Below are 57,671 nucleotides of genomic sequence, written 5' to 3' on the forward strand. Positions count from 1 at the left end.
ACCTTTTTCTAATGCTTCCCACATTCTTTTATGGGCTGCATCTCTTGCAGTATATATTGTACCTGTTATATATACATAATCACCGCTTTTTAATTCTTTTGCTACTTCATCTGATAATGGTGCTGTTATGTTTCTATTCATTATGGTTCTCCTTATAGTGTTCTGCTTATATGTCTGTTAACATGACAACAAATGTTTATTGCTACAGGTAAGCCTGCTATATGCGTAGGATATGTTTCTACATTAACGGATAATGCTGTCTGTGTTCCGCCTAAGCCTCCCGGTCCTATTCCTAATTTATTTATTTTAGTTAAAAGTTCTTTCTCTAATTCTTTTACATATGGAATTTCTGAATTGCTGTCTGCAGGCCTTGCCAAAGCTTTTTTTGCAAGTATTGCACATTTTTCAAATGTTCCACCTATTCCAACACCTACTACCATTGGAGGGCATGCGTTAGGACCGGCCTCTTTTACTGCTGTTAATACTGCATCTTTTACGCCTTCTATTCCATCTGCAGGTTTTAACATAAATACCTTACTCATATTTTCACTGCCAAATCCTTTTGGAGCTACTGTTATTTTTATATTTTCGCCCGGAACTATACTATAATGTATTACTGCCGGAGTATTGTCTTTTGTGTTTTCTCTTATTATAGGATCACTTACTACTGACTTTCTAAGGTAGCCGTCAACATATCCCTGACGAACACCTTCGTTTATTGCATCTTCTAAGTTTTCGCCTTCTATATGTACGTCCTGACCTATTTCAATAAAAACTACTGTCATTCCTGTGTCCTGACAAATTGGTATCATATCTTCTGCAGCTATTTTCAAATTTTCATCTAACTGCTCAAGTATCTGGCATCCTAATTTTGACTCTTCATTTTCCTTTGCTTTTTTAAATACTCTTTCCATATCCGGTGCTAGAAAATGATTTGCTTCTATGCACATTTCTTTTATGTTTTTTGTAATCTCACTTGAATCTATGTTTCTCATTTTACTTTTATCCTTCCGGCATTTTTATAAAGTAAAAGGCGACCATGTAGTCACCTTTTAGTAATTATTAATTATCTTCAGAATCTGAATCTTCTGATAGTTCTTCACTACCTTCGGCTAATGTTTCATTTTCTTCTGATAATCTTGCTGCTTCTAATGCATCTGCTTCTGTAACACTTTCCTTAACTTTTGTTATACTTGCAACAACAATATCATCCTTGTCACCTGTATTCATTAATTTAACACCAAGTGTTACTCTTCCAAGAATTGAGATGTCGTCAACGAACATTCTAATTACAATACCTTCGTTTGTAATCATCATAATTTCGTTTCCATCATTTACTGCCTTAGCTCCTACAACTTCTCCTGTCTTATCGGATATCTTATAGCATTTTACACCCTTACCGCCACGGTTCTGTAACTTAAAGTCTGTAAATGGTGTACGTTTACCCATACCATTAGCTGATACAATAAGAACACATTCGCCCTGTGATTCTAACTGCATTGAAATTACTTCATCATCCTGATTTAATTCAATACCTCTAACACCCATTGCTGAACGTCCTGTTTCACGGACATCTGTTTCACGGAACTTAATTCCCTGACCTTTCTTTGTAATAAGCATAATATTATCATTGTTATCTGAGATAGTTACATCTATTAGCTCATCGTCTTCACGTAAAGTAATAGCCTGAATACCACTCTTTCTAATATTTGTATATGCCATTATAGGTGTTTTCTTAATAGTACCTTTCTTTGTTGCCATAATAAGGTACTTGTCTTCTTCAAATTCTTTCATCTGTACCATTGCAGAAATCTTTTCGCCAGGCTGCAACTGCAATAAGTTTACAATTGCCATACCTCTTGCTGTTCTTCCTGCTTCAGGTATTTCATAACATTTCAGTTTGTAGATTCTTCCTGTATTAGTTAAGAAAAGAATATAGTCATGAGTTGAAACCATAAACATATCCTTCATAAAGTCTTTGTCTATAGTCTGCATTCCCTTTATTCCCTTACCGCCACGGTTCTGTGACTTGAAGTTGTCTACAGTCATTCTCTTTATGTAACCTAAGTTAGTCATTGCTACAACTGTATCTTCTTCAGGAATTAAATCTTCATCAGATAAATCTCCAACATTTATTCCTATCTTTGTTCTTCTCTCATCGCCAAACTTATCTCTAATAACTTCAATTTCTTCTTTTATTACTGTAAGAAGTTTGTTTTCATCTGCAAGAATAGATTTTAAGTAATCAATCTTTGCCATTAAGTCAGCGTATTCTGCTTCAAGGTCTTCTCTTGCCAAACCTGTTAACTGACGAAGTCTCATATCAACAATTGCCTGTGACTGTGCATCTGAAAGACCAAATCTTTCGATTAAGTTCTTCTTTGCGTCTGCAGTTGTTCTTGAACCTCTGATTATTTTTATTACTTCATCAATGTTATCAAGGGCAATTAATAAACCTTTAATAATGTGTGCTCTTTCTTCTGCCTTGTTTAATTCGAACTTTGTTCTTCTTGTTACAACATCCTTCTGATGTTTCAAATATTCATCTAACATCTGAAGAAGGTTTAATACTTTTGGTTCTCCGTCAACTAATGCTAACATAATTACACCAAAAGAATCCTGTAACTGTGTATGTTTATAAAGCTGATTTAAAATAACATTAGCATTGGCATCACGTCTTACTTCAATTACAACACGTGTTCCTTCCTGATCTGACTCATCTCTTAAGTCTGTTATTCCATCAACTTTCTTTTCTTTTACAAGACTTGCAATCTTTTCTACTAACTTGGCTTTGTTAACCATGTATGGAAGTTCAGTTACAATAATTCTGCTCTTTCCATTGTCCATTGTTTCAATTTCAGAAACTGCACGTGTTTTAATTTTTCCACGTCCTGTTCTGTAAGCCTGCTCAATATCTTTTCTACCTAAGATTGTAGCACCTGTAGGGAAATCAGGTCCCTTAATAATTTCCATAATTTCTTCTATGGTTGTGTCTCTGTTTTCCTCTACTTTATTGTCAATTATTTTTACAATTGCATTTATTGTTTCTGTTAAGTTATGTGGTGGTATATTTGTTGCCATACCTACGGCAATACCACTTGTTCCATTAACCAAAAGGTTAGGATATCTTGATGGAAGTACTGATGGTTCTTTTTCTGTTTCATCAAAGTTTGGTGTAAATTCAACAGTGTCCTTGTTAATATCTGCAACCATTTCCATTGATATTTTGCTAAGACGTGCTTCAGTGTAACGCATTGCGGCAGCACCATCACCATCTTCTGAACCAAAGTTACCATGGCCATCAACTAAAGGATATCTTGTATTCCATTCCTGAGCCATGTTAACCAATGCTCCGTAAATAGAACTATCACCATGTGGATGGAATTTACCCATTGTATCACCAACGATACGGGCACATTTTCTGTGTGGCTTGTCGGGTCCGTTATTAAGTTCAACCATTGAGTAAAGTACTCTACGCTGAACCGGCTTTAAACCATCTCTTACATCAGGTAATGCTCTTGATGCAATTACGCTCATGGCATAATCTATATAAGAGGTTTCCATGGTTTCTTTTAAGTCTACTTCATGAATCTTGTCAAATATCTTATCGTCCACTTATATTTTCCTCCTATATATCTAAGTTTTTAACAAATTTTGCATTTGCTTCAATAAATTCTCTTCTTGGCTCTACATCATCCCCCATAAGTATTGTAAATGTCTGATCCATTTCTGATAATTTATCTTCGTCAATTTTTACCTGTTTTAAAATTCTTGTATTAGGATCCATTGTTGTTTCCCATAACTGACTTGCATCCATTTCACCTAAACCTTTGTAACGCTGAATCTTGTTCTGATTATCACGTCCAATTTCAGTAAGTATCTGATTTAACTCATCATCACTGTATGCATAATAGTTCTTCTTATTTCTTGTTACCTGATAAAGTGGTGGCATTGCAAGGTATACATGGCCATCCTTAATTAACTCAGGCATAAATCTATAGAAGAATGTAAGCATAAGTGTATCAATATGAGCGCCGTCAACATCGGCATCAGTCATAATAATAATCTTGTTATATCTAAGTTTTGTTATGTCAAAGTCTTCCTGAATCCCTGTACCAAAAGCTGTAATCATTGTTCTGATTTCCGCATTGTCCATAATCTTATCAATACGTGCTTTTTCTACGTTAAGAATCTTACCTCTAAGTGGAAGTATTGCCTGTGTTGCTCTTGTTCTTGCCTTCTTAGCTGAACCACCGGCTGAATCACCTTCGACTATAAATATTTCACAGTTTTCAGGGTTCTTATCTGAACAGTCTGCAAGTTTTCCCGGAAGGGCTGCCACTGATAATGCAGTCTTTCTTGTTGCTTCTCTGGCTTTTCTTGCAGCATCTCTTGCTCTTTTAGCCAAAACAGCTTTTTCACAAATAATTTTTGCAATTGCCGGATTCTGTTCAAGATAATAAGTTAACTGTTCACTCATTACACCTTCAACTGCAGCTCTTGCTTCACTGTTTCCAAGTTTCTGTTTTGTCTGACCTTCAAACTGAGGATCTTCAATCTTTACACTAATGATGGCTGTAAGACCTTCTCTAAAGTCATCACCTGAAAGATTTTCTTCGTTTTCTTTTAAAATCTTGTTCTGTTTTGCATAGTTATTAAATGTTTTTGTAATTGCTCTCTTGAAACCTTCAACCTGTGTACCACCCTCAGGTGTGTTAATGTTATTTACAAAGCTTAAAGTGTTTTCTGTATATGCATCATTATGCTGCATTGCAACTTCAACATAAACATTATTAACTGTGCCTTCACAATAAATTACATCATCATATAATTCCTGTTTTCCTTTATTTAAGTAATTTACAAATTCCTTTATGCCACCTTCATAGTGGAATGTTTTCTCTATTGGCTTTTCTTCTCTAACATCTCTCAATACGATTTTAAGATTTTTTGTAAGGAAAGCTGTCTCTCTTAATCTGATTTCAAGTGTTTTATAATCATAAACTGTATCTTCAAATATAGTGTCGTCAGGTAAGAATTTTACTTCTGTTCCTGTAAAATCAGGATTACAATCACCGATAACAGTTAGCGGTTCTACAACCTTACCATACTCATACTTCTGATAGTGAACTTTTCCACCACGACAAACCTTAACTTCTAACCATTTAGATAATGCATTAACAACTGAAGCACCTACTCCGTGAAGTCCACCTGATACTTTATATCCTCCACCGCCGAATTTTCCTCCGGCATGAAGTACTGTAAATACTACTTCAACTGCAGGTTTTCCTGTCTTTGTATTAATGTCTGTAGGTATTCCTCGACCATCATCTCTTACTGTAATAGAATTATCTTCATTAATCTGAACATCAATAGTATCACAATATCCTGCCAATGCCTCGTCTACCGCATTGTCAACAATTTCATATACTAAATGATGAAGACCTCTTGATGAAGTTGAACCTATATACATACCCGGTCTTTTTCTTACAGCTTCAAGCCCTTCCAATACCTGTATCTGATCTGCTCCATATTCATTTTCAACGTTAGTATTGTTACCCATTCGTAACTCCTTTCAGTATTTGCAATAACGGATTATATTTTTTATTGCTTTTTAAACAGTTCTTTCTTCAATTTTGCCTTTTGTTACCTGGAAAACTTTATTTATACTAAATCGATTTTCAATAAATTCATCTAAACCTGTACATGTTATTACAGTTTGAATTTCATCTAAACTTTTTAGTAAGTGATTCTGTCTGTCCGAATCAAGTTCTGACAAAACATCATCTAATAATAACACTGGTGTGTCATTAATCAAAGACTTGACCAACTCTATTTCCGCCAACTTAAGCGACAGAGCAACAGTTCTTTTCTGTCCCTGACTTCCATAGGTTCTAATATTAATATCTTTGTTAAAAAATAAAATATCATCTCTATGTGGACCTGCTGACGTACTTTTCAGCTTAATGTCTTTCTTTCTGTTTTCTATAATTTTGTTATAAAGCTCATCTTCATTGCAACTCTTTTTGTAAACAACTTCTATTTCTTCGCTGTTCTCTGTAAGTTTTCTGTGAATTGGCTTTATAATCTTGTTAATATCTTTTATAAACTGTTCTCTTCTCTTAATAACCTTACTTCCATACTCTGCAAGCTGCATATCCCATACATCCAGAGTATCTTCAAGTTCCGGTTTCATATATATGTCTTTTAATAACTGATTTCTTTGTCCCAAAACCTTATTGTAGTTAATTAAATTATAAACATATATTTTATCTAGTTGACATAACTCCATATCCACAAACCTTCTTCTTTCAGCTGGTCCGTTTTTTATAATATCCAAATCCTCCGGGGAAAAAAATATTACATTAAATATTCCAAAAAGCTCACTGGCTTTCTTAATTGGTATTCCATTTATCGCTATTCCTTTTGACTTATTTTTTCTCAAATGAATGTCTATTCTATACTCTCTGCCTTTTTTGTTAATAAAAAGTTTTATGTGACCTTCATTATTTTCAAACTTTATAAGTTCTGCATCTTTGCTACTTCTATGTGATTTAGTTGTGCTGCAAAGATAAATAGCCTCTAACACATTTGTCTTTCCCTGAGCGTTTTTGCCATATAAAATATTAGTTTTATCATCTAATTCCAAACTAAGAGAATCGTAATTTCTAAAATTGCTAAGTTCTATCTTTGTTACAATCATTATTTTACAGTTACCACTGTTCCTTCAAACTCAAATGTATCTCCAGCATAAAGTTTTTTTCCACGTCTTGTGTCAACTTCTCCGTTGACTTTAACCTGACCATCCTGGATAACAAACTTAGCATCCACACCTGAGTCAACAAGACCGGCAAGTTTTAATGCCTGACCTAATTTTATAAAATCATCTTTTATAGTTATTTCCATTTTTATCCAAATTAATACAAACGAAAAATATTATTTGTACTATCTCCTCTCTAAACTATTTTACTGTACAACAGGAAGCACTACATAAATGTAACTGTTTTCATCATCTCTGATAAAACAAGGTGCCTTAGGATTAGTGAAATAAATGTTTACTTCTTCACTATCTAAAACTCTTAAAATGTCAATAAGGAATTTTGGATTAAAGCTAATCATCATGTCAGAACCTTCTCTTACAATAGGGATACTTTCATCCATTGAACCAATAAATGTATTAATTGACAATTCCATTTCTGTATCCTTAATAGTTAAGAATACAGGTTTCTTGTCTCCTTCTTTTATTAAAAGAGTTGCTCTGTCAATACAGTTAGCCATTTCTTTTTTGTTAATAGTAATCTTAGTCTTATAATCATTACTAATCATCTTATCAGTATCAAAATAATTACTGCATTCAATTAATCTTGAAACAACTTTTGTTTCATCAAATTCAAATAAGATATGGTTAGATGTGAAATAAATATTTACCTCATCATCAACACCACCATTTAAGATTTTGCTAATTTCATTTAATGACTTACCGGGAACTAAAACTTTAAAGTTACCATAGTCCTCTTTTAATTCCATGTTTCTAATGGCAATTCTAAACTTATCAAGAGCAACAACTTTAAGCCTGTTACCCATAACTTCAAACAATTCACCTGTTAAAATCTTATTCTTATCTGCATCATTAACAGTGAAAATAGTCTGTCTTATTAATTCCTTTAAAGCAAACTGTGAAAGAGTAATCTTATCTTTCTTTTCAATTTCAGGTAAATAAGAAAAATCATCTGCTGATTTTACAAGAATATTAAATTTTGAATTTTCACAGGTAATATTAGCCTTTGTTTCATCGTTAACTTCAATAACAACATCATTATCAGGAAGTTTACGAACAATTTCTGAAAAAATCTTAGCATCAATGGCAATACTACCAGCTTCAATAATTTCACCTTCAACTTTAGTTTCTATTCCCAATTCCATATCGTTAGCAGTAAATTTAATTTCTCCTTCAGTTGCATCAATAAGAATGCATTCAAGAATTGACATTGTAGTTTTTGATGATACAGCTTTCATTACAATATTAATACCTGTAATCAAATCTGATTTTTTACAAACTAGTTTCATTATAAATCTCCTTTATCGTAAAAATAACGGTACGTAAGTACGCATAAATAAATATATATATATATTAGATAATAATAATAATAAGCAACGTTAATATGTTAATAAGTAGTCGAATTCCTTGTTAATAAAGGAAGTTTGAAAAATAATAACTTGTTAATAACTTACAAATAATTAACCCAAAAATGTCAGTTACTAACTTTTGAGTTTTCAACAATTAACATCAAATTATGACAAATTGTTAACAAAAACAAAGGCTATCAACAAGTTATTAACACAAAAACTGTAAGTTATTAACTGAATTATCAACCAAATGTTAATAACTCTATTAAAAATGTTAATAACTAGTTAGGATTAATCTTCTTTTTAAGAACATCTATAAGATCTCTTGTCTTAGAGTCTGTTTCGATTTCTGATTTGATTTTGTCATAGCCATAGCTAACAGTTGCGTGATTAGTTTTCTTCAAGGCAGCACCAATAGTTTCTAATTTTTCATCTGTAAATACTCTACATAAGTACATACAAATCTGACGTGGATATGCAAACTCACGACTCTTCTTTTTTGAACATATATCAGTAGGAGATATCTGGAAATGATCTGCTACTATATTAATAATGTATTCACATGTAATGGCATTCTCCTGATTAGGTGCCACAAGCTCCTGAAGTACACCTGATGCAAAATCAACTGTAATTGGAGAGTGACTAATCTTTGAAAATGTAATAACACGTGTAAGAGAACCTTCAAGTTCCCTGACGTTAGAAACAAAGTGGTTAGCAATATACTGCAATACACCTTCATCTATGTTATAGCCTGAAGTTTCAGCCTTCTTCTTTAAGATAGCCATACGTGTTTCATAGTCAGGGTTCTGAATATCAACAGTAAGTCCCTGCTCAAAACGGCTAATAAGTCTTTCGGCAATACCTTCCATATCTTTAGGCTTCTTATCGGAAGTTAAAACAATCTGCTTATGTTTCATAAATAAATCATTGAAAATATTGAAAATTTCTTCTTGTGTTCTGTCTCTACCGGAAATAAACTGAATATCGTCTATAAGTAAAACATCAACACTTCGGTATTTCTTACGAAATTCAATAATCTCTTCCTGATTAGTTTTCTTTTTTCTAAGTAAATCAATAACTTCGTTGGTAAATGACTCACTAGTAGTATACAAAACCTTAGCTGAAGGGTTGTTTTTTAATACAAAGTTACCAATGGACTGAATAAGATGAGTCTTTCCAAGTCCAACACCACCGTAAATAAACAATGGGTTATAAACATCGCCGGGAGACTCAGCTACAGCTAAAGACGTAACCTGAGCAATATTATTGTTTGATCCTACTACAAAGGAATCAAAAGTATATTTTTTATTAAGATTTGCATCTAATATTCTATTTTCTAAAGAAATATCTTCCTGACTAACAGATGAAATCTTAGATGACTCATCTTCAATCTTAGACACTGTCTCGTTTGGAAGTATAATCTGAAGTTCAAGTTCCTGATTCAAAGTTTCTTCAATAGAAATCTTAAGTAATGCAAGATATTTTTTGTTAATATACTGAAGACCGGTCTTTCCACTTTCACCCGGGAAAACCAAAGTAATCATGTTATTCTCAAAGGATTCCACTTCTAAGGGCAAAATCCAAGTTTTGAACGAAACATCAGCAATATCATATTCCTGTTTGAAAAAATCGAGAATTTCAGGCCATTTTTCTTTTAAATCGTCTAACATAATTCCCTCCTAAATATTCTAAAAGGTATAAAAGCCCATTCAAATAATATAATACATCAAATAAGGCGGATTTTCAATATATTTAGTAATATACTTTTTAATAGGAAGAAAGACATAACATAAAAGTTTATGAATAAAAAATAAAAAAAATAAAAAATAATAAAAAAACAAAAAAATACTTGTTTACATAAAATTAAAAAATTAGGAGATTTGATTTACATAAATTCGACATTTATCAACAAAAAGTATCAAATGTTATTAACAAAAAAAAGTTAAAAAAGTTAAAAAGTGTTAAAAAAGGACATTAAAAAATAAAAGTTATTAACAAGTTATTAACATTTGGTTGATAACTTTATGTAAATCAGCAAAAATTTTATGTAAATCAAAAAAGAGGGATAAAATTATTATTTTTTCAAAAAAGTTGAAAATATATTTAAAATATGGTTTAATTAATGCTTGACTACGCATATTCTTACATTTATAATAATAACGATGTTTTACTATGAAGCAGAAAAGGAGGTGCCTTATTATGAAGATGACATTTCAGCCAAAGAAAAGACAGAGATCAAAAGTTCATGGATTTAGAAAAAGAATGAGCACTGCAGGTGGTAGAAAAGTTTTAGCTAGCAGAAGAGCAAAAGGAAGAAAGAAATTATCAGCTTAGGTCGCATTCAAATGTGACCTTTTTTCTTTTTGTAACATTCTATGAGGTAAAAGATTACTTAATAGGAGAACTGGCAAAATGGAAATTAAGAAAAATTATGATTCATTAAAGAAGAACAGTGATTTTCAAAACGTTTACGTTAAAGGAAAATCAAAAGCAAACAGATATTTAGTTATGTATGTTGCTCAAAATAATTTAAGCATTAATAGATTAGGAATTTCAGTAAGTAAAAAAGTAGGAAATAGTGTAGTGAGACATCACCTAACCCGCTTAATAAGAGAAGCCTACAGACTAAATTCAAATATGTTCAATAGTAGTTTGGACATAGTCGTAATAGCACGTAACACTGCTAAGGACAAAACTTACAAAGAAGTTGAAAGTGCATTATTGCATTTGGCAAAGCTTCATAATATTTTGGATGAAAACTAGGTGGTAGTTTTTATATCTGAAATATTTATGGGAATTAGTTATATTTACACTTATAATTATAATTATTCTCACTTATTTATTATTGTAACTAATTGGAAAGATAAGCTTTCATTGTAAAGAAGTATTTTCACTGGGAAAAGGTGGTGAATGGAATGAAGGTTTTTAATAATATTGTAAAAGGGTTTGGAAAGGCACTGAATTTTATTTTAATTGGAATGGTAAAGTTTTACAGAATCTTTCTTTCACCTTTAAAGGGACAGCCCTGTTGCAGATATATACCTACATGTTCACAATATGCGTTGGAAGCTTTACAGAAATATGGGCCCTTAAAAGGTTCTTATCTTGCAATAAGAAGAATTTTAAGGTGTAATCACTTTCACAAAGGTGGTTATGATCCCGTCCCTTAAGGAGGACTAAGTGGAAAATTTTATATTAGCAACACAGACAGGTGGAATTTTAGGACCATTTGCATGGATTTTAGGTAAAATCTTAGAATTTATTTATGATGGTTTTGCTGCACTTGGAATATACAACATTGGTTTCTGTATTATCCTTTTTACTATTGTAGTAAGAATGTTAATGCTTCCAATGACTATTAAACAGCAGAAGTTCACAAAACTTAATGCTGCAATGAACCCTGAAATTCAGGAGATTCAGAAGAAGTATAAGGACAAGAAAAATCAGCAGTCACAGTTGGCAATGCAGGAAGAAATTAAGTCTGTATATGATAAGTATGGTACATCTCCTACAGGTAGTTGTTTACAGCTTATTATTCAGATGCCTATCTTATTTGCTTTGTACAGAGTAATTATGAATGTACCTGCATATGTTAAGCCTGTTAAAGAATTATATTTAAATGTTCTTTATGGATTAGATTTAAGTCAGATGAAAGAGTTTTTCGGTTTAAACAAGCTTGCAAAGAATCTTTCAACAGCAGATTTAAACAGTTGTATTGATGCAATGTCAGGTTATACTCGTGGAAACAGCAGTATAAAATTACAGAGTGGCATTAAGTTACAGGATATTCTTAATGTATCAGATAAGGCAGTAGCATCAAAAATCGAACAGTTTAACAACTTTTTCGGATTAAACCTTAGTATGTCACCTAGCACAATGTTTAATGCAGGAATGGTAACCATAGTAGTTGCATTAATTATTCCTATTTTGGCAGGTTTATTCCAGTTATTAAGTGTTCAGTTAACAACAAAAATTAACTCAGCAGCTAGTTCAGCAAACATGGCTGACAATCCTATGGCAGGTTCAATGAAAGCAATGAACATTATGATGCCACTTATGTCAGTATATATGTGTTGGATTTTATCAGCAGGTATCGGTTTGTACTGGATGGCAGGTTCGCTGGTTATGATTTTACAGCAGATATTTATTAATCTTGTTCTTAAGAATGAAGACATAGATGAAATCATCGAAAAGAACAAAGATAAGGCTGCAGCAAAGGCAGCTAAGAGAAAAGAAAAAGAAGGTATTTATAGAGAAAAAGTTCTTGAGGCATCAAAAGTTAATGCTAAGAATATATCTTCAAACTCAGGTATGAGTGCTGCTGAAAAAGAAGAAAAAATCAGAAAAGCTAAAGAAGCAATGAGCAAGAAAGAAGGTTCACTTGCATCAAAGGTTAATATGGTTAGTGAATTTAACAAACGTAATGAAAAATAATAAAGATTGAGGCAAAATTATGGAATTCAAAGAATATAAAGGTAAAAATGTTGATGAAGCCATAACTAATGCATGTATCGACCTTGGTATTGAGGCTGCAAAATTAGAATATGAAGTAATTGAAAAAGGTTCAAATGGATTCTTAGGAATCGGTAGCAAACCTGCAATTATTAAGGCTAAGAAAAATCAGTCTGTAGAAGATATTGCAAGAGAATTTTTAAACAAAGTATTCACAGCAATGGAACTTACAGTTAAGATTGATATTAAAATTGTTGAAAATGAAAAAGAAAACATTGTCAACATTAATATTATTGGAGAAGACATGGGAATACTTATTGGAAAGAGAGGACAGACTCTTGATTCATTACAGTATCTTGTAAGTCTTGTAATCAACAAAGAATGTGAAAAGTTTAATAGAGTTAAACTTGACACAGAAAACTACAGAGAACGTAGAAAAGCTACACTTGAAAATCTTGCACGTAATATCTCTTTAAAGGTTAAGAGAATTAAAAAACCGGTAGCTCTTGAGCCAATGAATCCTTATGAAAGAAGAATTATTCATTCAGCTCTTCAGAACGATAAGTTCTGTACAACAAAGAGTGAAGGTGATGAACCATACAGACATGTTGTAGTTATGTTAAAGAAAGATGCCAGATAATTAAAGTATCTTATTAAAGACTCAGGGAAAAAATGCCCTGAGTCTTATTTTTTGGCAGGATTGTGTAAACACGTAACAATCCGTGCAAATAAGATTTTTTTCTTTATAAAAAAGATGTTGTGTGCTATACTAGTTTAGATATATTAAGGTGGATTTTTATGTTTATTTGAAGAATAAACAGATTGGAGTTATATGAAAATTACGGATACAATAGCTGCTATTTCATCAGCGGCAGGTAATTCAGGAATAGGAATAATAAGAGTAAGTGGCGATGAAGCGATAGAAGTGGTAGATAAGATTTTCAGACCAGCTAACAAAAATAAAAAATTAGCAAATGTTGAAAGTCATACTGTTCATTATGGACATATAATGGATGGTGATAAAACATTAGACCAGGTTCTTGTTATTGTAATGAAAAATCCACATTCTTATACAGGAGAAGATACAGTTGAAATTGATTGTCATGGAGGTATGCTAATACTTAAAAAAGTATTGGATTTAGTTTTGAAAAACGGTGCAAGAACTGCAGAGCCGGGAGAATTTACAAAGAGAGCTTTCTTAAATGGAAGAATAGATTTGTCTCAGGCTGAGGCGGTAATGGATTTGATTAATTCAAAGAATGATTTTGCACTTAACAGCTCAATTGAACAGCTTAAAGGTGGAGTTTCGGATGCAATCAAGGATATTAGGAAAGATATAATTTATCATATTGCATTTATTGAGTCAGCATTAGATGATCCTGAACATATAAGTTTAGACGGTTATGACGAAGAAATCACAGAAATGCTTAATGAGAATATTAATAAGATAAGCAAGCTTGTAAACTCTTTTGATAACGGTAGAATTATGAAAGAGGGCATAAAAACTGTAATTTTAGGTAAGCCAAATGCAGGAAAATCTTCACTTCTTAACTTAATGTTAGGAGAAGACAGAGCAATTGTTACGGATATTGAGGGGACAACAAGAGATACATTAGAGGAAAATATTAACTTTAATGGTTTAAGTCTTAAGATTATAGATACTGCAGGAATCAGAGATACAGAAGATTTGGTTGAGCGGATTGGTGTTAATAAGGCTAAAGAGATAGCTAAAGAAGGAGATCTTATTATATACGTTGTTGACGGTTCAAGAGAGCTTGATGATAATGATAGAGAGATAATAAAGTTAATAAATGACAAGCAGGCAATAATTCTTGTTAATAAGTCTGACATGGATACTGTTATAAATATTGATGATTTAAAGAAAGATTCTAACAGAGATGTAATTCTTTTTTCTGTAAAAAATGGAGAAGGAATGGACCAGCTTGAAGAAGAAATAAGAAATATGTTCTATTCAGGTAAGGTAACATATAACGATCAGGTTTATATAACAAACGCAAGACATAAAGAAGCGTTGGAAAATGCATTGGAAAGTTTAAAACAGGTTAAAAATTCTGTTGATGCAGGAATGCCTGAGGACTTTTATTCGATAGATTTAATGGATGCTTATACAGATTTAGGTTTAATAATTGGTGAAAGTGTTGAAGATGATCTTGTTAATGAGATTTTTTCAAAATTCTGTATGGGTAAATAATTTACTTAGTGGCTTTTAGGAGGCAGAGATGGCTAATTTAGTTGAAAATTACGATGTAGTAATAGTTGGAGCAGGACATGCAGGTTGTGAAGCAGCACTTGCTTCAGCACGTTTAGGATTAAATACAATAGTTTTTACTGTAAGTGTGGATAGCATTGCGTTAATGCCATGTAATCCTAACATTGGTGGTACATCAAAGGGACATTTAGTAAGAGAATTAGATGCTTTAGGCGGAGAAATGGGAAAAAATATTGATAAAACATTTATTCAGTCAAAAATGCTCAACAAATCTAAAGGTCCGGCAGTTCATTCTTTGCGTGCTCAGGCTGACAAGCAGGATTATACACGTGAAATGCGTAAAACATTAGAAAACACTGAAAATCTTACAATAAGACAAGCGGAAGTTGCAAAACTTTTGGTTGAAGATGGCGTTATAAAAGGTGTTGAAACTGTTTCAGGTGCAACATATTATGCAAAATCTGTTGTCCTTGCCACAGGAGTTTATCTAAAAGCTAAATGTATTTACGGAGATGTTTGCCAGTATACAGGCCCTAACGGACTTATGGCTGCTAATAATTTAACAGCATCTTTAATAGAAAACGGAATAAAGGTTAGAAGATTTAAAACAGGGACACCTGCAAGAGTAGATAAAAAATCAATTGATTTTTCTAAGATGGAAGAACAGTTTGGTGACGAAAGAGTAGTACCTTTTTCTTTTTCAACTGATCCTGAAAGTGTGCAGAAAGACCAGATTTCATGTTGGTTAACTTATACTAATGAGAAAACACATGAAATAATCAGAGAAAATATTAACAGATCACCATTATTTTCAGGAATGATTGAAGGAACAGGACCAAGATATTGTCCTTCTATTGAAGATAAGGTGGTTAAGTTTGCAGATAAGAACCGTCATCAGGTATTTATAGAGCCGGAAGGTTTGTTTACAAATGAAATGTATCTTGGTGGAATGTCATCATCATTACCTGAAGATGTTCAGTATGCAATGTATAAAACAGTTCCCGGACTTGAAAATGTAAAAATAGTACGTAATGCTTATGCAATTGAATATGATTGTATTGAATACGGACAGCTTTTGCCTAACTTGGAGTTTAAAAAGATTAAAGGATTGTTCAGTGCAGGACAGTTTAACGGAAGTTCAGGTTATGAAGAAGCTGCAGCTCAGGGAATTATTGCTGGAATAAATGCAGCAAGATATGTTCAAAATAAGGAATCAATTGTTTTAGACCGTTCACAGGCATACATTGGAGTGCTTATTGATGATCTTGTAACTAAGGAAAGTCATGAACCATATAGAATGATGACATCAAGAGCCGAATATAGATTGCTTCTCAGACAAGATAACGCTGACCTTAGACTAACAAAAATAGGTTACGAGGTAGGATTAGTGCCTCAGGAGCGCTATAATTATGTGTGCGAAAAAGAAAAAATGATTGAAAAAGAGATAGAACGTCTTGAAAATTATAAAGTTGGAGCAAATAAAGAGGTTCAATCAGTGTTAGAAAGCCTTGGAAGTACTACATTAAAGACTGCAACAACACTGGCTGAGTTGATTAGACGTCCTGAACTGGATTATGACAAGATTAAACCACTTGATAAGGAAAGACAGCCACTTAATTATGATGTTATCGAACAGGTTAACATAAATATTAAATATAGTGGTTATATTTCAAGACAGAAGAAGCAGGTTGAAAACTTTAAAAAGATAGAAAACAAAAAAATACCTGAAGGTTTTGATTATACAAAGGTAAATAGCTTAAGAAAAGAAGCTGTACAGAAGCTTGAATTTTATAGACCTATTAATATAGGTCAGGCTTCCAGAATATCAGGGGTTTCACCGGCAGATATATCAGTATTGCTTATTTATATGGAACAACATAAAAATAATTAAAACAATATGTAACAAAAAATAACATATATTAAATAATAGATAATAAATAAGTAATAGATAGTAAATAAAGATAACAATAATTTGAGTATATAATTTGAGTAAATAATTGTCATTGAATATTTACTTAAATTATGTAAACCAATAATAGGAGCTTTATGGATAAAGAAAATTTATTAGTTAAAGGATTAAGTGAATTAGGACTGACTATAACTGAAGAACAGATTGAAAAGTTTGATAAATATTATGAAATGTTAATTGAAACAAATAAAGTTATGAATTTAACATCAATAACAGAATATGATGAAGTTATTATCAAACATTTTATAGATAGTTTGTTAGTTGTTAATATCTTTGATATAAATCAGTCAAAAAAGATGATAGATGTTGGAACAGGGGCAGGTTTTCCAGGTATTCCAATAAAAATAATGTTTCCACACTTACAAATAACATTATTAGACTCATTAAATAAAAGATTAAAGTTTTTAAATAATGTTATTGATGAATTAGGGCTTGAAAGTATTGAAACTGTTCATGGAAGAGCTGAGGACATAGCAAGAAAAGAAGAATTTCGTGAACAATATGACCTGTGTGTATCAAGAGCAGTTGCAAATCTTTCAACGTTAAGTGAATATTGTATTCCTTTTATAGCAAAGAATGGAAAATTTATAAGCTATAAGTCTTCTATAAGCTCAGAAGAAATACAAAATGCTAAAAGTGCAATAAAAATACTTGGCGGAGCAGTTGTAGAAGAAAAAACAGTACATTTGCCTTGCTCAGATATGGATAGAACTTTTGTAGTAGTTAATAAAACAAATAATACGGGAAAAAAATATCCAAGAAAGGCAGGAACACCTTCTAAAGAACCATTATAAGTAGACAACAAATGGAGAAAAAAATGATTGAAAAGTATTTAATTGAAAGAAAAGATATTGTTTCAAAGCAAATAGAAAAAATAAATTTAAAAATAGAACATAATAGCAATGTTGTGGAAGAAAACACCAAAAAAATTAAAGAACTTGAATATATAGACGATGAAGCAGCCAATATTTTCTCTGTAAAAGTTAGAAAAGAAGAATTTTATAAACAAAAAGAAGCTTCTAGTCTAAAAGAACAGTCAAATTCAATAAAAGAACAAAATACATTATTGAAAGATAATGTAAAAGAACTAAAAAAAGAACTTAATAAGATAAACAAAGCTTTGGAAGAATACAAAAAGCTTAAAAAGTAATCAAAAAAGGATGTTTCACGTGAAACATCCTTTTTTGATACCTAAATATGTGAATAAGATGGATGAATAAGAGAAAAGTCTAATATTAAAAAATAAAAAAAGTATTGTTTATATACATTTATGAAAAAAGTTGAAATAATAGTTTAAACATACAATTAATCGAATTTGTTCTGATATTATGATGTTTCACGTGAAACATCATAATATATTGTAAAATTATTTGAAATATTTGCAATATATAATAAAAAATGACGAGTTTTTCTAATGTATTATAAGATAAAAGTTAATTATAAGTAATGTTTCACGTGAAACATTCAAATATGCACTGAAAATCTATTATAAATAATAATGTATACAAAGATGAAATATAATAAACTGCAAAATGTGTAAATACATACGAAAAATAAAAAGTAATGTTTCACGTGAAACATTAGACTATATCATATAGAAATCTAGCTATTATTGTGGTAAAATATAAAAACGGGGAAATTCTATTCAAAAGTGAAAGAATAAGCAAGAAAGGATTAAAGCAAACAGTACTTTCACTTTTTTGTTTGTAGTCTAATTTATTTTAGATTTGGTTTAAAAAATGGGAAAAATAATAGCAATAGCCAACCAAAAAGGTGGCGTAGGAAAAACAACAACAGCAATTAATTTATCTTCATGTTTAGCAGATGCAGGTAAAAAAGTATTATTAGTAGATATAGATCCACAGGGAAATGCAACAAGTGGTGTTGGAATTATGAAACAGACGCTTGAAAACACTGTTTATGAGCTTTTTATTGGAGAATGTACATTTTCAGAGTGTTTAACAGACAGTGCAGTTGATAATTTAAATGTAATACCATCAAATGTTAACCTTTCCGGTGCTGAGATTGACCTGATTGGCGTTGAAAATAGAGAATATATTTTGAAAAATATATTAGATACAATTAAAGATTTATATGAATACATTATTATAGACTGTCCACCATCACTAAATGTGTTAACAGTTAATGCCATGGTAGCTGCAGATTCCGTAATTGTACCAATTCAGTGTGAATATTATGCATTGGAAGGATTATCACAGTTAATTCATACAATTAACTTAATTCAGGATAGATTAAATAAAAATCTTGAAATAGATGGTATTGTATTCACAATGTATGATTCAAGAACAAACTTATCAACAGAAGTTGTTGAAAATGTTAAAGAAAATATCCATTTACATATTTATAAGACATTAATTCCAAGAAATGTTAGATTAGCAGAGGCACCAAGCTATGGAATACCAATTCATATGTATGATGGAAAGTCAGCAGGTGCAATTGCATACAAAAATTTGGCACAGGAAGTAATTGAAAAAAATAATTAAGATAAAAAAATACAAGTAAAAGTATTAAAATATAAAAGTACAAAAATATCTTTATTAACAAAAATACTGAAAATAATGTTAATAAACAACAATTTTTTAAAAATTTACAGTTATTTATGCTAATAAAAGTAAAATTTAAAAAAATTAATGCAAAAAAACAAATATATAACAAAAAAGTACACAGATTAGTTTACATAATATTACTTATGTAAACTAATCTAAGAAATAAGATAGTAATATATAATTGTAAAAAGATTGGAGGCAGTATGGCAGCTAAGAAAAAAGTGCTTGGCAGAGGATTAGATTTACTTATTCCGGAAGGAAATAATACAAAACAGAGTAAAACTGAAAAAGAAAGCAAGCCTATAATTAAAGAAGTTGTAAAAGAGGTAGTTAAGGAAGTAAAGGTTCCGGCAGAAACTTTTCTTAAATTATCAGACATAGAACCTAATAGAGAACAGCCAAGAAAGAATTTTGACAAGGAAGCATTGGAAGAATTGGCTGATTCAATTAAGCAGTATGGTTTAATTCAACCTATTGTTGTACAAAAAAAGGATGATTATTATGAAATAATTGCAGGTGAACGCAGATGGCGTGCAGCAAAAATAGCAAAATTAAAGGAAGTTCCTGTAATTATAAAGGAATATTCTCCACAGGAAGTCATGGAAATAGCTTTAATTGAAAATATTCAGAGACGTGACCTTAATCCGATAGAAGAAGCATTGGCTTACAAGAGTCTTATTGATGAATATAATTTGAAGCAGGAAGAAGTGGCTGACAGAGTTTCTAAGTCAAGAACAGCGGTTACAAACTCTATGAGACTATTAAAACTAGCTGAACAGGTTCAGACTATGCTTATAAACGAAGAACTGTCAATGGGACATGCCAGAGCTTTGCTTTCAATTGAAAAAGAAGAAGTTCAGGTTGAGACAGCAAAGGCAATAGTGGAAAGAAAGTTAAGCGTAAGAGAAACAGAAAAATTAGTGAAAGCTATTTTGAATCCAAAACAGGCAAAACTTCCAATTCCATCAACAAATGATGTTGTTTATGAAAAATTATCAGATAAATTAAAGGAAATTATGGGAACAAAGGTTAACATAAATCATAAAAAAGGCGGAAAAGGTAAAATTGAGATAGAATATTACTCTCAGGATGAGCTTGAACGACTTTTGGAATTATTTGATAGTATACAAAATCAATAATTTAATGTAAATTATTATTGAATACATAAAAATGTAACAATATTATGTTAAACTTTTGAAAGTGATTAGAACACAACACTTTAAAATAACATTATAATAAGTATAAACAGGTGAAAAGGAGTAAGAAAATGAAAGATTACATTTATATAGGAATAATTGCAGCACTATTTTTAGTATTTTTTATGTTACATATTATACAGAGCAGTAGAATATCAAAGTTAATGAAGAGATATGAAGCATTTATGGAAGGAAAAGATGCAACAAACCTTGCAGATGCCATTGAAGAAAACTTTCAGCAAATGGAAAAGTTAGAAAGCAGTTACCAGGATGCAGAAGTCAAAATGGACAAGGCATTAAGTGGAATCACATCAACATTTCATAAACTTGGTATTGTAAAATATGATGCATTTAAAGAAATGGGTGGAAATTTAAGCTTTGCATTATGCTTGTTAGATGACAATAATAACGGATTTATTTTAAACACAATGCATGGTAGAGAAAGCAGTTACACTTATATAAAAGAAATAGAAAACGGAACAGCTTATTCAACACTTGGTGAAGAAGAAAAGCAGGCATTGCAGAAAGCAATAAGTTCAGACGAAGACTAATAAATTAAGAAAAAGCAGGAGCTACTAATAATTCAGTAGCTCTTGCTTTTATTATTTTATTTAGTATTCCATTACTGAAATTAATCCGTTGAGAATTTTTACTTCTTCCGGAATGTTTTTTGCACATCTTGCTGCGGCAACAATTGGAATCCAGTTATGAACATACTTTGAACTTGTATTTGTTTCATTACAGAATCGTTCAAGGTAGTTTTCTGCATAATCAGGCATGTTAATAAGCATCCATAAATATGTACGGGCAACATCAGCACTGGCATTACCCTGTGATGCATGGTTCCAATCAGTTACATAAATATTGTCATCTTTTATGATGATGTTATGTGGTGTAAGATTGCCGTGACATAATTTCTTATGTTTAGGTGAACTGTTAAGCATATCAAGAAGATCAAGCTTTAAGTATCTATCCAAATGTGCAGAATTAATATAATCAGTTAATTTCTGCTTCTGAATTGGAAGATAAGGGCATTTCTTACTATGAATATTAGTCTGAATTTTTATAAGCTTATCCATATATTCATCTAATTTGTCAGGATTATTCATCATAAGAGTGTAAAGTGATTCACCATAAATGTCAGGATACATAAAAGCCCACTGACCGTTAATGGTAGTAACCTGCTCAATTGATGGAGCACCGACCTTTAATCCTTCAATCTTTGAAGTAAAAAAAGCCTCGGCGAAAACATCTTCCTTAGAATATCCTTCGTTAAATACTTTATAAACAGCATCATTGTGCTTTATGATGCGATTATTTCTTCGGGTGTTAATAACATTTTCATTAATATTAGTATTCATCTGTATCATTCCTCCCAAGTATATTACTAAAAAGGTTAAATTATTATAATTGTTAACATAAGTATACCATAAGTGGATAATGTTTGCCACAATCCTTGCAAAAATAAGGTGTTAGGGTTATAATCTATATACTGAAGATAAGATAAAAAGGGTTTAATAAAAAATATGAAAGGATGAAATTCAGATGCTTAATGCCCGAAGTATCTGAGCCTGAATATGAAAGTATGATTTTGTGCTAATAATATTCGGGATAGGTAGAAAAATAATGTTAGATATTAAATTACTAAGAAATAATTTTGAAGAAGTTGAAAAAGCACTTTCTACAAGAAATGAAGAATTTGATTTAAGCTTATTTAAAGATTTAGATGAAAAGAGAAGAAATCTTTTAGGTGAAGTTGAAGCATTAAAGGCTGAACAGAATGCAACATCTAAGCTTATTCCACAGTATAAGAAAGAAGGAAAAGATGTAGCTCCAATTATGGCTGAAATGAAAGAAATTTCAGAAAAAGTTAAGACTTTAAACGGAGAATTAAGCAAGGCAGAAGAAGACTTAAATAATTATATGCTTACACTTCCTAATATTCCTAATCCAACAGTTCCTCAGGGAATGACGGATGAAGATAATGTTGAAATCAGAAAGTTTGGAGAACCTACTAAGTTTGATTTTGAACCAAAGGCACATTGGGACCTTGGTGCAGATTTAGGAATCCTTGATCCTGAAACAGCAGCAAAGATTAGTGGTTCAAGATTTACAGTATACAGAGATTTAGGTGCAAAGCTTGAAAGAGCAATCGTTAACTTTTTCCTTGATACTCATACTACAAAGCACGGATATACAGAAGTATTCCCACCATTTATGGTTAGCCGTGAAAGTATGACAGGAACAGGTCAGTTACCTAAGTTTGAAGAAGATGCATATAAGGTTCAGGGTGATGGTAAGGAATATTTCTTAGTTCCAACAGCAGAAGTTCCTGTAACTAATATGTACAGAAACCAGATTTTAGATGGATCAAAACTTCCTATTATGCATTGTGCATACACAGCTTGTTTCCGTGCAGAAGCAGGTTCAGCAGGTAGAGATACAAGAGGTCTTATCAGACAGCATCAGTTCAACAAGGTAGAATTAGTTAAGTTCTGTAAGCCTGAAACATCTTATGATGAATTGGAAAAGCTTACAAGAGATGCTGAAGATGTTCTTCAGATGTTAGGACTTCCTTACAGAGTTGTTAAGATTTGTATTGGTGATCTTGGATTTACAGCAGCAATGAAATACGATATTGAAGTTTGGATGCCAAGTTATGGTAGATATGTTGAAATTTCAAGTTGTAGTAACTTTGAAACATTCCAGGCAAGACGTGCTAACATTAAGTACAAAGATAATGCAGGCGATAAAGCTGAATTTGTACACACATTAAATGGTAGTGGTGTTGCTGCAGGTAGAACAACAGCAGCTATTCTTGAAAACTATCAGCAGGCTGATGGAAGCATCGTAATTCCTGAAGTTTTAAGACCATATATGGGTGGACTTGAAAAGATTGAAGCAAAATAATAATTATAGAAAATAAAGATTTACGGAAGAGTAAAGCCTTACAATGTAGGGCTTACTTTTCTGTAAACATTTGCATCTGTGGCTCAGCAGGATAGAGCAACCGCCTCCTAAGCGGTAGGTCGCTGGTTCGAATCCAGTCAGGTGCGTTAGCATGCTATGCATGTAATTTAATATTGGAGAAAAATGATGGATTATATTGTAATGGATTTGGAGTGGAATCAGAATCCTTACGGAAAAAGTCATTGTCATACGGATTTAACTTTTGAAATAATAGAAATTGGAGCTGTTAGGGTAAGTGATGATAGAAAGACCATTGTGGATTCTTTTCAACAGGTCATAAAGCCCAGAGTTTTCAAAAAACTTCACTATAAGATTCAGGAAATTACCCATTTCACTGAAGAAGAGTTAAATGATGGAAAAGATTTCAGAAAAGTAATAAGAGATTTTCTGGAATGGTGCGGTGATGATTATATTTTCTGTACATGGGGGTCAATGGATTTGACTGAATTGCAGAAGAATATGAAACATTATAATCTGGAAAGAGTATTGGATTTTCCGTTATTCTATGTTGATTTACAGAAAATGTTCAGCTTAAGATATGATGACGGACATATGAAAAGAAATTTGACCAGTGCTGTTGAGTATTTAAACATTCAGGAAGAGCATGAGTTCCACAGGGCTTTAAGCGATGCTTATTATACAGCCAGAATTTTACAATCTATGGACTACGATAAATATAAAGATCGTTTATCAATTGACACATTTTATTCCCCTAGAATTAAAGAAGAAGAAATATTCGTTAGATTTGATGAATATACTAAACTTGTTACCCGTGAGTTTTTGACTAAGGACGAATTGTTTGCAGACAAAGACGTAAGACTAATGTTATGTAACAAGTGTGATAAGCCGTTAAAGAAGCACCTTGACTGGTTTTCCGATTGTGGAAAAACATATTATTGTCTTGGAGAATGTAAGGAACATGGATATGTTAGGGGCAAAATAAAAATAAAAAAATGTGAAGAAGATAGTTTTTATGCTATCAAGATTATGAAGTCTACAGATAAGGCGGGGGCCGACAGTATCTATGAAAAACAAGAGTCAATAAGAGAGAAGAGACGAGAGAGAAGACAGAAATATTTAAATAGGGAAATCGTCATAGAAGAATGGGAAGACGAAGATGACGATTAAATTAAAAGAGCTGCAAATCATTGTTGATTAGCAGCTCTTTTTAAATTATGTTAATAAAATACATTAAAAACCAACCGTGTGTTGATAATTTTTATTTTGTATTTTCGTAGTTTTCCATTAATGCTTCTAATTCCTGTAAAAGACAATCAACCTTTCCGTAGAAAGCGTCATTGTTTGCAGGACTATCAAAGTTATCTCTAATACCTGTTAAAATATCAATAATCTTGTTAAGTTTCTTTTTACCGTTGTCATTTAAGTAAAGTAAGTAACGGCTACGTTCATTTTCCTGTGGTGTCATTTTCTTTAAGAAAACTTCAATGTTTGGCTTCTCTCCGATAAATCTATATGTAATAGATGGAGAAGCATGGTTGAAAAGTTTCTGAAGATGATAAATGTCACCTGTTTCTTTGTAATAGTTCCATGCATACGTTTTTCTCATAGTCTGAGCACCGATTGAATTTAAACCAATCTTATGTCCTGCACTTCTAAGTACTCTGTAAGCCTGTTCTCTTGATACAGGTTTGTTTGATGAACTATGTCCAAGAATAAGATATGCTTCAGGATCTTTACCCTTAGTATACTCATTAATAATCTGCTGTAATTCTTCAGGAACTGTAAATACATTTTTCATATTCCTTGTTCCAATAGTAACTTCGATTTCTTTCTTTCCGGTTACATCTTTGTTCTTGAATGCAAGAATGTCCTGGAGCTGGAGTCCTGTTCCAACACCTAATTCGAACATAATATAGTACTTGTAATCAACCTGCTTTAATGTTTCACCGAAATTTTTTAATGTTTCCTGATCTTTAATAGGTGCAACCCAATTCATAAAAGTACCTCCTGATAATACATTGAAAAAATTTAATATCTTCTATTTCTCTTAGATTCTCTTATCTGATTAAGACGTTTGTTAGTCAGAATAAGAACTAAAACAACAACTACAATAATGATGATAACAATCACCAAAGGAACAAAAAATCCCGGAAGTTTAAATGAAGACTTCTTAGAGTTTTTATTAGAAACTGTGGTTGAAGATTCCTTATTTGAAGAATCTTTGCCTGAATTGTTCTTTGCCACTGCAGTTTCGCTATTTTTATTGTTGCCTGTATTATTTGCCGCAGTTGTAGTCTGCTGTGAAGCTGTTGTTGACGCCACGGTTACAGTTGAGTCAGTCTTGCCTGAATCAGATGAATAAACTACTTTTGCAGTACCAACGGATTTGTCGCCATACTTGTAGGTAATGGTAGCAAATGAATCTTTAGTGTAGTTAAATTTTACATCAGATGTTAATTGTGAAAATTTAGCTGTTTTAGGTAAAACAATGTTTGATGTTTTATCTATATATATTGAATCTGTTGTGTTACAGAAAGGTGACTGTAAAGTAACCTTATTGTCAGAATCAAATCTTTGGTCATTGTTAGAAACATTTTGTAAACCAAAATTATTAAAACCATAATCTAATAATTCCTTAGTATCCTTGTATACATTAGTGCCATTAGAGTGCAAAACAACAGCTATAAGAGTCATACCGTTTCGTTTTGCATATGTAACAAGTGTTGTTCCTGACTGGTCTGTAAAACCTGTTTTTCCACCGATAATACCATCATAGTAGTAACCGCTTGTAGGCCAAACCATCTTGTGACGCTGGATTGCAGTGGCGTCGGTTTTACGTTTGTTATTGTGCTTAATGGTATATGTAGTTGTATTAACAATATCATTAAATACAGAATACTTAGATGCTGCTCTTGTAATCATTGCCATGTCATAAGCTGTTACATAATGGTTTGGATCATGTAAACCGTTAGCGTTGGCAAAATGAGTGTTAAGGGCACCGGCTTCCTTAGCTCTTTTGTTCATCATTTCAGCAAAATTCTTAGTAGATCCTGCAATGTGTTCACCAAGTGCTGTGGCAACTTCGTTGGCTGACTGTAACATTAATGCATAAAGACAATCCTTTACAGTCATTTTTTCACCTACAGAACACCCCATATTGGCATCTCCATATTGTATGCTGTGAATAGTTGCGTCAGAAAATGTTACCATTTCATCCATCTTACAATTCTCAATTGTAAGCAAAGCAGTCATAATCTTTGTAATACTTGCAGGGTACATCTTCTTATTACATTTCTTATCATATAAAACAGTACCCGTTGAAGCTTCGATTAAAACGCCTGTCTGACCATAGATTGAAGGCCCTTTAGGCCAGTTAGTCTTTGTTGCTGCGTTTACAGTTACAGGTTCTACATTTATAGTTCCAATACAGGAACTTATTAACAAAATAACTATAAGTATTTTAGATATAATTTTTTTCATTTGATCCCTTTCTGATCTTATACATAATTCCATTGTAATTTTAATATAAGTTTATTTATAATTAAATTTTATATAATCTAATTTAGTAAAATATACTACTAAAATCATTACAGATAATTTTACAAAAAAAATAGATAAAAATCAATATAATAAACTTAATAATTTAAAAATATCATATTTTGAATAAACAAAAATATAAGCAGTACCACAATAATAGTACTGCTTATAAATATAGTAAGATGTGAGAAACATTTTGTAAAGTTATAATAAATGTACTTAGCTAACTCTGGATTTTATAACCTTTAATCTTGTAAATTCTTCTCTTTCTTTTTCTTCCAAAGCATTTTCAATAGTTTTTACAAGAGCTTCATAATTTGGTATGGTTATGTTCTTTAAAGCATTGGCACGTTTCTGTGTTTTCTTAATATTGTAAGCAAGGCGGTAAGCTGAATTTTCAATCATTGAAAGCTTAATTGTCAAATCTTTAACCTTTTCAAAGCTTGCCTTAGCCTGATCAAGTGATTCAGTAGTGCCAAAGAAAGAATAAACAGGATTACGTTTTTCTTCTTTATATTTTACAAGAGGAATTTCTGTACCCATAATACTTCTTGTCTTTATTCTTATATCATTTTCAGGGGTAACGTTAAATGCAAAAGTCTCAACATTTTTTATACCCAATTCAATGTTTGCTTTTTCCAAAGCAATATATGCAGACTTAAAAGTTTCATCAATCTCTGACTGAATGGCTTTAGCCTGATCATTTAAATCCATAATTTCACGGACCAAAATATTTCGTTTTTTGTCCATAAGTTCATAGCCCTGTCTTGCAAGAGCAAGGGAACTTTTGGCAGACATTAGGTTTCCTTTTGTAGGAACAGTATTTAAATTCATATAAACCTCCTACGTTTCTGATAATATTTATAAAAACTATGCCATTGAATCATAATATTTATCAAGTATTTTTGTATCAATTCGGTCAAGTTCTTCTTTTGGAAGAATGTGAAGAAGCTTCCAACCTAAATTCAAAGTTTCAAAAATATTTCTGTTAACACCAAGACCCTGACCAACAAATTCTTTCTCAAAAGCCTTACCAAATTCAAGATATTTCTTGTCTGTAGATGAAAGTTCATCTTCACCGATTACGGAAGCTAATGCTCTTGCGTCACCTACTTTTGCATAAGCAGAGAATAACTGGTTAGCTACATCCTGATGATCTTCTCTTGTAAAGCCTTCACCGATACCGTCTTTCATAAGACGTGAAAGAGAAGGTAAAACATTAATTGGAGGATATATGCCCTGACCATTTAAACTACGGTCCAAGGTAATCTGTCCTTCAGTGATATATCCTGTTAAGTCAGGAATAGGATGAGTAATATCATCATTAGGCATTGTAAGAATAGGAATCTGTGTCACGGAACCTTTTGATCCTTTTACAATACCGGCACGTTCATAAATTGTTGCAAGTTCACTGTACAAATAGCCCGGATAACCTTTTCTTGAAGGAATTTCACCTTTAGAAGAAGAAACTTCTCTCATGGCTTCTGCATATGTTGTCATATCAGTTAAAATAACAAGGATATGCATATCTTTTTCATAAGCAAGGTATTCAGCTACAGTAAGGGCAACTTTAGGTGTTATAAGACGTTCTACAACAGGATCATTAGCCATGTTAAGGAACATTACCGTATGTTCCAAAGCACCTGATTCTTCAAATGATCGTTTGAAGAAATCAGCAACGTCATTTTTAACACCCATTGCCGCAAAAACAACAGCAAATTTTTCGTCTGTGTCATCTCCAAGAGAAGACTGGTTAACCAATTGAGCAGCCAATTGGTCGTGTGGAAGTCCATTTCCGGAGAAGATAGGTAATTTCTGACCACGGATAAGTGTTGTAAGTCCATCTATTGCGGAAATACCTGTTCTAATATAGTTTCTTGGATATTCACGGCTTACCGGATTAAGAGGCTTGCCGTTAACGTCTCTTTTTTCTCCAACAATAGGAGCAAGTCCGTCAATAGGTTTTCCAATACCATTAAAAGTACGTCCAAGTATTTCAGGAGACAAAGCTACCTCCATGGGATGACCTGTTAACTTAGTATGGGTATTTGTAAGGGACATACCTTCAGAACCCTCAAAAACCTGAATAATCGCTTTGTCTTCATATATTTCAATAATACGACCGAGACGCTTTTCGGCGCCATCGTTAATTGAAAATTCAACAATTTCATCAAAGGCTGCATCTTTAACGCCTTCAAGGGCTATCAAAGGTCCGTTGATTTCGCTTAATCCTAAATATTCAATTGCCATAAATAGCACCTCCTTAAGCGTTTTCTTCCATAACTTTATTATAGAAATTGTCAATTGCTAATTTATAATCGTCAAACATACTTAGCTTATTGTTAGGAACATCATATTTAATTGAAATTATTTTTTCAAAAATATTATGCTTTTTAAGAACAGACATAGGCATGCCCATTGAGATAAGTTTGCCTGCTTTTTCCTGTAAATACAAAATAGTCTGCATCATAAGAAGCTGTTTCTTTAAAGGAACGCAGGTATCCTCACTGTGGAATGCGTTCTGCTGTAAAAATCCCAGACGAATAACTCTGGCTATTTCAAGGGTTAATTTCTGGTCGTCAGGCAAAACATCGCTACCGATAAGTTTTACGATTTCCATTAATGAACTTTCCTGATTTAAAATGGCAAGAATCTGAGTTCTGCATGAAATAAAATCAGGACCTACGTTAGTGTTGTACCAGTTGGCAAGTTCATCTACGTATTCACTGTAACTTGTAAGCCAGTGAATGGCAGGAAAATGTCTTGCATAAGCTAATGATTTATCAAGTCCCCAGAAGCAACGGACGAAACGTTTAGTATTCTGAGTAACCGGTTCAGAAAAGTCACCACCCTGAGGTGAAACTGCACCGATAATTGATATGGAACCTTCTGTACCATTTAAATTCTCTATATATCCGGCTCTTTCGTAAAAAGCTGAAAGTCTGCTGGCAAGATAAGCCGGGAAGCCTTCTTCCGCAGGCATTTCTTCCAGACGACCGGATAATTCACGAAGAGCTTCAGCCCATCTTGAAGTGGAATCTGCCATAATGGCTACGTGATAGCCCATATCTCTATAATATTCTGCCAAAGTAATACCTGTGTAAATACTTGCCTCACGGGCTGCAACAGGCATATTACTTGTGTTGGCAATAAGTGTTGTTCTATCCATAAGAGGATTGCCTGATTTTGGGTCAATAAGTTCTGAAAATTCATCCAAAACCTGTGTCATTTCATTTCCACGTTCACCACAGCCAATATAAATAATAATGTCAGCGTCTGCCCATTTTGCAATCTGGTGCTGGTTCATTGTTTTTCCTGTACCAAATCCACCGGGAATTGCAGCAGTACCGCCTTTTGCAAGAGGAAAGAGAGTATCCATAATTCTCTGACCTGTAACCAAAGGCTGTGTGGCTCCAAATCTTTTAGTAATTGGACGTGGTTGTCGGATTGGCCATTTCTGTGTTAATGAAAGGTTCATAGTTGAACCGTCATCCTTCTTGATTGTTACGATTGTATCGTTAATGGTATATTCGCCATCAGGAGCAGTCTTAATTACAGTACCTGACACTGTAGGCGGAACCATGGATTTATGCATTATGGCTCTTGTTTCCTGAGTTTCGGCAATAATTGTACCGCCTGAGATGTAATCACCTTCAGAAACGGTAATATGCACATTCCATTTCTTATTAATATCAAGTGAATTAACATTTACACCTCTTGAAATAAAAGCACCTGACTGCTTTTGTATCTCACTTAAAGGTCTTTCTATACCATCAAATATATTATTTAAAATTCCAGGGGCTAAAGTTACAAATATGGCACTATCTGTACCATAAACAAGTTCCCCCGGTTTAAGTCCACTAGTTTCTTCATAAACCTGTATGGTAGTCATTTCGGAAGTAAGGCTAATTACTTCACCAACTAACCTTTCAGAACTAACATAAACCATTTCACCCATTTTAAAGTCTGTCTTTCCTTTAATATAGATAACAGGTCCGTTAATTCCATAAATCTTACCTGTTTTTTCCAATTTAGTGCCTCCTACAATGTTATTGCAAATAAATCCTGTTGGTCAGCAAGTCGTGTTTTAAAAGAATTGTCAATAAGAATGTTTTTTTCAGGAACAATGGTACGTGTTCCACCTAAAAATTCTTTATTGTAAATTTCAATATTTCCTCCAGTCTTGCTTTTTAATTCATCAAGCAAAGATGAATCATTAGGATCAATGTATATAGTAATATCTATATCAGAATATTCGCTCATTATATTTTTTATCTGATTTTCAAGATACACTAAGTAATCGTTAGTTTTTCTATATTCAAGTAATTTTTCACGAACTCTATCAAAAACTTCAATTTTAATAGCTGATTGTTTTTGAGTAAGTTCTTTTTTGATTTTCATTTGTTCGGAAGAAAGTTTCTTCTTAGAGTTAGCTCTAACCTGATTCATTAGAGCTTTCTTTGATTCTTCAGCCAATTGAGATGCAGTTTCCTTGTGAAGTTCTAAGTCATCGTCCAAGGACTGCTTGTAACTACTGAGAGATTCAGCACTTTTTGAACTGGCGCTTTCAAGAGAAAGGCTTCTAAAGTGGTCCATTTTTTCTTCTATAGTCATAAGTCTCACATCCTTTCTATATTTTTATGCCAATTGCTTCATTAATGTAATTAGTAATGAAATTTGGTTGACGTCCTGAACCGTGGCGGTCAGGAATCTCTACAAGAAGAGGTTGCTTCCTGTTAAGTTTAATATCATCTACAAGTTCAGGAATTTCAAAACTTAGCTTTTCAGTTAAAAGTAAAATTCCTAAATCCTTGTCTTCAAGAATTTTTTCAACTGCCTGTTTTGCTTCGCGACGACCATGAACAACTTCACCTTCCACACCTGCAAGTCGCATGCCGGTAAGAGTATCAATATTGTCGCTTATTAAATACATTTTCATAATAAAATCCTGCTTAAAATAGATTATGCAACGTGTGTTAAAATAAGGAATGCAACTATGAATCCCCAAAGAGCAATACCTTCTGCAAGAGCTACGAAAATAAGTGCTTTACCGAAAACGCTTGAGTCTTCACTTAATGCACCAAGAGCAGCACTGGCAGAACTTGCAACGGCATAACCACTACCAATACATGAAAGACCTATTGCAAGACCTGCAGCAATAAGCCCTAAACCACTTGAAATTGTTGCAGTATCAGCAACAGCAGCATTAGCTGTACTTGTAAAGATAAATACAGTTCCTAAAAGGAAAACACCAAAGAATGCTACAACATTTCCAATAACTGTTCTCTTAAAACGACCTTTAGTCTGTTCACCTACAAAATATCCGATAATAGGTAAAATAATTGTAAGTAATAAAGCAACTGTAAATAAAATACTAATAAACATAATAAAATCCTCCTCGTTTTTAAAAAATTAAAGTTTATTTTTTATATTTTTTTCTATAAGGTACAAATTCACGTCCTGATCCTTCATAGAAACGACCAAACATTTCATAATATTCAAGACGAAGAACCTGAATTCCAACAACTAAACCTTCCATTGCCATTACGATAATATTTCCAATAATGACAACAACAATATTGGCTGAACCACCATTCTCAGCACCTGCAAGTGTCATAACAACCTGCATCATAGCTGCATGGCTTATGGCAAAAACACCAATACGCAGGAAAGAAAGAGCGTTGGATAAATAAGTTATTAAATAGTCAAATAATTCAAAAAATGCAGTTGCGGCAAAAATGCCTTTTGAATCTTCTATTAAAGGCTGCTTCTTTGAAACAAGGTTTTTAAGTGGTTCCTCAAGGAAAATAAGAATAAGAGGAACACCAAACATTATTACCGCCAAAATAGTTCCCGGAAGTGGTTTGCCTGTCATATATAAAATAATAACGGCAATAATACTTGCGTAAAATACAAGTCCGGTAACGGCGTTTGGTCCAAAAAGAGCCTTGCCTAAATTCTTTTGCTTAATGGCATTGGCAATATTTATAATCATTGTAGAAATAATTACAAAAGAGCCAAATAAAAATGCTGCAACCAAAACAATATTAATACTGCCAAGGAAAGGCAAGGTAATCATTGAATTAAGAGGACTTATAAACGACTCAAATTCAAATCCAAAGAAGCTTCCGAATAAAGCACCGAAAATACAGGAAAAAACTCCTGCGGCACAAATTATTCCGGCAAGATCCATTTTTTTAGTTTTGTAAACAATAAGACCACCAATAAGTAAGCATAAGCCCTGACCTAAATCTCCAAACATAATACCAAATATGAAAGCATAGGTAATTGTAAGGAATAAAGTAGGGTCAATTTCGTTATATGCAGGTAAACCGTACATTTTAACAAATAACTCAAAAGGTCTTATAAAACGGTTATTTTTAAGCTTTGTAGGCGGTATGGATTTATGGTCGTCAACATCATCGCTAACAATACAAACAACGTTAGGATCGTCATCTGTCTCCTTAAGAAGTTTCTTGGCTTCCTTAGTAGTCATCCAACCACATAAAACCTGAAATGTTACACCGGAATCCCTTGTTACGGCAGCTAACTTTCGAACATCAAAATTACTGAAAGCAATCTCAATTCTTCTGCAGGCTGAAACAAGTTTGTCACGGTTAGTTTCTACAACTGTGGAAATTTCAGCATTTTTGGATTTTATTTTTTCGTCTAACTCAGCTTTGTTCTTTGCAATGTTTAAACATTCATCGTTAGGAAATCCCTTGTATTGTTTTGGAATAGGAATTTCATCAAAATGAATATTTCTAAAATCCTTTGCAACTTCATTAAATTTATCTATTGGTGCAAAAAATACACCGTACACATATTCTGACTCCACAAGACAAGTTAAAAATATTTCATCCATGTCAGGATCTAAGTAAGATTCAAACTTATCGAATTCCGACCTTGGAATTTTTCCGAATCTGTACTTAAAAAATTCCATGTCATAAATTCCTTTTAATGAATAATTTAACGTTTTAAAAGGAGCAAGAACTGCATAATCCTGATTTAAGGCATCCATCTGCTTTTCAAGATTAGTTACTTCAGTACGAATATCGTCGATTTGCTCGTCAATTTTGTCGATAAATTTCTGAGCCTTGTTTACGTTAATCTTGGAAATGGTACCCTTTTCAGGATTCTTTACAAGTAACATTAATTCACGGCTTTTGGTTAACATAGCCTTAAAAGGATTCTCTTCCGTAAAAGTAGTAAACTGTTCTGCAGAACTTAGTTCTGAAAGAGCATTTTCAAGGTGAATGTCGTGTTTACTAAGATAATGATCAACAAGATAATCAATCTCAGTTTTAGGCCCTGCTAATGTTACGAAACTCATTTTTTCAATCATTACAGAACACCTCTCTTTTGATTAATATATTGGGAGATGGCTTCCGGTTTGTATCCGTATCGAATACATTCAAGTGCTGTTACAACGCGGGCAACTTCCATATTTTTCAAATGGAAGTAGGCATTAATAGCAGCCAGTGAATATGGAGCATCTTTAAAATCCTTCATATTAATAGCATCTAAAATATCACTAAATTGAGCCTCCATATTCTTGGTAGAATCGAAACCATAAGTCTTGCCATAATAGCTGTTGCTTATTATTTCATATAGGACTGTGTTGTTTTCGGCTTCAACCATGCGCTTAATTTCGTTTTTGTCCAGATAATAATTAACAGGAATAAGAAATGAATAAATCTGTGCATCAGATAAAACATAATAATTCTTGCATCGATAAATCCATAACATATTAAGCAAATCAATGTGAGGTCCAAAAGACTTCTTAAAATACGGTCGTTCTCCTTTTGGAACAAAATAATCCGGATGATTCCAAATATATGAAAAGAAGAACAAATCCAGGTTCATTTCAAAATCAAATAAAACGGGATTGTCTAATTTAAGAACTTCTCTTAAAGGTTTCTCGTATAAAGTACCTGAAAGATTGTCAACGAACTCTTCAATGGTATTAGACAATACCAGCTTATCAATATTAATCTTCGTGTGTCGCTTAAAGTGCTTGTCAGTTAAAACAGGATTAGCATTAGAACGGCTATCCATAATATTTCTCATACATGCTTTCAAAATAGAAATCTCATATTTCATAAAGTAGTATTCCAAATATTTCTTCTGACTATTTCCTGCAAAATGATATATCTTAGAAAAATCACTATAAGTTGAGAATGTCATTCTGCTTTCAACTTCACCACGGTGTGCAAGTGCCGGGTCCATACTGGCAAGTACTTCTCCGTATGCAGGAGTGGTCTGTAGAAAACTAATTAATTCTGCAACAGTTGTAAAGTGAGTGATTTCTTCATATTGCTCAGGAGAAAGTAATTTATTCTTCATGGCTCTAATTTTTGTAGTCATGCCACTGTAAGCAACCAGATTGCCTTTCAGCATAAAATCACTCCTTTATTATTTCATTAAATATATCATTTACCCATTTAGCAGAGTTTTCATTATAAATACGGTTAAGCTTTTCAATGTCATTATCACAGTCTATACGGCATTGTTTTAAAGCATTCTCGTTTTCGGCATCTAATGCTAATTGGAATTGACTTACTTCGTAATCGTTCTTTTTCTGAAGATCTTCATCAAAAGCTCTCTTTTGTTGTTTAATCATCTCGGCATACTGAGCTTTCTCATCCTGAGTCTTTTGTAAAATCTTAGCAGAAGCAGAATCAATTTCGGCTAGTTGCTTAATAATGCTGTTAATGTCCTGACTCATACAAACCTCCTTGTTATTATTATATTATTACAGTGTAAAAAGGTATTATTCCATCTGTGCCAGAACAATGGGGATAACGACCTTGGAACACACATATTTTAAAAAGCAAAAAATCCCCGATAAAAAATATCGAGGAACAAAAGAAAAACGAATCTTTGAGGAACTTATAAGAACCTCAAAATACTTATGAATTCACTTTAGCACTTTTGAGAAAAATTGCAACAAAAACTTGAAAAAAACTCCATTAAAAAGTAAAATTTTAAATGATTTAAAAAAAGCCAGAACAAACAAAAAATTACCATTAAAAAAGGAGACGCAAATAATGAGATTACGAAATGTGCCGGGCTCAAGAGAAGCCATTGCAGATAGCCCGTTAGCAATAAACGAACCAAAGGAATTAAAGGGAAAATGGAACGAAGAATTTGGAAACAACAACCCTATTAGAATTGAAATCGGAATGGGAAAAGGCAAGTTTATAACACAGCTTGCAATGGAAAATCCTGATATCAACTATGTAGGAATAGAAAAATATTCAAGTGTACTGATCAGAGCTATTGAAAAGTGTGAAGACATAGAAATAAAAAACTTACGTTTCATTAGAATGGAAGCAGAATACATTCAGGATGTTTTTGAAAAAGACGAAGTAGACAGAATATACTTAAACTTCTCCGATCCATGGCCTAAGGACAGACATGCCAAGAGAAGACTTACATCAAAGCAGTTCTTTGAAAGATATGATGGCATACTAAAGAAAGATGGAATTGTAGAATTTAAAACAGACAATGACCTTCTATTCCAGTTCTCATTAGAACAGGTGCCGGAAGCAGGCTGGAACTTAGATAAATTCACTTGGGATCTTCACAATGATGAAGAAATGGTAAAAGGAAATGTAATGACAGAATATGAAAGTAAATTCTCAGCAATGGGAAATCCAATTCATAAGCTGATAGCATCAAGATAAAATGAAAGATACCCTGCCAAAACAGGGTATCTTTATAAGATATAATTATTTACTTTCTTCTTTTTCTTTCATTTCTTCCTTTGCCTCACGAACTTTTTCATTCTTTACAATAGGCATGTCAATATTCTTAGCTTCCAGTCGTTCGTTAACCCAATCTTCAAGCAAACCTGCAATAACGGCTACGCATGGAACACCAAGAAGCATTCCCGGTATGCCGGCAATCCAGCCACCAAGTGTAATGGCAAAGATAATCCACAAAGGTCGGAGCCCTGTAGAGTTGCCTAGAATCTTAGGTCCGATAAGGTTACCGTCAAGCTGTTGAATGATAATAATCAAAATAGCAAAAATAAGAGCGCTGTTCAAAGAATAAATGCACAAAAGCAAAATACTTGGAATACCGCCAAGGAACGGACCGAAGTAAGGAATCATATTAGTAATTCCCACAACAATTCCAACCAGCAAAGCACAGTTAGAAAATCCAGGAACGCCAAAGAGGCTAATAATCATCATACTTACAAAAGTCAGCGCACCAATAATCAAAGAGTCAATCATCTTTCCGTCAAAGAAATTACTGAAAATATGAATTGAACGCTTGATAACAGCGCAAATTTTGTCAGCACGTTCTTCGTCAAAAATAGCATAAATAGTACGTTTAATTCCACGAGACTGCATTTTCTTATCAATCAAAAGATAAATAGAAACGATAATGGCAACGATGAAATTAAAAACAAACTTAATAATACTAACACCGGTTACAACAATAGTAGTAGTTAATTTTGAAATAAACCCACCTAAAAATTCCTGAATGGTAGAATCGGCATTACTAATAGATTTAATCAGATAATCCAACTGAAGTTCAGGATGTTTAGCTGCAATAGTATTAATATAACTAATAAGGGCATCTCCCCATTCAGGAAGCTTGTCCAGCAACTGAGTCAGGCTATCGATAATTTCGGGAACAATATAAATAATACCCACAACCAAAAAAACAATAACCAAAACATAAGAAAAAGTAATGGCAAGCAAATGAGCCAAAACATTATTCTTCACATAAAGCCACTTTTCGAAAACGGTATGATGTAGCCAACTAACCAAAGGGTTAATAAGAAAGGCAATCAAAATACCAATCAAAAAAGGTGACATAGTAGCAAGCAGATTATTAATAACTGAGAGAGTAGAGTCCCAGAAAAAAACTGCTCTGGCAATAATACAAATAACAAGTACAGTCAAAATAGTATAAATAGAAATAGTAAAATACCTGCTATCTGCTTTAAACTGATTCTTCTTCTGCATAAATAAGAACCCCCTAAAATAAAAGTCATAAAGATAGTATAATTATAAAACAAAGTATAAACAAGGGTAAATATGCAAATAATAAAAATAAAAAAATCAAAACTGAAAAAAGCGTATTATAATAAGAAAAGAGTCATAATAAAAGCAAAAAAGATAAAATAAAAAACGTCGGGAACCCTTATAAAATGGGGGAAAAATACCATACAAAAATAAATATTACAAAAAATTAAAAAAAAATTAAAAAAGTGGTTGCATTTTTCTACAAGTAGTACTATAATAACCCTTGTCGCTGACGAAGAGACAAAAACAAAACAAGCGCCTCTAGCTCATTTGGTAGAGCACCTGACTCTTAATCAGGGTGTGCAGGGTTCGAGCCCCTGGAGGCGCACTTGCGGGTACCGTTTCGGACATTAAATTGCCTGGGGTGGTACTTTTCTTTGTGCGTAAGCAATGAGTCACATAAAAAAAGAGAGAATGTTCAGAGAGAAATGTTTACATTTCGAAAAGAACATTCTCTCTTTTTTTAATGCGGCGAATGCCGCATCAGCGAGATGAAACGAAGTGCAATCGAGCTGTGCACTGCCTTATTTAAAGGCACATTCCGCAAAATCACTTATAAAACCAGAAACTTATCTGAAACATAAAAGTAACTTGTTTTCCCCTGAAAAATACAATCTTAAAATAACTACCAATCTACATATTTAAGTTTTAAAATCATTATTAAAAAATTAATGTGACAACAACATCAACATTAAAAAACATCAATAAAAATTAGACTAAATTAGAAGGAAAAAGGTTCGAAAAAATCGACGTTATGTAAACCTTTCCCACAAATCTTCCCACAACTTGTGGGAAGGATGTTATTTTCGATTATATTTTCTTATATCTATTCATAAATTATTTTGTAAAAAATCTTATCTCATCTTATCCTATCCTATCTTATCAGAAATAGCATTCTCAAATATATTGACAGCTTTCTTTCTGGATTTTTCAGTAACATGAGAATAAGTATTCAGAGTAATCTTTATATCTGAATGTCCAAGTAGTGACTGTACATCTTTAATGTTAGCACCATTTAATACTAATGTAGAAGCGTAAGTATGTCTTAAACAGTGAAAATGAAAGTGACTGATTTCAGGCAAATTCTTCTGAACTACTTTGTTACACCATTTGAGAGTTTGAGTTGTAAGTAATTCTCCATCAGGCTTTGTACATACAAAAGTTAAAGGAGATAGTGAAACGTTGGAATCAATATCATCCACATGAATTCCATGACAAAAACGTGTGGAATTCTTAATATAAGATTCGTTATAGTCCGTATAAATCTGACAATGTGATTTACCTCTTATTTCGGTTGTATGATAAAACTGATTCTGATACAAATCGCCATAGATTTTTTTGTTTCGTTGTTGCTCGTGTTTTGCAATTGATAAAATATGGGCAAGACTATCTCCAAAATCTATAGCTCGTGGCTTGCCATTTTTAGGAACTTTCAGCTCCCAAGTTTTCAAATCCTTGTCATAATACATCGAACGTCTAACATATAAAACCTGATTTTCAAAATCAATATCATCCCAAGTTAGTCCACATACTTCTCCGGCTCTCATACCTGTATGGTAAGCAATTTGAATTGGTAATGCCAAATAACAATAAATATGTTGCAAAGGCCTGTGCAATAATATATAGTATGAGTGAAGAAATAAAGTCAGCAAATGAGATGAAGAAAATACTATTAGATGCAGCATCTAAAAATAAATGCCTAAAAGGGAAAATAAAAGATAATAATCAGCTAAATATTTTGAACATAATCCCAAAATTGAAGGAGGAGTAAAATAATGAAAGTTGAAAAGAAAAAAATCGTTATCCTTTTGATAATGATAATATCAATTTTAATTTGTTTGTTTAATTTTATGAGTATTATAATGGATGATTTCTTTTGGAAAACACAATATACAGTAATTATGTTTTTTATTGATACAATATTAATTCTATTATTAATATTTTCTAGAAAAAGAAGTTAGAATTGATGAATGATATTAATAAAATGTTGTAGGATAGGAATTGTAATAGTACTAATTTCATCATTCTTTGCATAGAAGATAGCTATTATTTGGAATAAAAAGAGAAAAATAGATAACTAATTATTATTACAAATAAATGTATTAATTAAGTATAAAACCTAAAATCCTTCCCACAAACACTTGAACTTTTTACATTTTATTATAAAATACCATAATGTTTTATATTGCCCGCAATGCCCGATAAACAAAGGAATTGCGGGCATTTTTATAACACAAAAAAATGCATAATTATGTAAACCTTACCACAAATCTTCCCACAAGTTGTGGGAAGACTGCTATTTTTCATCTTATAATTTTATATTAATTTATAACCTATTTTATAATTTTTGAATTTATTCCATATCAAAGAATCAACTTGAAATAGCATTCTCAAATATATTGATTGCTTTCTTTCTTGATTTCTCTGTTACATGAGAGTAAGTATTTAATGTAATTTTTACATCTGAATGTCCAAGTAGAGCCTGTACGTCTTTAACGTTGGCACCATTTAATACTAAAGTTGAAGCATAAGTATGTCTCAAGCAGTGAAAATGAAAATGGCTAATATCCGGTAGATTTTTTTTGCACGACTTTGTTACACCATTTTAGAGTCTGAGTGGTCGTCAATTCTCCATCCTGTTTTGTGCAAATAAAATGTAAAGGCTGCAATGCAGAGTTATCTGATAACTCATCTATATGAATCCCATGACAGAAGCGGGTCGTATTCTTGATATAAGCCTGATTATAGTTTGTATAAATCTGGCAGTGTGTTTTTCCACGCACTTCTTTATTGCAATAAAAATGAGTTTGATATAGTTCTCCATATAGAGTTTTAAGTTTCTCCTGATTGCGTTTCGCCATAATAAGAATAGTAGCAAGACTGTCTCCGAAATCAATTGTTCGTGACTTACCGTTTTTTGGAACCTTTAATTCCCAAGTTTTCAAATCCTTATCGTAGTACATGGAACGTCTAACATAGAGAACTTGATTTTCAAAATCTATATCTTTCCAAGTAAGTCCACATACTTCTCCGGCACGCATTCCGGTATGATAAGCAATCTGAATGGGTAAAGTCAGATAACAGTAATCTTCGACAGAGGATAAATAACTAGTAATACGTAAGTATTCCCCATGAGTGATTGTCTGTATTTTATTGCCTGTATTTTCACCGAATAAAGAGTTTTCTTTTGTAAATTTTCTCTTTTTAACATACTGCATTAAATTTTCTCTAAGAAGTTTCTTAGGGTAAACTGCAAACTTAAACATGTTATTGAGAACCAGAAAGAATTTTCTCATAGTCGCTTTGGCATAGGGCTTAGCGATTTGATTACCATCTTCATCATAGAAGCCAAAGTATAGCCCGTCTACATATTGTTGAATAGCCTCAATAGTTAAATCTGATAATTTGATTTCAGAAAATGGATTATTATGGATGTTATTAATTGTATTCTTATATCCGTATTTTCCATTTGTTGTTAAATCGCTGTTGGCAATCTCAGCATCATACCACATATCTGCTAATTGCCCAACAGTAAGTGATCCTGAATAAAATACAGAACCATCCTTACGATATTCCGCTAATGCTTGGTTAAGCATAAATTTTGTTTCGGCTTTTGTTTTTCCACCTTTAAATTCATGCATTTTCCAAGTGCCATCTTGCTCTTTAATTCTAAAGCGGTAGTACCACTGTGATCCTTTCTGTCTTATACTTCCTGTTTGTAAAGATTCAAAATTATTCATATTCCTTCCAAGTTAAGAACTTGGGAAAAGGATTTTAGGTTTAAATATCATTTCATCAAGTTTTTAATTTTATTTTATTTGTTCATGAGACACACCTCCTTAAAAATATTATTTACATTATGAATGAAGTTTTAATAAAGCATCCAATCTGTTATTTGCAACATCAGGATTCTTGGAATAAGATCTGATGATATCGCTTATTTCATTAAAGGTATTGATTGTATGCGTTATCTCTCTTAAAAACATTACTTCATTGAATTCACTGGATGAACTAAAACCAATTGTTTCAGCAAAAGAATTGTTTTCATCATCAGTATATTTGGAAAGTGCTATTCCAAAAGACTCATTGAAGTCAGCATACTCCTTTAATAAAAGTAGAAGAATGTTTTTAGAAAACAATGAGGCATTTTCTTCTAAATCATTAGGAACAGATTTTAAAGCTGTATTGAATGAATCTTTTACAAGTAAAGGAATGATTGCCGATTGGGCACTTCATGATAAAGGAGACGGAAATCCACATACCCACATCTTGTTAACTGTTAGAGAAGTCGATTCTAAGAAACATTGGATGAGTAAACAGAAATCTGTTTTTGCAAACAGTAGGGATAAAGAAGGCAGACCAATCTATAATCCAGAATTGCCATCATATAATCCTAAAGACAAAGAAGCAACATCAAAATATCGAATACCAAAACTTGATGAATATGGAAATCAGAAAGCGAGAATCAGAGAAGGGAAAGGAACAGAATATCTTTGGGAGAAAGTCACAATTCCCTCTAATGATTGGAATGATAGAAAGAATGCAGAAGTTTGGAGAGAGTCTTGGACAAGGCATTGTAATAAATATTTAGATAAAGAAAATCAGATAGATCACAGAAGTTATGAAAGACAGGGTAAGGATATTATACCATCAATTCATGAAGGCGTTACTGCCAGGAAGATGGAAGCAAATGGTAAAATAGCAGACCGTTGTCAGATTAATCGAAATATAAAAGAACTAAATCAAATCAGAGAGCAATTGAAAGAAATTGTCAGAGAAATAACAGAATTAATTACCGAGAAAGCGAGGGCTATATATGACAGATTTAAAGAATTTAGAAGAAGTGTTAGAGATACTGAACGCACAGGAACAGATGATAGAGATACTGGAAAGTCAGCAGACGGAAATAGAAACACTGATAACCGAGAATCAGAAATTGAAAGAAGAACTGGACGAATCAATGAAATTGAACGAGCAGTTAACAATTCAATTAAAGAAACAGAACTCACAGATAGAGAAATTAAAGAAACAGATAGCAGATTATCAGAGCTTAAACAATTAATTAAGGATAAGGAGGAACGAAGAAATGAACGATTTAGAAAACTTAAAGAGAGAAGACGAACTTCTAACAATGCTGGAGGAAATGCAGGATCAGATCGACAATCTACAAAAGAATCTGGAAACAGAGACTTACAAAAACTTAGAGAACAGCAGGGAGATATCAGAGCTTTCATCAGAGAACTCAGTGATGAAGAGCGAACTTCAAAAGAAAAGCGAGACAATAAAATCCTTGAACGACACGATAGGGAAGCTGAGCGAAAGCGACTTGATTCTGAAAGAAAACGAAGAGTTGAAGAAACAGAATATGATATTAGAGATAAGCGAGTTAAGTGCAAGGAAAGAAGCCGATGATAAATTAAAAGAATTAGAAACCAGAGAGCAGAAAGTCGTATCTCAGGAAAAGGAACTTGCAGACAGGCAAAAACATCAAAGAACAGAAGTAAACAAAAAGGTTGAAAAGAAACTTGAGGAAAAGGAAAGAGAGTTACTGTTTTCATATAATAGATATGAAAGCAGCTTAGAGACGAAGAATAGAATTCTTGAAACAAAATATATGGCAGGATTTATTTTAACTTTGGTTTATGGAATAGTCGTTACTTTAATTCAGATGTTTAAAAGCGATGTATTTAAAACAGACTTGGTGGATTTTGGGAAAAAGATAGTAAATACTGGCGCGTGGGTTACGTGCCAATTTATCGATGTGATTGATATGATTTATGGAATGAAGTTAACAGAAAATGAGATAGGAAATAAGGCTATAAATATTTCTTTAATTGCGGTAGTTCTTTTTTTACTGATTCTATTTATAAAACATTTATGGAAAAAAAATAAGCGGTGTATGCTGTTTATTAAAGGTATAGCAGATAGATATTTGTTAGAAATGTTTTTGATAATACTAATAGGAAATATATTATTCGGCAATGGGATAAAATCAATTACATCAATCAATCTTATCGTATTAATAATATGTGAGTATGTCATTGTATTAGTAATACGACGGTTAATTAAGGGAAAGAGTAACAGATAGTTAAAAAAGAATTATATCCAGTATTGTTACTTGTAGAAATTGACGCTGTAGGATTGTATTGCGTTGTAAGAGAGATAAAAAAATAGTAAATGTAGTTGGCACGATTCAAACCGTTTCATTTTTGTGTATAAACTAATTAGGAGTAAAGAAAATTACAAAGATTAACAGTACTGGATATATTGTAGAAAATAAAGATATTATTTTGGTTTCTGCCTCGATATATAAAAATTTAAAAATAGTTTTATCACATGTTACTTATTGACTAAAAGAAATATGCATGTTAAAATACCGCAAATGGATAATTTTTACTAGTTGTAAGGGGATTAACCATAAATATATTGCAGTAGAGAAAGGAAAACAAAAAATGAATAAGAAAGGTATGAAAATAAAGAAATAACTGAAGTAAATGTTAAAATAGAAAATGTTGAAAATAATAATGACTTGAAAAAACTAGACAATTCTGTAGAAACAGTATTGATAGAAGAGAAAAAATTAGAAAAATTTGATAGAGATGAAATTGAAGAAGTTTTAGACGATGGAGTATGTATTATAGCTCTAAAAAGTGATAATAGTGAAATAAACAATTTTTTTGATGAAGATGTTTGTGAAGACGATGACACAAAGGGTGTAATTGGATATAAAATAGAAAAAAATGGTGAAGATGTTATTTCTGAACCGATTTCAATTAAGGCTATTGATATAGATGGTGAGGAAGTTGAAAATGGAAAAGAATATGAAGAATTGATTAATAATGCTACGCTAAATGCTCAGGATTGTAATGCTCTGTATGAAAACAGCGATGACGAGGAGTACATAGAACAACTTTCTGCTGATGATGTTGCAGTATTACAAGCTTCAAATTCAATTGGAAGTTCATATGCAGAAAAGTCTAGAACAACGTATTTTTATGGAAAAAGTGGATTGTCTTGTTCAACTAAGGCATTGGAAAAAGGAAAAAGCCCTGGAAGTGGTTGGAATAAAATGGGATTTTCAACAATTACTTTAGCTGTATTCAATGTTGGAGGAAAGAGTAAAAAAAGGTATGATTTATTTTTGGGAACTATGCAGGTAGGAGCACTTAAGGGTTATAAATTAACAGATTTTACTGGACAAATGAGACTTTACAATCAGAATAAATGTTCAATAATTGACTGTACAACTCTTAAAGGAGACAGTGATGAAACTGTGTCGACTTCAATTGGTGCAGGTTTAGGAGCGAGCGAGTCAGGACTTTCTGCATCTCTTTCAGCAGGATATTCATACACATATAATCCAAATGGTATGAAAATAAAAAATCTTAGTGGTGATAGTGAATTGCAGCCAAATTGGAAATGTTCTAAAAAATTGGAAGATTGTGATTCAAATGAAAGATATGTTATAAAACCATCAATTCTGGTGAAAAGTCCGAATGGAAAAACCAAAGAGACGAAAGTGTCTATGAGAGTGAAAAATTTACAATTTCATGGAAAATATAAGTACTATGATGTTGCAAATAGTTCAGGTTCTGAATATGTATATTTAGTAGTTCGCAATCACAAGAAAGTATAATAGTAATGTAATCTTACAAATAAATAGTAGTATGATAATATTTAGATGTTAAATTATATGAACAAAGCAAAGGAGGTTTATATGAAAAAGAGAGCATTATCAATATATTGGTCTCTAAATATAGTATTAATATTTTTTATATATTGCAAATTTACGCCTATTTCTAATCAATTTACATCAGCTATATTTGATAATGTAATTATAAATTATTTGATTATTATTTTTAATATTCTTATTGGAAAATATGTATATGATAAGATTAATGGTGAATATAGTAAATTAAATTTCGAAATACTATTTAATTGTGTTCTCGCGATTATATGTATTTGCTCAGTAGTAGTTGATTATACTATTTCTTTTAGATGGAGTATCGTTCAAGTAGTTATATCTATATGTTTATATTTGATTTGTTATTTTGTAGTTATGAAAATTAGTATTCAAAAATATTTAATGATTTTATTGATTTTTTCATTATTGAGTACAATTTTAATCGGAGAAGCACAATATATTCAAGCTTTTAACCAGAGTAGTGAGAAAAAAATATATAGTTTTGAGGATGAAAGCATATATAAACAATATAAAAGACTATATAAGACGTTCGAGGAAATGCCACCCTATACAGTTTTAGATTACTCCGAAGATTCTGTTTACGTTCAGGATTTAACAACTGGACAAACTGAGTATTATTCTTTTGATACTAAAAAAGAACAAGAAGATTTTATAGGCAATCACACGATGGGGATTGATGTAAAAGTTCCACAACTAGGAACAGATGTTAGTTTTGATGATAATGATAATCAAGTCTTTTACAGGTCATCATTTTCAGAAACAGATATAATAGAGAGGATGAAAAAAACGTCAAGCTTTTATTTTTCAGGGTTAATGGGAATGGTGTTAATTATTTCATTGGCAGGTTATTTGTATGAAAAAAATAAATAAAATCTTTTTATTAGCAATTATTTTATGTTTATTTGCAAATATGCTAGGTTGTGCAAAAAGAAATGTTAATGTACAAAAAAATGATGAACATAGGCGTCAAAGTTGGTTGAAATATATTAATTGGGATGCTGAGAGATTGAGTTATTCGGGGAAAAATATAAAAATAGCAGTTATTGATTCCGGGATAGATCAAAACATACCTGAATTAAATTGTAAAATTGACATTGAAACATCTGTTGTAAAGAGTAATAAAGAATCAGATGTAAAACACGGAACAGCAGTTGCAAGTATTATTTCAGCAGAAAATCATTCTGATAATCAGGTAAATGGAATAGCTCATAATGCGAGAATAGTATCAATAGATGTTACAAATCAAAGCGAAGGTATTGTTGAAGTTGGTGATTTGATTAAAGGAATAGAAAAAGCAATTGAGTATAAAGTTGACATAATTAATATTAGTATTGGTTGTTTGAAAGACGACGAGGAACTGAAAAGTGTGATAAAGAAAGCGTGGGATAATAATATAATAATTGTTTCATCTGCAGGTAATTATATGGAGAATAATGTTTTATATCCAAGTAAATATAAAGAAACATTATCAGTAGGTTCGCTAAATAAAAAAGGAAAAATAATATCACCTCAGGGTGATGTTGATAAGAAGGTTGTTTATTTTATAGGAGAAAATATAGTTTCTGCCATAGGAAATAATGAATATGCAGGGTGTGAAGGAACATCTTTTTCCACAGCAATATGTACAGGCTTAGTAGCATTGCTTTTAGAAAAGAAAAATGACAAAAAGTCAGTAAAGGAGTATATAGAAAATTTAGATTACTCAAATGGAATTGATTTTATCGAAATAATAAATAATTATAAATAATATAAAAAGATTAGATAAAAACCTAAAATCCTTCCTACAAATTCTTGAACTTTATACATTTTAACATTAATTATTATAAAGTATCATATTGCTCGCAATGCCCGATAAATAAAGGCGTTGCGGGCATTTTTGTAACATAAAAAAGACAGTGTGACGGGATTAGAAGGAAAGACTATTGTTTTGGAACAGAGTAAAGAATGATTTGGTCGAGTAAAAATTTCTTTTATATCAAAAACCTGTATGTGTATTCATATATGTGAGACAGTAAAAACTTCTCCTTCATATCTTGGAGACATCTTTGTTACATATTTAACCATGTTGAAATTTATAGGAAAATATGACATACTATTATATAGTAGTTTTTTTGTATTTGCACACAATATGTGTGCAAATGCAGTGCGTTTTAAGTAAAAGCAGACTGCCAATATCATTCCAAAAAATGAGGATGTTATTATGAACCTTATGATATGCGATGACCAAAAAAGTGAACTTGAAAATATGGGGCAAATTGTTTCCGAATATGCTCTTACACATTCGGAACTTTCGCTAACCGTGAAATGCTTCTTAAATCCATTCGATATGCTGGATGAGATGGGCAAAAGCGGTGTTCCCGACATTGTACTGTTGGATATTTGTATGCCCGGTATTTTGGGTACTGAGGTTGCACGGGAGATTCTCAGCAAAAGAGAAGGGGATACTGACATTATCTTTCTAACCACAAGCCCCGATTTTGCGGTGGAAGCGTTTGCCCTTCATGCGGGCGATTATCTTACAAAGCCGTACACTAAACAGCGGCTGACGGATGCACTTGACAGGCTGATTGAAAAGAGGCGTAACCGTTTATACATTCCTGTTTCGTGCGGAAAGGAAATTCACCGCATAGATTTGTTTAATGTTTTATATGCGGAGGCAAAAAATCATAGTGTGGAAATCCATTTGAAATCCAGGAAGTGTTTGAAAACGCACACGACTCTTAAGGAGTTTAAAAATATATTTCAGACGGCAAACGGTTTTGTGGCGGTCGGTGCGTCGTACATAGTCAATCTGCGCTGTGTCCAAAGTCTGCTTGAAACAACCCTTGAAATGTCAAATGGGGATCGCATACCCGTCCCCCGACGGCTGAGGGGAGAACTGAAAAAACAGTATTTTGATTTTTACACAAGGGAGGCAACAGAAAAATGACACGACAGCTTGTGGCGTTAACACTTACAGTCCTGATGCATATTGTTTGCTTTGCTATTATGACCGAACGGAAATATTCTGTAAAAAAAACAGTTTCAATTTATTTCGCATTTTTAACCGTCTTTGTCTGTTTTGCAATGCTCGCTTCACGGGTATTGTTTGACATTCATTCTTTTTATGCTACTTCTCTTACGTTTTTAGGTACAATGCTTGTGTCGTTTATTATTTTCATGGTGACGTCGGCAGACCCTGCCTGTAAAAAGGTGTTTTTGTTTCTTAGCTATTCGTCGATGTTCTGCATTTTTTTCTGCAGTTCAGCTATGATAAGCAGCGTCTGGTTTAAAGACGGCTTCGGTATCGCTGCCGTATATGTGAAAATAATCATAAGAACCCTGCTGTATCTGCCGGTAATATGGTCATATATCGTCTTTTTGCGTCCGGCGATACGTGAGGTTTCGGGTTCAAATAAAAAAATCTGGCACTCTATTTCGCTGGTTTCTGTACAGTTTTTAAGTGTATTTTCTATATTTTGCTTCATTTATACTATGAAAAATGACTTCAGGGCATGGTATAGTCTTTTGTTTGCAGCCACTGTTCTGATTTATTTTTCGGTATTGTTGATTAGTTTTGGTATGATCCGTTATATGATAAAGGAAAGTCGAATGGAGTTGATTGAAGAAAACATGAAGCATCTGCAAGACCGGCTTAAAACTGCAAAAGAAAACGAGATGTCTGCCAAAACCGTCCGGCATGATTTCCGACATCACAACCAAAATATTGCCACAATGATCCAAAAGGGAGAAACCAATGAAGCTCTGCACTACATAGAACAGTACAATGAAAGTCTGGACGCTGCAAGAACGAAAGAATTTTGTTCCCATGTGACGGTAAATGCAATACTTAGCAGTTTTTATATCAAAGCGCAAAATGACGGAATTTGTATTTCAATTGAAGCGGACACGCAGGAAGGCACCAACATTAGTGATATGGATTTTGTCGCTATACTCTCAAATATTTTGGAAAACGCTGTCAATGGCTGCAAGGAATGTGGTGCTCATGGTAAGATAAATGTCAACATCCGAACTGTTTCGGATAAAACGGTTATTGTGTGTAGCAACTCCTGTAAACCGGGGCTTGTTATCGAAAATAATATGATAAAGCATAGGGGAATCGGCATAGAGAGTATGCTGACAGCGGCGAGAAAATACGACGGCGATATAAGTTATCGTTTAGAGAATGATGTACTCACCCTATGTGTTATTCTGAAAAAATGATTTTGAAAACCAATTGCGTTCAAAAAACGACCAATTACGAAGAAAACCATCCGTAAGGATGGTTTTTTGTTATACTTTATTAAATTTAATGTGTCAGGAGGTTAGAATACGAGCGTTTTTAGTAAGAAGAAGCTGACCTTTGGCAAGGCGGTAAAATTTAATTATGAACGAGGGCATGAAAAACTGAAAACAGATCAAAAACTCTTAAAAACATATAAACAGACAGGCTTATGGGAAGGGGAATGGAACGAATTATGAAGGATAAGAAAAAGAGAATAGTAAAACGCCTGGCGGCGGTGACCTTGAGTCTTATTATTGTGCTTTCTCAGATTGGTGGTACAGCACCATGGAACAGCGGATTTGCTGTCCGTGGGGCGGAGGTATCTTCACCTATAGTTTTGAAAAGAATTGACGGCAGCGGAGAAGCCTTCATTTACCACAGCTTTGTGGAAACAAAGTCCTTTACGACAGGTCAGACTTATGCATTTTTAAACGGCATTTTCAATTATGACGATGGTGTGTCCGCGCTTGGAGCAGGAGCAATCTTAAAGGCGACGGATGTGACAAACAGATCCGCCCACTACATAAAAAACAAGTATGGAACAAATGCCGAGGTAAAGGTTTATGTGGACGTAGTTACACCGGGCAAGGATTTTGATAACTGTGTAGTCGGAGGACTTTATGAGGTTCCGAATTCCGGAACTCCTACGGGATACCGTTATTTTTGCGGATATGGCGGAGCACAAAACTGCGGGCCATACTACGCTTATAACTATGAGAAGGAAAGTATTACCTCCGGAGATATATCGGCGTCATTGAATGATATTGAAAAGCAAGGTTCGGGAAATTCAAAGGATTACACAGTAACGATTACATATGACGGAAATAAAAGCAAGATTTTAGACCACGGAAGTTATACAGTTAAGTTTACTACTCCTGACAAGGTAAAATTTGTTGTTTCAGACAGCGAGGGAAATTCCATTACGGCGAATTTTCAATGTCCGCTGGCTGTACGCTATGATGGAAACAACGAAAATGCAGGTAATATTCCTTCCACTCAGGCGACTTGGAAGGGAGAAAGCATCAAAATATCTACCCAAAAACCAACCCGCGCCGGTTATTCGTTTGTAAACTGGAAAGATGCTGAAACCGGCACGACATATGCGGCAGGACAGAGCTTTACTCCTACGAAATCAACGAGGCTTTTAGCTCAGTGGAAAGATAGCCAGGCACCGAATGTTGGCTATACGCCTACTCAGGTTATGACGGGAGACTCCGATGAGGCTGTGAAAGACGCGGTGCGGGCTGCGCTCACTATCACGGATAATGAGCCTGCTTCAGAATGTACGGTTACTGTGACTTTACCAGCAGACTTTACTAAAACACCGGGGAATAAAAATGCTACGGTAAAAGTCACGGATAAGGCAGGAAATACCACTACAAAGATCTGCTCAGTTTACGTTTCTTCTTATGTGGATATTTCGACACCGGTTTTCACGAAAGATACAAAAAATCTCACCTCTACGTTGAACAATCCCGGCACTGATGCAGTTACAGAAAGTGGCTTTGTTTGGGGCGTTATGAACTCACCGAGCCTTACCGTAAATAACGGAAAAGCAACAACGACGACCATAGCAGGTAAGGCGGGAGACAAAATTTCCGTTACGGCGAATAATCTGCAAAAGGGTGTAAAATATTATGCAAGAGCGTATATTACCGCAGGCGGAGTTACTTATTACAGCGAGGAGATCACAATAGGGCTGGGCCTACCCGCATACGGTACTTTTACAATAAAAAACAATGGTAGCAATACCTTTACGGTGACAAGAAGCGGCGGCAGCGAGGGCAGCCAGACTGTCTATTTCCGCACGGTAAATGGTTCGGCGGTAGGCGGCACGCACTTTACACACAAAAATGGCACATTGACCTTTAAAGAAGGAGAAACATCAAAAACCATAACAATAAGCGAAAAGACAACAAACGCACCGTATAGTGGCAAGCCAGCCACTGCTTATAGTAACGCAGACCGTACCTATTCGGTGGAAATCTACCGCATAACGGGTGGCGGAGCCCTTGGAAGTCCTGCAAATGCAACGAGGACATTGAAAAAAGTTAGCGGATATACGGTGGACAGAACTGTGTACAATGAGACGGAAAGAGCCGTAACCATTACAGACAGCAACAAGTGGGTTGCTGACCAGTCAGGTACCGGAGACTGGAAAATATATTTTCAAAATAGCAGAGGAAAAAATACCAATCAGATAAATTTCAATGTAAACAAAGCCATTGACTCATCCTATTTAAAGGCGACGGCATCCGGATTTTATTACAGAGCATACTTTAATTTTAAAGAAAAAGAAAATGGATACCAGCTTGCGTGGATGGGAAATCACGCCCCGAATAGTTGTGGTCCTTCTACGATCAGAAGCAAGTCGGCAATACCGATAGACGACAGCAAGTTTGGCAGTGCTTACTTTACCGCCACATGGGAGACGGGTTCAGGTACAACTAAGCCTGATGGCGCATTGAATCTTCCGGCTATGACCGGAACACAGATTTCTGCGGTAAACGGAACGAATGCAGCAAGCGGTAGAAGAGTCGAAAACAACAAATACATATTGTTTGACATTAACGATACCGCTCATGTCTGGTTCTCGTCAGCCGGTAGTGGCGAAGATATCTGGTACATGAACAGCTATAACGATTACACTATGATTTACGACCCTATTGAACCCCAGCTTGTGGCAGTTGCTCCTATGGCAGGAGGTACTTACAAGATTGGAGATTCATTTATAGTTTCGTTAATTTTTGACGAAATTGTAGATAGCACGAACAGTGGCACTCTTTCAAGTGTTAAGGTGAACACATCATGGGGAACGGCCTCTTATGTTGGAGGAGCGAATACAAACGTTCTCTATTTTAAGGGGACTGTAGCGAATAACGCAAGTGGAAAACTCACTGTAAACGGATTTACAAATCCAAGTTATATCAAGGATATGTGCGACGTTACAACTACAAAGGCGACAACAAGCGGCACGGGTACCACAACTGCAACCGTTAACACATCCGTTCCGAAATTCACCGTTACGAGAAACGGAATTACCAATGGCACGGGCAAAGCAACGATTAAAGTTGATGCGAATCAGACAAAAACCACGGGAATGAGTTACGCATGGTCGGATTCAACGACTGCACCGACAACAGGTTGGGTGGAACTTTCATCATCAGAGCTTACCACCGCAAAAAATTCAGGGCTTTCGCTATCCATTCGTAAAGAACCGGGTAGTGGCACAAGCAATGGCAAGTGGTATCTTCATGTAAAAGCAGTTTATGCTACAACGGGAGCTTCGGATTACAAAAACGTTTGTCTTGATTTCGGCACGGCGTCAACCCCCGCAACGGGAAGCACACCACCAACGCTCACTGTTACGGCTAATAATACGAATTGGGCTACAAGCAGAAGCATAAAAATTTCGACAACCGGTGCAGAAACTCTGAAATACCGCAAGTCGGATGCAACCACGTGGACAACATTAAGTTCAACTGCAACAAGCGTTACAGTTACAAATAACGGTTATTATACATTCCTATTGACAGCGGGAGATGTTACTGTTTCCAAAACTGTTCAGGTTGAAAAAATTGATCGGGAAGCCCCTACGGCTTCTGTCGGAGAGTTGACAAGCGGAACCGTTGAATCACCAAAAAGTGGTGTTTATACAAAAATTGTTTTACCTATAACCTATGCCGATGCACATTCGGGAGTAAAAACCGTGCAATACAGTTGGACGAACAGCACTGTAACACCGACTTCGTGGAGTACACTTCGGACAGGTGCAAAAACAGTTGCTTATACGGCGACCGAAAGTGTGCTGACAACTAAATATCTGCATATTAAGGTTTTTGATAATCTTAGTCACACTTGCACAGCCTATTCGCAGGCTTATACGGTGATTTCCCAAACGGCGGTTGAGAATCATGCACCGACGATTACCATAGAAGGTGCACTGACAGCATGGACAAACGATATGGCGACATTAACCTGGAGGCTTTCAAATTACACCGGAAAAAATTACGAAGTTATTTTACCGGATGGCAAAACAAGCATAGAGCCAAATGGTCAGGTCTGGGCAAGGCAGAATGGCGACTATACGGTGACTGTCCGAGATCTTGACTACGGCGGAAAGAACAGTGCAACTATAAAGGTTGATAAACTTGACTTTGACCCACCGACTGTAACCGTAAGCGGTGGTTCAAACAGCTGGTCGAAAGATGATCAGGTCATTACTATAACCGCAAGCGATAGTCAAAGTGGCGTTGGCGAAAAATGGTACAAAGTAGTTTCAAATACCGAGGAAATTCCAACCGAGGGTCTGACGAAGCTTACCGGGAATACAATTACCGTAAGTGATGAAGGTAAGTATTACATTTATTACAAGATTTACGATAATGCAGGGGACACGGAGACAGGCAGAGAAGCCAATAAAACAGAGGGCTTTAAGCTTGTTCAAATAGACAAGACACCTCCTGAAATTACCTTTGGTGAGTATTCCGCAGGATCGGGAATGACTGTGACTGTAAAGGACGGTGAGGATGGTACAGGTTTGTCGGGGCTTGCTTCGGTTACATATAAGATAGAAAACAGCGAGGAAACTCTGAAAACAGAAAACATTTCGGTAAGCGGGAAAACCAATGTTAGCTTTACACTGACGGAAATCCCCGCAGGAGATATAAGGATAACTGTAACAGCCGTTGATAATGCGGGAAACAGTTTTGTAAGTTACAAGGACATTCATGTTGACATTGTCAGCGTGGATATCACATGGGGAGACATGGAATTTACTTACTCGGATGGAACATGGAACGCAGAAACTCATACCTACGAGGGTGTCGGCTGGAGTCCGGATAAAACGGATGGAAATAAAATTACCGTACAAAACAGTGGCGATGTTGAGGTCAGCGTATCCTATCGATACACGCAGACAAAGAGTCAGGTGTCCGGTGGCTTTACCGATGGGGAAGCAGTTATTACCGCACCGGTTGTCCTTCCGGCAGCAGAAAAGAAATCTGCGTGGTTGAGTTTAAACGGAAAACCGACAGAATCAATGGAAAAATCGGTACTCGGTTCGGTAACAGTAACAGTTGGAGGTGATTAAGTATGACCGATGACAAGAAAGAAAACAAAAAAAAGTGGCTACTACTTTTGCTTTTGCTACTTATTACAATTGCCGCGGTGGGATTAAGCGTTTGGGCGATATGGTTTCGTGATGGTGATGCCATCCTTGCTCCAGATTATGCACCACAGCAGGTTGAGGAAAACGCCGAACCAATCGGTGACGATGGGGAGAAAAAACTCTCACAGCCAGAGGGCGGCGGAGCAGTAGGTCTTACCTATGCAAAAGAGGTAGATATCAGCCTTTCGGATAAGAAGGCAACACTTTTGTTTGCCAATCCGACAAAATCCAATCAGGATATGGTACTTCAGCTTGTAATAGATGACGTTGTTATCCTGCAATCGGGTAGATTGGAGCCTGGCAACAGGGTTTCCGCACTGAACCTTTTGGACGGTGCCGAAAAGAAGCTTGCTGCAGGAGGCTATGACGGAAAAATCGTTGTCCTGTATTATGACCGCACAAGCGCAGAAAAAGCTATGGTCAATACGGAAATTCCCGTAACTGTGACGGTGACGGAGTAGTACTTTTTCGCCTGCAAGGGCGTGAAATATATAAACATAAAGAAAGGAATTTTTAATATGAAAAAATTATTTGTTATGCTTTTAACTCTTACGATTTTGGCAGTACCGGTTACCGCCTATGGGGGAGAAGATACCATAGGCAAAAACGAAAACCGAAGCATTGATGTGCAGGCAAAGTATGCAAACGGTACGGACACACCAGATGTTTACAGTGTAAACGTTGCATGGGGAGCAATGCAATTTACCTATTCTGCCGCAGGTACCAGAGTGTGGGATCCTTCTAAACATCAATATACCGACAACATCACAACAAATTGGACTGCAGACGGAGATACGGTCACCGTAACTAATCATTCCAACAAGGATGTGAATGTGAGTTTTGCTTATGCAAAAGCTTCCGGTTTTGAAGATGTAAACGGTGCATTCAGTGTGGAGTCTAAAACGCTGAACGCAGGTACTGTAGATGATGTGGCGGGGGCTGACGGCGTAAGTACTAAACTAACGCTTTCCGGAACCCTTGCAAGTAATATTACCAATTTTACAAAAGTCGGTTCTATTACAGTTTCCCTGAATTAATTTGTATTTTATATCAGAAAGGAATATAGAGAAATGAAAAAAATATTTGCAATTATTATTTCTTTGGCGCTACTTTCTACGGCGTCTGTAACTGCCTTTGCGGCAAGTCCTATCACAGCTAAAGATGGAAGTGACTCCGCAGTGGTTAAGGGTACTTATGTTGCGGGCGATGCTTCAGCAACAGTTTACAGTGTAGATATTGCCTGGGGAAGTATGGAATTTACTTATACAGACGCTTCAAAAGGAACATGGAATCCGGATACGCACGGCTATGACGGTGCCAAGGCTGCTACATGGAGTTGCGCGACAGACGCAAACAAAATCGAAGTCACAAATCATTCTAATGCCAATGTAACTGCACAGCTCAGCTATGCACCTGAGTCAGGATACAACGGAATTAGCGGAAGTTTCTCTGATGGTGGAACACTGAATCTCAATAGCGCTGTAGATACTAGATATTCAGCCGCACCTTCGGGTAGCGCAACTCTCAGCCTGACCGGAGATCTTGCTTCCGATACTTCTGCAAAAACAAAAATCGGTGTAGTAACAGTGACCCTCGTAAACGAATAATATCATCGGAATTTAGGATGCGTGCTAACATGCAGCCTGTGTTATGATGGAGATTATCCCTGATTTCTGCTTATCAAGATAATGGGGAGAGGATATGAGGGATGGTAAAAAATGTACAGGAGTCTAAAAATATGAAGTGTAAAGCCATTTATTTCTCTGCTGCCATTTGCTTTCTTGCTGTTCTCGGAATGGTCCTGTCTTTTGTTCTGACAGGTGGAAGAACTGAGCAACCAAAGTTTACACCGCCGCCATTTGAGGAAACAGCACAAAGTGGTATGCCAGATGTGGCGGACGAAAGCTGGACGCAGATTTATAAGGATGGAATGAATTTCTCAACCCATGTATGCGGCAAAGTCGTTTTGAATGGTAACTCCGCGGATGTGTACTTAACCAATGATGAAGGCAACAAGGTCTGGTTAAAGTTGCGCATTCTTGATGAAGAGGACAATATTCTTGCCGAAACAGGACTTTTAAAGCCGAATGAATATGTCAAGACGGTTACATTTGACAAAATTCCTAAAAGCGGAGCAAACATAAAACTTAAAATAATGGCGTACGAGCCGGATACTTATTATAGCGCCGGAGCTGTAACGCTGAATACCACTGTGGGAGGATGAAAATATGAAAAAAACAGCTGTTCTCATTGCCAGCGTTATATTGTCCATTTTTTGTTCTTTGCCGGTTTTCGCCACCGGGAACAATCTGCCGGAAGAAAAGACGATCGGCGTGTTTGCAAAAGCGGTTTATACGCTTCCTGATGGCTGTTACGGTGCAAAAAAAGACAATGACGGACATTATGTTGTAGAATTACCTGACGGCATTAAGATTACATTGACATCGAAATCCGATGTTACTTCCTTACGAATGGTGATTTTTC

The 57,671-nt window shown here is 34.0% G+C and carries 53 protein-coding genes and 2 tRNA genes (2 of these 55 cut by a window edge); 31 read left to right on the forward strand and 24 right to left on the reverse strand.

Features of this window, described 5'->3' with window-relative positions:
* From NQ558_RS02210 to dnaA, 8 genes are all read right to left on the reverse strand, one after another.
* On the reverse strand, positions 1 to 141 hold the start of the coding sequence (locus NQ558_RS02210) for a Fe-S-containing hydro-lyase (protein WP_005361545.1). It extends 411 nt beyond the left edge of the window; only the first 141 of its 552 coding nucleotides appear in the window; it begins with the start codon at positions 139 to 141; the stop codon falls past the left edge of the window.
* Between the two features lie 11 nt (positions 142 to 152).
* The gene (locus tag NQ558_RS02215) at positions 153 to 995 is read right to left on the reverse strand and encodes a fumarate hydratase (protein WP_005361544.1); all 843 of its coding nucleotides are present in this window, start codon (positions 993 to 995) and stop codon (positions 153 to 155) included.
* Positions 996 to 1,062: 67 nt separating this feature from the next.
* Positions 1,063 to 3,615: a DNA gyrase subunit A gene (gene gyrA, locus NQ558_RS02220; protein WP_040446669.1), complete on the reverse strand. Its 2,553-nt coding sequence runs from the start codon at positions 3,613 to 3,615 to the stop codon at positions 1,063 to 1,065.
* 13 nt (positions 3,616 to 3,628) lie between these two features.
* Positions 3,629 to 5,560, reverse strand: coding sequence for a DNA topoisomerase (ATP-hydrolyzing) subunit B (gene gyrB / locus NQ558_RS02225; RefSeq protein WP_005361542.1), 1,932 nt, complete (start codon positions 5,558 to 5,560; stop codon positions 3,629 to 3,631).
* A 51-nt stretch (positions 5,561 to 5,611) separates the two neighbouring features.
* On the reverse strand, positions 5,612 to 6,700 hold the full coding sequence (recF, locus tag NQ558_RS02230) for a DNA replication/repair protein RecF (RefSeq protein WP_005361541.1): 1,089 nt from the start codon (positions 6,698 to 6,700) through the stop codon (positions 5,612 to 5,614).
* Positions 6,700 to 6,903, reverse strand: coding sequence for an RNA-binding S4 domain-containing protein (locus tag NQ558_RS02235; RefSeq protein WP_005361540.1), 204 nt, complete (start codon positions 6,901 to 6,903; stop codon positions 6,700 to 6,702). The genes recF and NQ558_RS02235 overlap by 1 nt, the downstream gene beginning before the upstream one ends.
* A gap of 60 nt (positions 6,904 to 6,963) precedes the next feature.
* Positions 6,964 to 8,064 (reverse strand): DNA polymerase III subunit beta, encoded by a 1,101-nt coding sequence (gene dnaN, locus NQ558_RS02240; RefSeq protein WP_005361539.1) that lies wholly within the window; start codon positions 8,062 to 8,064, stop codon positions 6,964 to 6,966.
* A 341-nt stretch (positions 8,065 to 8,405) separates the two neighbouring features.
* Complete coding sequence (dnaA, locus tag NQ558_RS02245; protein ID WP_005361538.1) at positions 8,406 to 9,794, reverse strand: chromosomal replication initiator protein DnaA; 1,389 nt, start codon at positions 9,792 to 9,794, stop codon at positions 8,406 to 8,408.
* Between the two features lie 529 nt (positions 9,795 to 10,323).
* Between dnaA and rpmH the strand changes: the two genes are divergently transcribed.
* From rpmH to NQ558_RS02305, 12 genes are all read left to right on the forward strand, one after another.
* Positions 10,324 to 10,458, forward strand: a complete 135-nt coding sequence (gene rpmH / locus NQ558_RS02250) for a 50S ribosomal protein L34 (protein WP_021953614.1) — start codon at positions 10,324 to 10,326, stop codon at positions 10,456 to 10,458.
* Positions 10,459 to 10,536: 78 nt separating this feature from the next.
* Entirely contained in the window at positions 10,537 to 10,887 is a 351-nt protein-coding gene (rnpA, locus tag NQ558_RS02255; RefSeq protein ID WP_005361535.1) for a ribonuclease P protein component, read from the forward strand.
* A 152-nt stretch (positions 10,888 to 11,039) separates the two neighbouring features.
* Positions 11,040 to 11,294, forward strand: coding sequence for a membrane protein insertion efficiency factor YidD (gene yidD, locus NQ558_RS02260; RefSeq protein ID WP_005361534.1), 255 nt, complete (start codon positions 11,040 to 11,042; stop codon positions 11,292 to 11,294).
* Positions 11,295 to 11,304: 10 nt separating this feature from the next.
* Positions 11,305 to 12,558, forward strand: coding sequence for a YidC/Oxa1 family membrane protein insertase (locus NQ558_RS02265; RefSeq protein ID WP_050750964.1), 1,254 nt, complete (start codon positions 11,305 to 11,307; stop codon positions 12,556 to 12,558).
* A 19-nt stretch (positions 12,559 to 12,577) separates the two neighbouring features.
* The gene (gene jag, locus NQ558_RS02270; RefSeq protein WP_005361527.1) at positions 12,578 to 13,216 is read left to right on the forward strand and encodes an RNA-binding cell elongation regulator Jag/EloR; all 639 of its coding nucleotides are present in this window, start codon (positions 12,578 to 12,580) and stop codon (positions 13,214 to 13,216) included.
* Between the two features lie 192 nt (positions 13,217 to 13,408).
* On the forward strand, positions 13,409 to 14,788 hold the full coding sequence (gene mnmE / locus NQ558_RS02275; RefSeq protein WP_005361526.1) for a tRNA uridine-5-carboxymethylaminomethyl(34) synthesis GTPase MnmE: 1,380 nt from the start codon (positions 13,409 to 13,411) through the stop codon (positions 14,786 to 14,788).
* Positions 14,789 to 14,816: 28 nt separating this feature from the next.
* Positions 14,817 to 16,697, forward strand: a complete 1,881-nt coding sequence (gene mnmG / locus NQ558_RS02280) for a tRNA uridine-5-carboxymethylaminomethyl(34) synthesis enzyme MnmG (RefSeq protein ID WP_005361525.1) — start codon at positions 14,817 to 14,819, stop codon at positions 16,695 to 16,697.
* 155 nt (positions 16,698 to 16,852) lie between these two features.
* Entirely contained in the window at positions 16,853 to 17,569 is a 717-nt protein-coding gene (rsmG, locus tag NQ558_RS02285; RefSeq protein WP_005361524.1) for a 16S rRNA (guanine(527)-N(7))-methyltransferase RsmG, read from the forward strand.
* Positions 17,570 to 17,592: 23 nt separating this feature from the next.
* Positions 17,593 to 17,925 (forward strand): hypothetical protein, encoded by a 333-nt coding sequence (locus NQ558_RS02290; protein WP_040446664.1) that lies wholly within the window; start codon positions 17,593 to 17,595, stop codon positions 17,923 to 17,925.
* 589 nt (positions 17,926 to 18,514) lie between these two features.
* Entirely contained in the window at positions 18,515 to 19,279 is a 765-nt protein-coding gene (locus NQ558_RS02295; RefSeq protein ID WP_005361522.1) for a ParA family protein, read from the forward strand.
* Positions 19,280 to 19,545: 266 nt separating this feature from the next.
* Positions 19,546 to 20,481: a ParB/RepB/Spo0J family partition protein gene (locus NQ558_RS02300; protein WP_005361520.1), complete on the forward strand. Its 936-nt coding sequence runs from the start codon at positions 19,546 to 19,548 to the stop codon at positions 20,479 to 20,481.
* Positions 20,482 to 20,609: 128 nt separating this feature from the next.
* On the forward strand, positions 20,610 to 21,089 hold the full coding sequence (locus NQ558_RS02305; protein WP_005361519.1) for a DUF4446 family protein: 480 nt from the start codon (positions 20,610 to 20,612) through the stop codon (positions 21,087 to 21,089).
* A gap of 60 nt (positions 21,090 to 21,149) precedes the next feature.
* On the opposite strand, the gene NQ558_RS02310 is transcribed toward NQ558_RS02305, so the two are convergent.
* Positions 21,150 to 21,899 (reverse strand): phosphotransferase, encoded by a 750-nt coding sequence (locus NQ558_RS02310; RefSeq protein WP_040446662.1) that lies wholly within the window; start codon positions 21,897 to 21,899, stop codon positions 21,150 to 21,152.
* 265 nt (positions 21,900 to 22,164) lie between these two features.
* Between NQ558_RS02310 and serS the strand changes: the two genes are divergently transcribed.
* The 3 genes from serS to NQ558_RS02325 all read left to right on the forward strand — a co-directional run bounded on the left by serS (position 22,165) and on the right by NQ558_RS02325 (position 24,636).
* Positions 22,165 to 23,448, forward strand: coding sequence for a serine--tRNA ligase (serS, locus tag NQ558_RS02315; RefSeq protein ID WP_005361515.1), 1,284 nt, complete (start codon positions 22,165 to 22,167; stop codon positions 23,446 to 23,448).
* A gap of 72 nt (positions 23,449 to 23,520) precedes the next feature.
* Positions 23,521 to 23,594: transfer RNA gene (locus NQ558_RS02320), tRNA-Arg, on the forward strand.
* Between the two features lie 37 nt (positions 23,595 to 23,631).
* Entirely contained in the window at positions 23,632 to 24,636 is a 1,005-nt protein-coding gene (locus NQ558_RS02325; RefSeq protein WP_005361513.1) for a 3'-5' exonuclease, read from the forward strand.
* A gap of 91 nt (positions 24,637 to 24,727) precedes the next feature.
* On the opposite strand, the gene NQ558_RS02330 is transcribed toward NQ558_RS02325, so the two are convergent.
* The 11 genes from NQ558_RS02330 to NQ558_RS02380 form a co-directional block, all read right to left on the reverse strand.
* Positions 24,728 to 25,465, reverse strand: a complete 738-nt coding sequence (locus NQ558_RS02330; RefSeq protein WP_005361511.1) for a tyrosine-type recombinase/integrase — start codon at positions 25,463 to 25,465, stop codon at positions 24,728 to 24,730.
* A gap of 32 nt (positions 25,466 to 25,497) precedes the next feature.
* Positions 25,498 to 26,949: a D-alanyl-D-alanine carboxypeptidase family protein gene (locus tag NQ558_RS02335; RefSeq protein ID WP_050750963.1), complete on the reverse strand. Its 1,452-nt coding sequence runs from the start codon at positions 26,947 to 26,949 to the stop codon at positions 25,498 to 25,500.
* 276 nt (positions 26,950 to 27,225) lie between these two features.
* Positions 27,226 to 27,840, reverse strand: a complete 615-nt coding sequence (locus NQ558_RS02340) for a V-type ATP synthase subunit D (RefSeq protein ID WP_005361509.1) — start codon at positions 27,838 to 27,840, stop codon at positions 27,226 to 27,228.
* Between the two features lie 36 nt (positions 27,841 to 27,876).
* The gene (locus NQ558_RS02345; protein ID WP_005361508.1) at positions 27,877 to 29,256 is read right to left on the reverse strand and encodes a V-type ATP synthase subunit B; all 1,380 of its coding nucleotides are present in this window, start codon (positions 29,254 to 29,256) and stop codon (positions 27,877 to 27,879) included.
* A 13-nt stretch (positions 29,257 to 29,269) separates the two neighbouring features.
* A complete protein-coding gene (locus NQ558_RS02350; protein ID WP_040446659.1) occupies positions 29,270 to 31,036 on the reverse strand; it encodes a V-type ATP synthase subunit A in 1,767 nt (588 codons plus the stop codon).
* An 11-nt stretch (positions 31,037 to 31,047) separates the two neighbouring features.
* Positions 31,048 to 31,620: a V-type ATP synthase subunit E gene (locus tag NQ558_RS02355; RefSeq protein WP_005361505.1), complete on the reverse strand. Its 573-nt coding sequence runs from the start codon at positions 31,618 to 31,620 to the stop codon at positions 31,048 to 31,050.
* Positions 31,621 to 31,636: 16 nt separating this feature from the next.
* Positions 31,637 to 31,945, reverse strand: a complete 309-nt coding sequence (locus tag NQ558_RS02360; RefSeq protein ID WP_005361503.1) for a V-type ATP synthase subunit F — start codon at positions 31,943 to 31,945, stop codon at positions 31,637 to 31,639.
* 23 nt (positions 31,946 to 31,968) lie between these two features.
* Positions 31,969 to 32,391: an ATP synthase subunit C gene (locus tag NQ558_RS02365; protein ID WP_005361501.1), complete on the reverse strand. Its 423-nt coding sequence runs from the start codon at positions 32,389 to 32,391 to the stop codon at positions 31,969 to 31,971.
* A 34-nt stretch (positions 32,392 to 32,425) separates the two neighbouring features.
* Entirely contained in the window at positions 32,426 to 34,351 is a 1,926-nt protein-coding gene (locus NQ558_RS02370; RefSeq protein WP_005361499.1) for a V-type ATP synthase subunit I, read from the reverse strand.
* Entirely contained in the window at positions 34,351 to 35,406 is a 1,056-nt protein-coding gene (locus NQ558_RS02375; RefSeq protein ID WP_005361498.1) for a V0D/AC39 family V-type ATPase subunit, read from the reverse strand. The genes NQ558_RS02370 and NQ558_RS02375 overlap by 1 nt, the downstream gene beginning before the upstream one ends.
* 4 nt (positions 35,407 to 35,410) lie before the next feature.
* Positions 35,411 to 35,734: a hypothetical protein gene (locus NQ558_RS02380; protein WP_005361497.1), complete on the reverse strand. Its 324-nt coding sequence runs from the start codon at positions 35,732 to 35,734 to the stop codon at positions 35,411 to 35,413.
* 322 nt (positions 35,735 to 36,056) lie between these two features.
* On the opposite strand from NQ558_RS02380, the gene trmB reads away from it, so the two are divergent.
* Complete coding sequence (gene trmB / locus NQ558_RS02385; RefSeq protein WP_005361495.1) at positions 36,057 to 36,695, forward strand: tRNA (guanosine(46)-N7)-methyltransferase TrmB; 639 nt, start codon at positions 36,057 to 36,059, stop codon at positions 36,693 to 36,695.
* 45 nt (positions 36,696 to 36,740) lie between these two features.
* Here the strand turns inward: trmB and NQ558_RS02390 are convergent, their stop codons facing one another.
* A complete protein-coding gene (locus NQ558_RS02390) occupies positions 36,741 to 37,988 on the reverse strand; it encodes an AI-2E family transporter (RefSeq protein ID WP_005361494.1) in 1,248 nt (415 codons plus the stop codon).
* Positions 37,989 to 38,303: 315 nt separating this feature from the next.
* Between NQ558_RS02390 and NQ558_RS02395 the strand changes: the two genes are divergently transcribed.
* Positions 38,304 to 38,376: transfer RNA gene (locus NQ558_RS02395), tRNA-Lys, on the forward strand.
* Positions 38,377 to 38,917: 541 nt separating this feature from the next.
* Here the strand turns inward: NQ558_RS02395 and NQ558_RS02400 are convergent.
* Entirely contained in the window at positions 38,918 to 39,631 is a 714-nt protein-coding gene (locus NQ558_RS02400; RefSeq protein WP_198006740.1) for a site-specific integrase, read from the reverse strand.
* Between NQ558_RS02400 and NQ558_RS02405 the strand changes: the two genes are divergently transcribed.
* Positions 39,625 to 39,819 (forward strand): hypothetical protein, encoded by a 195-nt coding sequence (locus NQ558_RS02405; protein WP_005361489.1) that lies wholly within the window; start codon positions 39,625 to 39,627, stop codon positions 39,817 to 39,819. The genes NQ558_RS02400 and NQ558_RS02405 overlap by 7 nt on opposite strands.
* Before the next feature lie 600 nt (positions 39,820 to 40,419).
* On the opposite strand, the gene NQ558_RS02410 is transcribed toward NQ558_RS02405, so the two are convergent.
* The gene (locus tag NQ558_RS02410; RefSeq protein ID WP_198006739.1) at positions 40,420 to 40,590 is read right to left on the reverse strand and encodes a tyrosine-type recombinase/integrase; all 171 of its coding nucleotides are present in this window, start codon (positions 40,588 to 40,590) and stop codon (positions 40,420 to 40,422) included.
* 19 nt (positions 40,591 to 40,609) lie between these two features.
* The gene (locus tag NQ558_RS02415) at positions 40,610 to 41,788 is read right to left on the reverse strand and encodes a tyrosine-type recombinase/integrase (RefSeq protein ID WP_005361485.1); all 1,179 of its coding nucleotides are present in this window, start codon (positions 41,786 to 41,788) and stop codon (positions 40,610 to 40,612) included.
* Positions 41,789 to 41,975: 187 nt separating this feature from the next.
* Here NQ558_RS02415 and NQ558_RS02420 point away from each other — a divergent pair, with 187 nt between their 5' ends.
* From NQ558_RS02420 to NQ558_RS02480, 13 genes are all read left to right on the forward strand, one after another.
* On the forward strand, positions 41,976 to 43,460 hold the full coding sequence (locus NQ558_RS02420) for a MobA/MobL family protein (RefSeq protein WP_005361483.1): 1,485 nt from the start codon (positions 41,976 to 41,978) through the stop codon (positions 43,458 to 43,460).
* A complete protein-coding gene (locus NQ558_RS02425) occupies positions 43,414 to 44,136 on the forward strand; it encodes a DUF6040 family protein (RefSeq protein WP_005361481.1) in 723 nt (240 codons plus the stop codon). The genes NQ558_RS02420 and NQ558_RS02425 overlap by 47 nt, the downstream gene beginning before the upstream one ends.
* Before the next feature lie 441 nt (positions 44,137 to 44,577).
* Entirely contained in the window at positions 44,578 to 45,684 is a 1,107-nt protein-coding gene (locus NQ558_RS02430; protein ID WP_156774970.1) for a hypothetical protein, read from the forward strand.
* Positions 45,685 to 45,765: 81 nt separating this feature from the next.
* The gene (locus NQ558_RS02435) at positions 45,766 to 46,623 is read left to right on the forward strand and encodes a hypothetical protein (RefSeq protein WP_040446654.1); all 858 of its coding nucleotides are present in this window, start codon (positions 45,766 to 45,768) and stop codon (positions 46,621 to 46,623) included.
* Entirely contained in the window at positions 46,607 to 47,500 is an 894-nt protein-coding gene (locus tag NQ558_RS02440) for a S8 family peptidase (protein ID WP_005361470.1), read from the forward strand. Before NQ558_RS02435 ends, NQ558_RS02440 begins: the two co-directional genes overlap by 17 nt.
* A gap of 453 nt (positions 47,501 to 47,953) precedes the next feature.
* Positions 47,954 to 48,682: a LytR/AlgR family response regulator transcription factor gene (locus NQ558_RS02445; protein ID WP_005361467.1), complete on the forward strand. Its 729-nt coding sequence runs from the start codon at positions 47,954 to 47,956 to the stop codon at positions 48,680 to 48,682.
* On the forward strand, positions 48,679 to 49,956 hold the full coding sequence (locus tag NQ558_RS02450) for a sensor histidine kinase (protein WP_005361465.1): 1,278 nt from the start codon (positions 48,679 to 48,681) through the stop codon (positions 49,954 to 49,956). The genes NQ558_RS02445 and NQ558_RS02450 overlap by 4 nt, the downstream gene beginning before the upstream one ends.
* 242 nt (positions 49,957 to 50,198) lie before the next feature.
* Positions 50,199 to 55,109 carry a Calx-beta domain-containing protein gene (locus tag NQ558_RS02455; protein WP_040446652.1) on the forward strand — a complete coding sequence of 1,637 codons (4,911 nt, stop codon included), beginning with the start codon at positions 50,199 to 50,201 and terminating at the stop codon, positions 55,107 to 55,109.
* 2 nt (positions 55,110 to 55,111) lie between these two features.
* A complete protein-coding gene (locus tag NQ558_RS02460) occupies positions 55,112 to 55,648 on the forward strand; it encodes a hypothetical protein (RefSeq protein ID WP_005361458.1) in 537 nt (178 codons plus the stop codon).
* A gap of 57 nt (positions 55,649 to 55,705) precedes the next feature.
* Positions 55,706 to 56,224, forward strand: a complete 519-nt coding sequence (locus tag NQ558_RS02465) for a hypothetical protein (RefSeq protein WP_005361453.1) — start codon at positions 55,706 to 55,708, stop codon at positions 56,222 to 56,224.
* A 33-nt stretch (positions 56,225 to 56,257) separates the two neighbouring features.
* Positions 56,258 to 56,794 carry a hypothetical protein gene (locus NQ558_RS02470; protein WP_005361447.1) on the forward strand — a complete coding sequence of 179 codons (537 nt, stop codon included), beginning with the start codon at positions 56,258 to 56,260 and terminating at the stop codon, positions 56,792 to 56,794.
* A gap of 131 nt (positions 56,795 to 56,925) precedes the next feature.
* Positions 56,926 to 57,411, forward strand: a complete 486-nt coding sequence (locus NQ558_RS02475; protein ID WP_147349679.1) for a hypothetical protein — start codon at positions 56,926 to 56,928, stop codon at positions 57,409 to 57,411.
* Between the two features lie 4 nt (positions 57,412 to 57,415).
* Positions 57,416 to 57,671: the start of a hypothetical protein gene (locus tag NQ558_RS02480; RefSeq protein WP_005361443.1), read on the forward strand. The gene runs 434 nt beyond the window's last position; the window shows 256 of its 690 coding nt (coding positions 1-256); it begins with the start codon at positions 57,416 to 57,418; its stop codon lies beyond the right edge, outside the window.

The sequence above is a fragment of the Eubacterium ventriosum genome, from assembly GCF_025150745.1.
Classification (GTDB): Bacteria; Bacillota; Clostridia; order Lachnospirales; family Lachnospiraceae; genus Eubacterium_G; species Eubacterium_G ventriosum.

Excerpts from the sequence above, each read along its gene's own strand:
- NQ558_RS02340 (WP_005361509.1), bottom strand. The coding sequence starts at position 27,840 with ATGAATTTAAATACTGTTCCTACAAAAGGAAACCTAATGTCTGCCAAA.
- NQ558_RS02440 (WP_005361470.1), top strand. The coding sequence starts at position 46,607 with ATGAAAAAAATAAATAAAATCTTTTTATTAGCAATTATTTTATGTTTA.
- NQ558_RS02380 (WP_005361497.1), bottom strand. The coding sequence starts at position 35,734 with ATGAGTCAGGACATTAACAGCATTATTAAGCAACTAGCCGAAATTGAT.
- NQ558_RS02375 (WP_005361498.1), bottom strand. The coding sequence starts at position 35,406 with ATGCTGAAAGGCAATCTGGTTGCTTACAGTGGCATGACTACAAAAATT.
- recF (WP_005361541.1), bottom strand. The coding sequence starts at position 6,700 with ATGATTGTAACAAAGATAGAACTTAGCAATTTTAGAAATTACGATTCT.
- NQ558_RS02305 (WP_005361519.1), top strand. The coding sequence starts at position 20,610 with ATGAAAGATTACATTTATATAGGAATAATTGCAGCACTATTTTTAGTA.
- NQ558_RS02365 (WP_005361501.1), bottom strand. The coding sequence starts at position 32,391 with ATGTTTATTAGTATTTTATTTACAGTTGCTTTATTACTTACAATTATT.
- NQ558_RS02455 (WP_040446652.1), top strand. The coding sequence starts at position 50,199 with ATGGAACGAATTATGAAGGATAAGAAAAAGAGAATAGTAAAACGCCTG.
- mnmE (WP_005361526.1), top strand. The coding sequence starts at position 13,409 with ATGAAAATTACGGATACAATAGCTGCTATTTCATCAGCGGCAGGTAAT.
- NQ558_RS02445 (WP_005361467.1), top strand. The coding sequence starts at position 47,954 with ATGAACCTTATGATATGCGATGACCAAAAAAGTGAACTTGAAAATATG.
- NQ558_RS02235 (WP_005361540.1), bottom strand. The coding sequence starts at position 6,903 with ATGGAAATAACTATAAAAGATGATTTTATAAAATTAGGTCAGGCATTA.
- NQ558_RS02295 (WP_005361522.1), top strand. The coding sequence starts at position 18,515 with ATGGGAAAAATAATAGCAATAGCCAACCAAAAAGGTGGCGTAGGAAAA.
- NQ558_RS02335 (WP_050750963.1), bottom strand. The coding sequence starts at position 26,949 with ATGAAAAAAATTATATCTAAAATACTTATAGTTATTTTGTTAATAAGT.
- NQ558_RS02405 (WP_005361489.1), top strand. The coding sequence starts at position 39,625 with ATGCCAAATAACAATAAATATGTTGCAAAGGCCTGTGCAATAATATAT.
- NQ558_RS02330 (WP_005361511.1), bottom strand. The coding sequence starts at position 25,465 with ATGAATTGGGTTGCACCTATTAAAGATCAGGAAACATTAAAAAATTTC.
- NQ558_RS02425 (WP_005361481.1), top strand. The coding sequence starts at position 43,414 with ATGATATTAGAGATAAGCGAGTTAAGTGCAAGGAAAGAAGCCGATGAT.
- rsmG (WP_005361524.1), top strand. The coding sequence starts at position 16,853 with ATGGATAAAGAAAATTTATTAGTTAAAGGATTAAGTGAATTAGGACTG.
- trmB (WP_005361495.1), top strand. The coding sequence starts at position 36,057 with ATGAGATTACGAAATGTGCCGGGCTCAAGAGAAGCCATTGCAGATAGC.
- jag (WP_005361527.1), top strand. The coding sequence starts at position 12,578 with ATGGAATTCAAAGAATATAAAGGTAAAAATGTTGATGAAGCCATAACT.
- NQ558_RS02370 (WP_005361499.1), bottom strand. The coding sequence starts at position 34,351 with ATGATTGAAAAAATGAGTTTCGTAACATTAGCAGGGCCTAAAACTGAG.
- NQ558_RS02415 (WP_005361485.1), bottom strand. The coding sequence starts at position 41,788 with ATGAATAATTTTGAATCTTTACAAACAGGAAGTATAAGACAGAAAGGA.
- NQ558_RS02470 (WP_005361447.1), top strand. The coding sequence starts at position 56,258 with ATGAAAAAAATATTTGCAATTATTATTTCTTTGGCGCTACTTTCTACG.
- gyrB (WP_005361542.1), bottom strand. The coding sequence starts at position 5,560 with ATGGGTAACAATACTAACGTTGAAAATGAATATGGAGCAGATCAGATA.
- NQ558_RS02310 (WP_040446662.1), bottom strand. The coding sequence starts at position 21,899 with ATGAATACTAATATTAATGAAAATGTTATTAACACCCGAAGAAATAAT.
- dnaN (WP_005361539.1), bottom strand. The coding sequence starts at position 8,064 with ATGAAACTAGTTTGTAAAAAATCAGATTTGATTACAGGTATTAATATT.
- NQ558_RS02460 (WP_005361458.1), top strand. The coding sequence starts at position 55,112 with ATGACCGATGACAAGAAAGAAAACAAAAAAAAGTGGCTACTACTTTTG.
- NQ558_RS02450 (WP_005361465.1), top strand. The coding sequence starts at position 48,679 with ATGACACGACAGCTTGTGGCGTTAACACTTACAGTCCTGATGCATATT.
- NQ558_RS02355 (WP_005361505.1), bottom strand. The coding sequence starts at position 31,620 with ATGACTATAGAAGAAAAAATGGACCACTTTAGAAGCCTTTCTCTTGAA.
- NQ558_RS02325 (WP_005361513.1), top strand. The coding sequence starts at position 23,632 with ATGATGGATTATATTGTAATGGATTTGGAGTGGAATCAGAATCCTTAC.
- yidD (WP_005361534.1), top strand. The coding sequence starts at position 11,040 with ATGAAGGTTTTTAATAATATTGTAAAAGGGTTTGGAAAGGCACTGAAT.
- NQ558_RS02420 (WP_005361483.1), top strand. The coding sequence starts at position 41,976 with ATGATATCGCTTATTTCATTAAAGGTATTGATTGTATGCGTTATCTCT.
- NQ558_RS02390 (WP_005361494.1), bottom strand. The coding sequence starts at position 37,988 with ATGCAGAAGAAGAATCAGTTTAAAGCAGATAGCAGGTATTTTACTATT.
- NQ558_RS02475 (WP_147349679.1), top strand. The coding sequence starts at position 56,926 with ATGAAGTGTAAAGCCATTTATTTCTCTGCTGCCATTTGCTTTCTTGCT.
- NQ558_RS02360 (WP_005361503.1), bottom strand. The coding sequence starts at position 31,945 with ATGAAAATGTATTTAATAAGCGACAATATTGATACTCTTACCGGCATG.
- mnmG (WP_005361525.1), top strand. The coding sequence starts at position 14,817 with ATGGCTAATTTAGTTGAAAATTACGATGTAGTAATAGTTGGAGCAGGA.
- dnaA (WP_005361538.1), bottom strand. The coding sequence starts at position 9,794 with ATGTTAGACGATTTAAAAGAAAAATGGCCTGAAATTCTCGATTTTTTC.
- NQ558_RS02465 (WP_005361453.1), top strand. The coding sequence starts at position 55,706 with ATGAAAAAATTATTTGTTATGCTTTTAACTCTTACGATTTTGGCAGTA.
- NQ558_RS02435 (WP_040446654.1), top strand. The coding sequence starts at position 45,766 with ATGAAAAAGAGAGCATTATCAATATATTGGTCTCTAAATATAGTATTA.
- rnpA (WP_005361535.1), top strand. The coding sequence starts at position 10,537 with ATGGAAATTAAGAAAAATTATGATTCATTAAAGAAGAACAGTGATTTT.
- NQ558_RS02290 (WP_040446664.1), top strand. The coding sequence starts at position 17,593 with ATGATTGAAAAGTATTTAATTGAAAGAAAAGATATTGTTTCAAAGCAA.
- serS (WP_005361515.1), top strand. The coding sequence starts at position 22,165 with ATGTTAGATATTAAATTACTAAGAAATAATTTTGAAGAAGTTGAAAAA.
- NQ558_RS02345 (WP_005361508.1), bottom strand. The coding sequence starts at position 29,256 with ATGGCAATTGAATATTTAGGATTAAGCGAAATCAACGGACCTTTGATA.
- rpmH (WP_021953614.1), top strand. The coding sequence starts at position 10,324 with ATGAAGATGACATTTCAGCCAAAGAAAAGACAGAGATCAAAAGTTCAT.
- NQ558_RS02300 (WP_005361520.1), top strand. The coding sequence starts at position 19,546 with ATGGCAGCTAAGAAAAAAGTGCTTGGCAGAGGATTAGATTTACTTATT.
- NQ558_RS02215 (WP_005361544.1), bottom strand. The coding sequence starts at position 995 with ATGAGAAACATAGATTCAAGTGAGATTACAAAAAACATAAAAGAAATG.